The sequence below is a fragment of the Agrobacterium tumefaciens genome (assembly GCF_013318015.2).
Lineage (GTDB): Bacteria > Pseudomonadota > Alphaproteobacteria > Rhizobiales > Rhizobiaceae > Agrobacterium > Agrobacterium tumefaciens.
Window position 1 is genome coordinate 516,809 of the sequence record NZ_CP115842.1, and the last position, 57,671, is coordinate 574,479.

Sequence of the window (57,671 nt, forward strand, 5' to 3'; positions counted from 1 at the left end):
CCACGCCGAAGTCAGTGGCGACAGCGTTACGCTGTCTTCCGCACCCGGGCAGGCCGCGCGCCTTCATCTGGCGCTGGATGGAAATGCCATCAGGGTCACGGCGCTGGATGAAACCATCAATCGGCTGTGGCTGCGGATCATCGCAAATGACGACGAACATGTCTGGGGCGGTGGCGAACAGATGTCCTATTTCGACATGCGCGGTCGCCGCTTTCCGCTCTGGACCTCCGAACCCGGTGTCGGCCGCGACAAGACCGCTGAAATCACCTTCAAGGCTGACGTCAGCGGCAAGGCGGGTGGCGATTATTACAACACCAATTACCCGCAGCCGACCTATCTGTCGTCGCGCAAATATGCGCTGCATGTGGAAACCAGCGCCTATTCAGTCTTCGATTTCCGCAACGAAGATTTCCACGAAGTCGAGATATGGGCGATCCCCGAGAGGATCGAGTTTTTCACCGGCGATCGTTTCACCGATATCGTTTCTGCCCTCTCGCTGCGGTTCGGACGCCAGCCGGAACTGCCGGAGTGGGTCTATGGCGGCGCGATCATCGGGTTAAAGGATGGCGCCAACTCCTTTGCCCGGCTGGAAAAAATCCGCGCTGCCGGAACCAAGGTCTCCGGCCTGTGGTGCGAGGACTGGGTGGGGCTTCGCCAGACATCCTTCGGCGCCCGGCTCTTCTGGGACTGGCAGGCCAATGAGGCGCGTTATCCGCATCTGCGTCAGAAGATCGCCGAGCTTGCCGATCAGGGCATTCGTTTTCTGGGATACGTGAACCCCTATCTCTGCGTCGACGGCCCGCTTTTTCCGGAGGCGGAGGCCGCCGGTTATTTCGCCACCGGCGCGGACGGCAAGACGGCGCTCGTGGATTTCGGCGAGTTCGATTGTGGCGTGGTCGATTTCACCAATCCGGCCGCAGCCGAGTGGTTTTCCGAAGAGATCATCGGCAAGAACATGCTTGATTTCGGCCTTTCCGGCTGGATGGCCGATTTCGGCGAATATCTGCCGATCGACATCACGCTATCGAACGGCATCGACGCCAAGCTGATGCACAATGCCTGGCCGACGCTCTGGGCAGAGGTCAACGCCAAGGCTGTTGAAAGCCGTGGCAAAACCGGCGAAGCGCTGTTCTTCATGCGGGCGGGCTTTACCGGTGTGCAAGCCCACTGCCCGCTGCTGTGGGGCGGCGACCAGTCCGTCGATTTCTCCCGCCATGACGGTCTCGTCACTGTCATATGCGGTGCGCTGTCCTCCGGTCTTCTCGGCAATGCCTATCACCATTCCGATATTGGCGGTTATACCAGCCTGTTCGGCAATGTCAGAACCCCGGAACTCATCATGCGCTGGACGGAGATGGCAGCCTTTACTCCTGTCATGCGAACCCATGAGGGCAATCGCCCGCGCGACAATCTCCAGATCGATCAGGACGAGACCGTTCTTGGCCATTTTGCCCGCATGACGGCAATCTATGTCGCACTCGCCCCCTATCTGAAATCGCTCTCCACTGAAGCGGCCGAAAACGGCCTGCCGGTACAGCGCCCGCTTTTCCTGCATCACGAGAACGACCGGCAGACCTATGCCATTCAGGACAGCTATCTCTACGGGGCCGACATGCTGGTCGCACCAGTTTGGAAGGCGGGGGAGACGCAGCGCACGCTTTACCTTCCGGGCGATGGGGAATGGATGCATCTTTGGAGTGGCGCGCGGTATTTTGGCGGGCACGAGATCACCGTGGAGGCTCCGATAGGCCAGCCGGCTGTGTTCTACCGCGCTGAAACGCCCTTTACTGCGTTATTTGAACAGCTTCGCAATATCGCTTGAAGCATCACCTTCCGGCCATTTCCAAAAAACGCCGCAGATATTGCGGCGTTCAACCGATGCTTTAACAGGCCTCGCTAGACGGCCATCAGCCCGTCAGGCGTGGTGATGTAATGGCTTTCTTGAACAGCACCGTCATCGCGTCGCTGATGCCCTGGGACGGGCTGACTTCGAAGTACAGACCCGGGGAAGCGCAGCTCTGCATGCGTGAGCCGATTTCCGCCTGAAAGGGCTTGATCCAGCTATTATACCAGTCATTCGTCGGCAGCGGCAGGTAGGTGGTATAAAGCACCGCGATACGAAAACCCTTTTCCTTCAGTTTCGTACAGTCTTTGATGTCGATCGGCTCCTGACAGCGGCCTCCCGTCAGTTTTTTCGTACAGGAGGACGGCTTGTAACTGTCGCCCACCCCGTCTGAAACAAAGAAAATAACCTTATCCGGGTTCGCCGAGCTTGCGCCCGTGCCCGAACTGCCGACCTTATCTCCAATCTGGATCAGTGCCCGGTCGAAATCTGTTTGCTGGTCGTTGTTGTATCCCTGATAGGGGATCGACATCAGGTTGATTTCACCAGCTTTTTTCTTTGCTGCGTCCAGATCCGAGGTTAGCGAAACGACCTCAAGCAGCTTGGTATCTTCCGCCCGTTCCCCGAAGGTATAGACGGCCATGCGATATTGATTGCTGCTTTTGCGCGTGGACTTTGCCGTGTCCATCAGGCTGGCGGTTGCCTTGGCAACCACGTCGATACGCGTCGTAACCCCGAGTTTCTTGGCCTTGAAGTAATAGCTGTTCGGGTCTGCCACGCCGTCCTTCACGATATGACAGGCAAAAGCGCATTTATCGCCAGTATTCGCAACCAGGGTGGCAACATCCGTGGGTGTCGCGCCCACTCCCATGGAGGGCGTATTATCAAGCAGAAGATAGAAATCGCTGAAGGTTTCCGTTTCGTATTTGGCCGTGGCCGTGCCGCCAACCGAAACGAAATCCTTCCCCAGAAGCCCTGAGAGCGTCGTGCTGACCGACGCCTTGAAGCTGACGGACGACTCGACCACATTGCCGTGCTTGATCACCGAAACATCGACAGAGGTTATGGTGTAGTCCGCGTCGCCGCGCTGATTGCCATCGAAGAATGCCCGGGCTTCTTCATTGCCGACGGGAATGACACCGTCCCCCGACATCTTCTTTGCCGCCTGAACACTTGCGGACATATCGGCGACTGCCGCCAGAGCCGCGGAATCCGCCGCCTGCTGCAGATCGGCTTTGACCGACATGCCGCGCGTAATATCGAGCGCCACACCGGCAGCCCCGCACAGAGGCACCATGAGCAGCGCGGTCAGAATGCCAAAATTTCCAGATTTCTCTTGCCAGAAGTTTTTCAAGTTCGCCCCCAACCAATCTGGGAGCTGAAGCTAATACAGCGGAATTGAAAAGCGGTTTCAATAAATAACTAATTTTTGATAAACTTAATATAACCAACAACTAATATGTGCGCGGCAAATTCGCCAATATTCTCGTTAACTTTCAACGTTGACATTACTTCAAAACCCTCCTAGCAAAACAGTCTCTTCCGAGGGGAGCACCTGACGGTGCTGAGATGGCGATGAGCCGGACCCTTGAACCTGATCCGGGTCATGCCGGCGTAGGAACGGAAACTGTAGCGCGTTTGCGGTACTGCCCTTTCTCTTCTCCGCTTTGCCCGGATCTCCGTGATCGCCACAGCTGGAGACCGAACGATGATGATGAAACATCCTTCCCTTCGTATACGGTACGGCTGCGTCTGAGCCCCGGCCGATGCGTGCCTCCCATGCGCTGAAGGGCGTCGTTCTTATTCTGTTTGTCTGGCAGCTGGGCATCTGGCTGTTCGCACCGCCCCGCTACATCCTGCCCTCGCCCGCCGATGTTGCCGCAGCACTCCTGCGCCAGCCAGCCTTCCTGTTCGGACAGGCCATGGTGACATCAGGTGAAATGGCTGTCGGGCTTGCGGCTGGCATTACCGCCGGCATTCTCGTTGCCTTTACGATTGCCGCCGTCCCGCGTTTTGGCCGCCTCGTCTGGCCCATGGTTCTCGTGTTGCAGGCATTTCCGGTCTTCGTGCTGGCCCCCATTCTCGTACTCTGGTTCGGTTTCGGCATGGCCTCGAAAGTTGTCATGACGGCGATCATCATCTTTTTCCCCGTCGCTTCAGCCTTCACCGACGGCCTCAATCGCACGGATCGGACAATCCTCGATGCCGCCTCGCTGACAGAGGCGAGCCACTGGCAAATCCTCACCCGGCTGCGTGTGCCGCTGGCGCTTCCCTCACTCATTTCCGGGCTGAGGGTCGCAGCTCCGCTCGCCCCGCTCGGCGCGGTCATTGGCGAATGGGTGGGCGCCTCCGCCGGGCTCGGTTTTGTCATGATCCAGTCCAATGCCCGCATGCAGACCGACACAATGTTCGCCGCCATGACCATTCTCGCCCTCATGACGGTGCTGCTGCGGCTTGTCGTCGACCGGGCAACGGCCAACCTCGCCCCCTGGGCCAAAGAAACAGACCACGTCATTCCTTTCAAACATTTGCGGAGACTTTCGGCACCATGAAACGAACTCTTCTTTCCCTCGTCTTCGCGGCAGCAAGCGTGTTTGCGCCCGTGCAATCGCAGGCGGCCGACAAGCTTACCGTGTTGCTGGAATGGTTCGTGAACCCGGACCATGCACCGATGGTGATTGCCAAGGAACGCGGCCTGTTCGCAGATGCGGGGCTGGACGTTGAGCTGGTTCCGCCTGCGGACCCATCCGCCGTGCCGCGTCTTGTCTCGGCAAAACAGGCCGATATCGGTGTACACTACCAGCCGAACCTCTATCTCGACCACGATGCCGGGCTGCCGCTCGTCCGTTTCGGCACGCTGGTCGAAACCCCGCTGAACACCGTCACCGTTCTGGCCGATGGTCCAATCAAGAGCCTGAAGGACCTGAAGGGCAAGAAGGTCGGCTTCTCCGTTTCCGGCTTCGAGGATGCAATGCTGAAGCGCATGCTGGAGAAGGAGGGACTGACGAAAGACGATGTGGAACTGGTCAACGTCAATTTCTCACTCTCGCCGTCCCTGATCGCGGGCAAGGTCGATGCCACGCTTGGCGGTTTCCGCAATTTCGAACTGACGCAGATGAAGCTTGAAGGCCACGAAGGCCGCTCGTTCTTCCCCGAGGAACATGGCGTGCCCGCCTATGACGAGCTCATCTTCGTCACCCATCGTGATCTCGTGAAAGATAGCCGCCTGCCGCGTTTTCTCTCGGCCGTTGAGCAGGCCGCGATTTTCATCACCAACCACCCACAAGAATCCTGGCAGCTTTTCATCAAGGCCTATCCGAACCTTGACGACGCGCTGAACAAACAGGCGTTTTTCGATACGCTGCCGCGTTTCGCCAAACGTCCAGCCGCACTCGATCGCACCCGCTACACACGCTTCGGCACTTTCATGAAGGACATGCAACTGATCAAGCAGGCGCCGGCGGCGGAAGACATTGCCGTGGAGTTGCAATAACCATGGCAAACAGTTTTCCGACTGCGGCGAAGGCCGCAGAGATCCTCGAAAGGGTAAGGCAGACGCGCCCGCGCGTGCATTGCCTGATGAACACCGTGGTACAGAAATTCACCGCGGATGGCATTACCGTCGTCGGCGGCATCCCCTCGATGACAACCTCACTCGAAGAAATCGGTGCTTTCGTCACGAAAGCCGATGCGGTAACGATCAATCTCGGCACGCTCGACGCCGACCGGCGCAAAGTCATTCGATTTGCCGTCGAGATCGCCCGCGCGGCTGGCAAGCCGTGGATTCTGGACCCCGTGCATTGCGACTATTCGCCATCGCGACTGGCGTTCGCGCGTGACCTGATCTCGCTTGGACCCACCATCGTGCGCGGCAACAGCGCTGAGATGAGCCTGATCGGTGCTGTTCCGAACGCCATCAGGATAGAGACCGGACCTGTCGATAACCTGCGCGACGCCACAAGGAGCGTCAGAATCGTCAACGGTCACCCGTGGATGGCGAAGGTGACAGGCACGGGTTGCCTATCGGGTGGCGTCATCGCCGCCTTCATGGCGGTGGAAAAAGACGCACTGACGGCCGCCGCCGCCGCCCTCGCCATCACGGGTGTCGCAGCCGAACTGGCAGCGAAAAACGCCAAAGGCCCCGGCACATTCGAGCCGGCATTTCTGGATGTGCTTTCAGAAATTTCCGGCGAAGACATAATAAACCATGCGAGGATTGAGCATGAACAAGGTTGATTACCGTCTCAACGCGCTGGTCGATGCGAGCCTCGGCGATGTTGCGCCCTTGGGCGAGCTTGCTCTGGCGGCCGCACTCAACGGCGCGACCATTCTGCAATATCGCGACAAACACGCCTCCACGCGGGAGATGATCGAAAACGCCAGCGCCATTCGCGAAGCCATTGCCGGCACGGGCGTGCCGCTGGTCATCAACGACCGGGTGGATGTGGCGCTCGCCTCTGGCGCGGACGGGGTGCATCTCGGCGCCGATGATATGGATGCCAAAACCGCCAGACGCATCCTTGGAGATAAGGCGATCATCGGCCTCACCGTCAAGAACCGCGCCGATGGCGAGCGGGCGGCCTCCATGCCCGCCGATTACGCCTGCATTGGTGGCGTGTTCGAAACCGTTTCCAAGGTCAATCCAGACAAGCCTGTCGGCCTTGACGGCTTTACGACGCTCCGCACTCTGCTCCGCGAATTGCGGCCGGGCATGCCGGTGGGCGCCATCGCCGGTATCGATCTTGCCCGCGTGCCGAACGTCATCGCTGCCGGTGCGGATGGTGTCGCCGTTATTTCTGCAATCTTCCGCGCAGGCGATATTGCCAGCGCAACCAGGGACTTCCGCGCGGCAGTCGATGCAGCGCTGAAAGCGAGACAGTCATGACAGCAATCGCATTGACCATCGCCGGCTCAGACAGCGGCGGCGGCGCGGGCATTCAGGCCGACATCAAGACTTTCTCGGCACTCGGCGCCTATGCCGCCAGCATCATCACCGCCATCACCGCCCAGAACACCAAAGGTGTGACGGCAGTGGAGGATATTTCCGTCGCCACCATCGTCGCGCAGATGGATGCGGTTTTTTCCGATCTTGCCGTCAATGCGGTGAAGATCGGCATGGTATCGCGGATCGAAACCATCGCGGCCATAGCTGCAAGGCTCCGGCAGCAGCCCCAGCCGGTGGTGCTCGACCCCGTGATGGTTGCGACCTCCGGCGACCGTCTATTGCATGCGGATGCGATCGAGACATTGCGGCGCGACCTGCTGCCGCTCGCCACCATCGTCACGCCGAACCTGCCTGAAGCAGCGCTTCTCACCGGGTTGCCGATTGCAGACACCGAGGCGGAGATCACCCGTCAGGCCGAGATGATCCTGAAGGTGGGCGCGAAAGCCGTGCTCATCAAGGGCGGCCATGGCGACGGGCCGCAGAGTACGGATTATCTGTTTGCAGACGGCACCGTGCAGGCGCTTTCCGCTACGCGAGTGGACACGAAAAACGACCATGGGACCGGCTGCACGCTGGCGGCGGCGATTACGGCTCATTTGGCCAAGAGTTGTGAATTGCGTGAGGCGGTTGGTCTTGCGAAGGACTATCTGAATGGGGCGCTTGACGCTGGTCGGGGGCTTGCCGTCGGGAACGGTCGGGGACCGGTGCATCATTTTTATCGGTGGTGGGGGTGACATCGACACGCAGAGTGAGGCTTACCCCCCTCTGTCCTGCCGGACAGAGGGGTAACCGCATTTTCCGCTGCGTAATTGTCCTCTCGAAAAAACTATTCACCGCGCCTTCGGCGTCGCCAGCACATTCCTGATCGCAAAACTCGAATGAATCCGCGAAACACCCGGCAGCTTCGACAGAATCTCCTTATGGATGCGCTCGAAATCGCCCGCACTTTCCGCCTCACATCGCAGGAAATAATCCGACCCGCCCGTCATCAGGTAACATTCGCGGATTTCTGGATAACGCCGCACCGCGTTCTCAAACCTGTTGAGAAAATCCTCCGTCTGGCGGTCGAGCGTGATCTGCACGATGACCGAGATCACCTCGCCGCCGGCAAGGCCGCTGGTCAGCGCCGTATAGCCCCGGATGATACCCTCCCGTTCCAGAATATCGACCCGGCGAAGGCAGGCAGAGGCCGAAAGGCCGACTTCCGCAGCAAGTTTCGCATTGCTGATGCGGGCATTGAGCCGGAGCAGGCGGATGATGTGACGGTCAGTCGCGTCGAGTGACGACATAGAAAATTCCAATATGACAATGAAAGTTGCGTAGATTGCAATTTTATCGCATCTTATTCGAACAATAGCCAAGAAATTCGATAATCGTTGCAATACTCTCATATGATAAAAATGAGGGTGAACGACCATGGACATGCAGATCAGCCGCCAGCAGGCAGCGGGTGGTGCAAGCGGCCATCTGACCATCGATCTTGGCGCATTGCGCGATAATTATCTCGCGCTTGCGGCAATGGCGCCCACATCGCAGACGGCAGCGGTCGTCAAGGCTGACGCATACGGCCTCGGCGCGGATATCGTCTCGCAGGTGCTGTTTGACGCGGGCTGTCGGAATTTCTTCGTCGCCCATATCGATGAAGCGCTGGCGCTCCGGCTGCGTCTTTCAGCGGAAGCGCGGATTTTCGTCCTCAACGGGCTTCAACCCGGTAACGAAACCTCCTGCGCAGCCATGGCCGTCACACCGGTTCTAAATTCGCTCGAGCAGATCGCCCAATGGGCGGCCCACGCCAAAAATCTTGGCAAGACGTTACCCGCCGCAGTGCAGATCGATACCGGCATGTGCCGTCTCGGCCTCTCTCCCGAGGAGCTTGAAGTCCTCGCCTCCCGGCCGCAACTGCTTGATGGTATCGACATCGCCCTCGTGATGAGCCACCTCGCCTGCGCCGACGAGCCGGATCACCTCTCCAATGCCGCCCAACTCTCTGTGATGCGAAAAGCCGCTGTCGCTTTTCCTGATGTATCCGTCTGCTTTTCCAATTCCGGCGGCATCTTTCTGGGCAACGACTATCACAACTCCCTGCTACGCCCCGGCATTGCGCTTTATGGCGGCGCGCCCTCCGTTACCCGTCCCAACCCTATGAAACCGGTTGTCCGGCTTGATGTCGCCGTTATTCAGACCCGCGACGTTCCCGCCGGATCGCTGGTCGGTTATGGCGGCTCTTTCGAAGCGGCCGGGCCGACGCGGCTTGCGACGATCGCTGCTGGTTATGCCGATGGCCTGCCGCGATCGCTCAGCAATCGCGGTGCGGCATGGTACAATGGCGTTCGCCTGCCCATCGCTGGTCGCGTTTCAATGGACAGCATCATTCTCGACATATCCGCCCTGCCCTTGGGAACATTGATGCAAGGCAGCTTCGTGCAGATGATCGGGCCTGACCAGACGCTGGAAGACATTGCCGAGGACGCGGGCACGATCGCCTATGAAATCCTGACCGGCCTCGGACGCCGTTACCGCCGCAATTATATTCAGCCGGGCGAAAACCCGGCCGTCGCTTCAACATCTGTCAGCCATAAGTGAGACGATCATGAACGTCACTATCCTCGGAGCCGGCGTCGTCGGCGTGACCTCCGCCTGGTATCTGGCCAAAGCCGGACACAAGGTGACGGTGATCGACCGCCAGCCGGCCGCAGCACTTGAAACCAGCTTTGCCAACGCCGGCGAGGTTTCCCCCGGCTATTCCTCGCCATGGGCCGCGCCCGGCATTCCGATGAAGGCCATGAAATGGCTGTTCATGAAACATGCCCCGCTCATCATCCGCCCGACCGCCGATCCGGCGGCGTGGCGCTGGATGAGCCAGATGCTGCGCAATTGCACATCGGCGCGTTATGCCATCAACAAGAGCCGCATGGTGCGCATTGCCGAATATAGCCGCGATTGCCTAATGGCGCTGCGCGACGAAACCGGGATAGAATACGACCAGCGCATGCAGGGCACACTGGAGGTTTTCCGCACCCAGAAGCAGTTCGACGCCATCGGCAAGGATGTGGACGTGCTGACGGCAGGTGGCGTGCCTTTCGAAATTCTCGACCGCGACGGCTGCGCCGCCATCGAGCCCGGCCTTTCTCCTTCCAGGGAAAAGATCGTCGGCGGCCTGCGCCTGCCCGGTGATGAAACCGGCGACTGCTTCATGTTCACCACCGAACTTGCGCGCATGGCTGAAGAGGCGGGTGTCACCTTCATCTACGATACCGGCATCATGCGCCCCATCGTCGAGGCAGGCCGTATCAAGGCCGTGGAGACCACCAAGGGGCTGGTGGAAGCCGATATTTTCGTCGCCGCATTGGGCAGCTATTCCCCGCAATTCGTCCGCCAGCTCGGCCTTACCCTGCCGGTTTACCCGGTCAAGGGCTACTCCATCACGGTTCCGATCGTGAAGGAGGAACGCGCGCCCGTTTCGACCGTGATGGACGAAACGTTCAAGGTGGCGATCACCCGGCTCGGCTCGCGCATCCGCGCCGGTGGCATGGCGGAAATCGCCGGTTTCAGCAAGGATCTGCCCGCAGCAAGACAGGAAACTCTGGCCCATTCGGTGGAAGACCTGTTCGGCGGCGCAGGTGACCAGAGCCAGGCGAAATTCTGGTGCGGCCTGCGCCCGATGACGCCGGATGGTACGCCTGTCATCGGCGCCACCCGCTACAGCAATCTTTATCTCAACACCGGCCACGGTACGCTTGGCTGGACCATGTCCTGCGGCTCGGCCCGTGTGCTTGCCGATCTCATCAGCGGGAACAAGCCCGAGATAGACACGCACGATCTGGCACTCAGCCGTTACGCAGCCTGAAGTGCGACAGGGCGCTTATCCCCGTCTGAAAGGCGGGGATGGTGGCCGCTCAAAGTGCCAGTGCATCCTTCAGCGCCAATCCTTCCTTCATGCGAAGGTCGAGATCGGCCTCGATGTGATCGAGGTGCTGCAGCATCAAGGCACGGGCCTTTGCCGCATCCTTCGCCTCCAGAGCATCGAGCAGGTCGGCATGATCGTTGTGGCCGCAGCTTGAAACGCCCGAGCGCCCGTAGAGCGCGATAACCAGCGACGAGCGGGCGACCAGTTCGTCCATGAATTTTTCGAGGATGGCATTGCCGGCAAGCGAGGCCAGCATCAGGTGGAAATCGCCTGATGCCTTGATTTCCGCGCGCCTGGCGTGCGGGCCGCGCTCATGCTGGTGGCGGCTTTCCTGAACCAGATGCTCTCTCAGCTGCTTCACCGCCGCAGGCGTGATCTTTTCGATTGCGGCGTCCAGAACGCCGGGCTCGATCAGCCGGCGCGAAGCAAAAACCTGCCGCGCTTCGTCCGGTGTGGGATTGGAGACAAAAGCGCCGCGGTTGCGCTCGGCCTTGACCAGTCCTTCGTAAGCCAGCATCTGAAGAGCCGCCCGCACCACCGTGCGGCTGACATCGAACAGCGTTCCCACTTCCGATTCCGACAGCTTCGTTCCCGGGGCAAGCCGTCGGTCGACAATGGCGTCGCGCAGCGTATCTCGAATAGCCTGGGCACGGTCTTCGTGGGATGAATCGGAATTGACGGTTATATGGGCAAGGCTCATGGAATTGTCCTGTTTGAACTTGAGTTCTAGCGCCAAGCGCGGCTTGCGCAAACAGGAATTGCGAGCTATCGCCAGCCGCCACAATTCATTCAGCGCCCGTTCAGCAGGCGCGCTATATTTCTTTAACCATCGAATTTGCAACTGGCAGCGCCCTGCCATCCGGATGGAAGAAGATCATGTCGTCCTTTGCAGCTAAAACCGTTCTGGCTATCGCCGTCGCCGCCGCCACCATCGTGCCCTTCAACAGCGCCTCCGCCGATGACTGGGGCCGCCGCGACCGTCGCGATGCCGCTATTCTGGGTGGCGTGCTTGGCCTTGCCGCCGGTGTCGCCGTTGGCTCAGCCCTTTCCCGCCCGGCACCGGTAGACGACGAGCGCGTCTATATCGACCCGCCGCGTCGCTATGAACCGAGCTATGTGTACGAAGAGCCGGACTACCGCTATTATCAACCGCAGCCGCAGCCCGTTTATCGACCCGCTCCGGCCTATCGTCCGGCACCGGTTTACCGTGCCCAACCGGTCTACGACAATAATTCCGGCTACTACCAGCAACGCCGTACCTACCGCACCATCGAGCCATGGACGAATGCCTGGTACGATTATTGCTCGCAACGTTATCGCAGCTTCAACGGCCGCTCCGGCACCTATGTCGGCAATGACGGCCAGCGTCATTTCTGCGTAGCGGGCTGATCGGGGACAACGTCTGCGAAGTTATCGCTGTTAATAATCAGGCCGCGGACGGAAACGTCCGCGGCTTTTCATTAAGTGTCACCCCAGATCCTGCGGCACCTCAAGCAGCGCCGTTTTTCACATAATCCGCCCGGTTGATGCCGTGACGTTGCAGCTTGTCGTAAAAGGTCTTGCGGGCAATTCCGAGTGTCGCAATGGTTTCGGCCACGTCGCCATTAGATTGCACAAGCGTTTCGCGAATGATCTGCGCTTCCATTTCATCCATTCGCTCTGGCAGGGTGCCGGAAGCCGGAACGCTCGATTGCGAAACAGTCGTGGTGGCCGCATCCATCTCCAGCCCCAATACCACCCTTTCAGCGAAATGCCCGAGTTCGCGCACATTGCCCGGCCAGTCGTAGTCGTTAAGGCGGCGGGAAACGCCGGCGCTGATCTGCGGCACCGGCATGTTGAACCGGTTGGCGGCCTTGGTGACGAAGTGCGAAAACAGCAGCGGAATATCCGCCTTGCGTTCGCGCAGCGGCGGTATCGACAGCGTCACCACATTCAGCCGGTAATATAGGTCCTCGCGAAACGTGCCACGCTCGGCCGGGTCGCCGAGATCCACCTTCGCCGCCGCCACCACGCGAATATCGACCGGTCGCTCCTCATTTGAACCGAGTGGCGAGACCTCGCGCATTTCCAGAACGCGCAACATCTTCACCTGTACGGCAAGCGGCATGCTTTCGATCTCGTCGAGAAACAGCGTGCCGCCGCTTGAATGTTCGATGCGACCAACGCGTTTTTTCTGCGCACCGGTGAAAGCACCCGGCTCATGGCCGAAAAGCTCGCTTTCGATCACCGTTTCCGGCAGCGCACCGCAATTCAGCGCCACAAAATTGCCCCTGGATCGCTTCTTGCTCCAGCGATGCAGCGCCGTTGCCACCACTTCCTTGCCGCTGCCCGTCTCACCTGCCACCAGCACGTCTACATCCGTATCAGCAATGTGCCGGAGCGTGGTGCGCAGGCGTTCCATTGCGGGCGTCTGGCCAATCAGCGGCAAATCGTCCTCGGCTTGAGCACTCGCCCGGCGAAGCGCGCGGTTTTCCAGCACGAGGCGGCGCTTTTCCAGCGCGCGGCGGGCGCTTTCAACCATGCGTTCGGCGGGGAATGGTTTGGCGATGAAATCATAGGCGCCGTTGTGCAGGGCATCGACCGCCATCGGCACATCACCGTGGCCAGTGATGAGGATAACAGGCAGGTCGGCATCGATCCTGCGAACATGGTCGAAGAACTCAAGCCCGGTCATGCCGGGCATGCGCACATCGGTGATGACGACGCCGTCGAAATCCTCGTTGAGCGCTGCAAGTGCCTGTTCGGCGCGGGAAAAGGAGGTGACGGGCAATCCGTCGAGTTCCAACGTCTGCACCATCGCCTTGCGCAGCTGGGAGTCGTCATCCACCAGAAATATGGTTCCACCTGCCATCATGTCATGCTCGCTTCAGATATACGGAAAAAGACGTGCCTGCCTCGCTGCTCGTTACCTCAATACGCCCGCCATAATCGGAGGCGATATCGTTGGAGATGACGAGACCAAGGCCTAGGCCGCTTTCCTTGGATGTATTAAAGGGCGAAAAAAGTTGGGCGCGGATCGCTTCGGGAATGCCGGTCCCATTGTCGCTGACCGAAAGCAAGACCATGTCCCCTTCCTCGCGCACCCGCACCTCGACACGCGCCGCATCAATCGCTTCAGTGGCTTCCAGTGCGTTTTGCAGAAGGTTGATGAGAATTTGCTCGAGCCGGATGCGGCTGCCAAGCACCTTCAGGTCCTGATCCGGCAACACGATATCAAGTGCATCCATCTGTCCGGAAAAACGACTGCGCAACAGCATCACCGCGCCTTCGATGACCAGTTTGAGACTGACCGGTTCGGCAGCGGTGCGGCCCTTGCGCGCCAATATCTTCAGGTCGCCGGTAATCGTGCCGATGCGATCGGTCAATGCCGCGATGTTTTCGAGATTTTCGTTGGCCTCCGCCATGCGGTCGCGTTTCAGCAGGGTGCGGGCATTGTCGGCAAAGGCGCGGATCGTCGCTACCGGCTGGTTGATTTCGTGGGCAACGCCCGCCGCCACCTGCCCTAGAATGGAGAGACGGTTGGCCTGCACTAGCTCGTGCTGCACGTTGCGCAATTCACCTGTCGTCTTTTCGTGCAGGGCAATTTCCGCCTGAAGATGGTCGCGGGTCCTCGTCAGGTCACGGGTGCGCTCCTGCACCTTCATTTCCAGCTCGGTGCGGGCGCGCTGCTCCTCTTCCTTTTCCCTCAGCGCCTTGTGCCGGCGCCACAGCCACAGAGCCGAAAGCGCCATCAGCGGCATCAGCGTTGCCAGCGCCACCACCCTGCCCTCGCGAATGGCGGCGTTCAGCGCCGGTGCCACCGGCTGCAGATAATGCAGTGTCCATGAGGTCGTCGGCACCGGCGTTTCCAACCGCAGATAATCGCCGCGCTCACTTGCCGGGTCATCGACACGGACGAGCGGAACGCCGTCGCTCGAGAGTCGCGCCATCCGGAACGGCAGCGTCGTAAGCGCCTCGTTACCGAATTGCAGGCTTTCGGAAATGGCTTTGCGTCGCGCCTCGTCAATCGGCGCTACGGTCTTGAAGCGCCAATCCGGCACGCTCGTCATCAGCACGACGCCGTTCCTGTCAACCACATAGACCGGTTTGCCGCCGATGTTCCAATCCGCCTCCAGACGGTTGAACTCCACCTTGGCGATGACGACGCCGAGCGGCCGACCGTCTGCGGCATCGATGCGGCGCGAGATATAAAGGCCCGGCCGGCGGCTGACATTGCCAAGCGCATAATGTTCGGACATGCCGGTATTCATCGCCGCCTGAAAATACTCGCGGAAGGCATAATTGGAGCCGACGAAGCTGTCGGCCTGTCGCCAGTTACTCGAGGCAATTGTCAAGCCGGTCGGTCCGGTCACGTAGATGACAGAGGACTGCGTGCCTTCGATCAGCCCCTCCAGCTTGCGGTTCAGCCGGTCAATGGCAGACGCGCCACCGCCATCCAGCGCAGTCGCAAGGTCGGGATCGCCGGACAGAACCAGCGGAATGGCTCGCGGCCGCTCGAGCGCGACATTCAGAAGCGCGATCTTGAGTTCGGCATCGGTGGAGGCCTCGGACGCGGCGGTGCGTATTGCCTGGTTTCGCGCAAAGTCATCGGCAACCAACAGAACTCCCAGGCTGACGAGCAGCCACAAGCCCACCAACGCCAGCCATTGAGCGCGCCGTCGTGCCTGGGAATGAGAGGCCTGATCTTCTTGGGTCATACGACAATTGTGCGGATTTACACACAGACCGCAAGAGGTTTTGTCCGGATATCCGCACATACGCCGGCGAGCTGATACGGCGTCAATAAAAAGTACTTTTTAAATCAGCCAGTTACACCAAATAAGCAAGTCTGGCATGCGTATTGCTCATGACTCCTCAATCGGCGCGAAGCCGTCAACGACACGGCGATCCCGGGAGGCCAATTAAGGCAGGGTGAGGCCGAGGAGGAAAAAACATGATCGATACAACAACCGTGGCGGCAGGCCACGCCAAGCAGCCATTCTACAAGCACCTGTATTTCCAGGTTCTGGTCGCCATTATCGCCGGTATCGCGCTTGGCCATTTCTATCCGGCCTTTGGCGAACAGCTGAAGCCGCTCGGCGACGGCTTTATCCGTCTCGTCAAGATGATCATCGCTCCCGTCATCTTCCTCACTGTCGCAACCGGCATCGCCGGCATGAACGATATGAAGAAGGTTGGACGCGTGGCCGGCAAGGCCATGATCTACTTCCTCGTGTTCTCCACCCTCGCGCTCATTGTCGGCCTCATCGTCGCCAACACTGTGCAGCCGGGTGCCGGCATGAACATCGATCCGGCCACGTTGGATGCCAAGGCCGTCGCGACCTACGCCGACAAGGCCCATGAGCAGACCATCACCGGCTTCCTGATGAACATAATCCCGACCACCATCGTCGGCGCATTCGCCAGCGGTGATATCCTGCAGGTGCTGTTCTTCTCCGTGCTGTTCGGCATCGCGCTCGGTATCGTCGGCGAAAAGGGCAAGCCCGTCACCGATTTCATGCATGCCATGATGTATCCGATCTTCAAGCTGGTCGCGATCCTGATGAAGGCCGCCCCCATCGGTGCCTTCGGCGCCATGGCATTCACCATCGGCAAATATGGCATCTCGTCCGTCACCAACCTCGCGATGCTGATCGGCACCTTCTACGTCACATCAGCACTGTTCGTGTTCGTGGTCCTCGGCGCTGTCTGCCGCTATAACGGCTTCTCGATCGTCGCGCTTATCCGCTACATCAAGGAAGAACTGCTGCTGGTTCTCGGCACCTCGTCTTCGGAAGCCGCCCTGCCGGGCCTGATGAGCAAGATGGAAAAGGCGGGCTGCAAGCGCTCTGTCGTCGGTCTCGTCATCCCCACCGGCTACTCCTTCAACCTCGACGGCACCAACATTTACATGACGCTGGCTGCCCTGTTCATCGCACAGGCGACCGGCATCCACCTCTCCTTCGGCGAACAGATCCTTCTGCTGCTCGTGGCCATGCTCTCCTCCAAGGGTGCTGCCGGCATCACAGGCGCTGGCTTCATCACGTTGGCCGCAACGCTCTCCGTCGTGCCGTCGGTTCCGGTTGCCGGCATGGCGCTCATCCTCGGCATCGACCGCTTCATGTCGGAATGCCGCGCACTCACCAACTTCGTCGGCAATGCGGTCGCGACCATCGTTGTTGCCCGCTGGGAAGGTGAACTGGATCAGGAGCAGCTCGCCCGCGTTCTCAGCGGCAAGGAAGAATTCACCGGCATCGCCGATGTGGATTCGCTTCCGGGTGCGGTTCAGCCCGCCGAATAACACGACCTCCCAAGGTCCAGCCTGTCCCGGTTTGTCCGGGCAGGCTCTCGCATGAAGGCCGGCGCATCAGATCGATGCTCCGGCCTTTCATCGTTTGAAGCCCTCCCAACCGTCGAAAACGGTTTTTATCGCCGTGCGGATGTTATAGGCCAGATCGAGCGAGAACGAATGCGAAAAACGGAGTAGGCCCTTATGAAGAACCTGTTTCTGGCCTGGCAATTCTGGGCGCTGCTATCGGCGGCCTTTGCGGCATTGACCGCGATTTTTGCGAAAATCGGCATCGAAAACGTCAATTCCGATTTCGCCACCTTCATACGCACCATCGTCATTCTCGCTGCCGCTGGCCTGATGGTTTATGTTACCGGCAACTGGCAGCAGCCCTCCACCATTTCGGCGCGGACCTGGACCTTTCTCGTGCTTTCGGGGCTGGCGACCGGCGCATCTTGGATATGTTACTTCCGGGCGCTGAAAATCGGCGATGCCGCCCGCGTCGCCCCCATCGACAAGCTCAGTGTCGTGTTCGTCGCCGTCTTCGCGGTTCTGTTTCTGGGGGAACGGCTGTCGCTGCCAAACTGGCTGGGTGTGGTGCTAATCGCCTGCGGCGCGGTGCTTGTGGCATACCGGGGATAAGGCAAGCTGACAGCGGTGCCCGGCCGGACGAACCGGCCAGGAAATTCGCAAAGTCATCAGGCGCGTGCGGCCGCAACCTTGTCCAGTCCCCGCTTAACGCCGGCGAACAGCTCATCAAGCTGCTCGGCCGTGATGATCAGCGGTGGACAGAAGCAGATCGATTCGCCGATCGGACGAGTGATCACGCCCTCATCCTCAATGCCGGCGGCAATGGCGAGCGTCGCATCGCCCGGCTTCGTACCTTCCCACGGCTTTATCTCCAGCGCGCCAAGAAGACCGACGCCGCGCGAGGAATGCACCAGCGGATGGCCGGAAAGCGCTTTCAGATGATCGAGGAACTTGCCTTCCAGCCTCGCGACATTACCGACCAGATCGCGCTCCTGAATGATCTTCAGGTTTTCGAGACCGACGGCCGTCGCGACCGGGTGGCCGGAGGCGGTATAACCATGGCCGAAGGAGCCGATCCGGTCGGATTCGTCGGCGATCGGCTGGTAGAAACCGTCATTCATGATGATCGCCGACAGCGGCATGTAGGATGAAGATATCTGCTTGGAAACAACAAGCACATCCGGCTTGATGCCGTAGGTCTCGCAGGCGAACATCTTGCCGGTGCGGCCGAACCCGCAGATGACCTCGTCCACGACAAGCAGAATGTCGTATTTCTTCAGGATCGCCTGCACACCTTCCCAATAACCTTCAGGCGGAAGAAGAACCCCGCCGGCACCCATCACCGGCTCGCCCCAGAAGGCGGCGACGGTTTCCGGGCCTTCGCTGAGGATCAGATCTTCGAGTTCCTTCAGAATACGCGCGGTAAAATCCGCCTCGCTTTCACCTTGCTTGCCGAAGTGCACATAGGAGGGGCAGGCCGTATGCAGCATGCGGTCCAGCGGCAGGTCGAAGCTTTCATGGTTGCGCGGCAGGCCGGTGATCGAGGCAGAGGCAATCGTCACGCCATGATAACCCTTGATGCGGCCAATGATCTTCTTCTTGTCCTTTTTGCCCAGCGCATTGGAGCGATACCACACCATCTTGGCAACGAGATCGTTCGCCTCCGATCCCGAAGACGTGAAATGAACCTTCGACATCGGCACTGGCGCAAGCTCGATCAGCAACTCGGCAAGATCGACCGACGGGCCGTGCGTCTTGTAGGAAAAGGTGTGGTAATAGGGCAGCTTCTGCATCTGCTTCGTCGCAGCGTCCACCAGTCGCTGTTCACCGAAGCCAAGCGCCACAGACCAAAGCCCTGCCATCGCCTCGATATAACGCTTGCCGCTGCTGTCGGTCACATAGATGCCTTCACCACTTTCGATGACCAGACCACCGGTCTTTTCGAATTTACGCAGATTGACGTTTGGATGCATCTGGTAGGCTATATCGCGTGCCTCGACGGAATTCGGCAGAATGGTCATGGGATAAAGGCTCCGTTTCGGTTGGATGGGCTGAAGCGTCAGACGTGCTGGCCGCCATTGATGAGAATTTCTGCGCCGTTGATGTAGCTCGACTGCTCCGAGCAGAGGAAGTAGATGGTCTGCGCCACCTCCGCCGTTGTGCCTAGCCGCCCGAGCGGGACCTGCGCTTCCACGAGTTCAGCGGTTCCGGGTGAAAGGATGGCGGTGTTGATTTCGCCGGGCGCTATGGCATTGGCGCGCACGCCGCGCGGCCCGAATTCATGCGCCAGCTCCCGTGTCAGCGCCGCAAGTCCCGCCTTCGATGCGGCATAGGCGACGCCCGCGAAAGGGTGCACCCGCGAGCCCACAATGGAGGTAACGTTGACGATGCAGCCTTTTGCCGCCTCCAGTTCCGGCAAAAGCGCACGGGCAAGAAGCGCCGTCGAGACGAGATTGACGTTTAGCACCCGCGTCCAGATCTCCGCCGTTGTGTCGGCAACGCCAAGGCGGCTACCGCCTTCGCCCTTCGGCGAGATTCCGGCATTGTTGACGAGTGCGGCCAGCTTTCCTTCCGGCAGGCGCGAGCGCACCTCGTCGGCCAGATCGTCGATGCGGGACAGGTCCTCCAGATCGGCCTGGATATGGCTTTCGCGCGCAGATGGCCAGCGGCATTCCTCCGAAAAGGGTTGTCGCGATACGGTCAGGATTCTCCAGCCTTTTTCCTGAAACAGCTTGACGGTGGCATGCCCTATTCCGCGGCTCGCACCAGTCAAAAGCATAAAAGGAACAGCCATGAAAGAACTCCTTTGCCATGCGAACCGTTGAGCCGGTCGCGCATTCAGCCCGCATGTTAGAGTGCTGCGACCCGCTGACAAGGGCTATTTTGTCGCGGTGCACGAATGGGAGCCGCGTCACGGGCTAATCCCATTTGATATAGGCCTTTCACCCGAAGGGAATATTTGAAGCCGGCCATTTGCTCATAAAATGCAACCTCCCGAATCTGTGATCCGTATTGGGAGGGGGACGAATGCGTATCGACATCATCGACACCGACGCCGGCTTCGAGGCGATCCGGCAAAACTGGGAAACGGTGTTCATGGCCGATCCCCATTCCCGACACTTCCTGTCCTGGGGCTGGCTGCGGGATTATATGCCGCGCCGCAAGCGCTGGTTCATCCTGGCGCTCAGGGAACGTCCCGAAGGCTCGCCCTATGTGGCATTTTTTCCGCTACGCATCGTCACCGAACCGGACAAGAAAACCGGCCGCTTCCACGACAGCATCGTCATGGCTGGCAATGCCGCGGCGGATTACACCGGCTTCATTACCCTGCCGGAATATGAAAATAACGCGGTTGCCGGTTTCTGTTCCTATATTCGGCAGCAGAACTGGACCGAACTCAAGCTCGACTATCTTTCCGGCCCACCGGAGCGGCGCGACGCGATGATCCGCGCGCTTCAGGGACCGCTCGTCATGTTCCGCGACAACATGCCGACCAACCCCTATAACATCAACAATTGCATCTGCCCGGTCGTGGCCCTGCCGGACACGTTCGACTCCTATCTCGATAGCCATATGAGCAGCCAGTCCCGGCAAAAGCTCCGGCGCTTCATGAGGAAGGTGGAAGGCGGTGACGAATACCGCATCACCTTCGCAACGAGAGAAACAATCAAGCGGGACATGGGCATCCTGTTCGATTTCTGGCGCATCCGCTGGGCGCCCCACAAGGGCAAGGAGCGCACCGAACTGTTGATCGGCGCAACACGGCAAATGCTGATGGATGTCTATATACGCGGCGATCTGGAAGTGCCGGTCCTGTGGTTCGGCGACCAGCCGCTCGGCGCGCTTGCCAACATCATCGACCGGCAGAAAAAGTCGGTATTGTTCTACATTACCGGTCGTGACGAGAACTGGAAGACCCCCTCACCCGGCCTCGTGCTGCACGGACACTGCATCCGCAGGGCGATCGAACAGGGTTTCAAGACTTATGATTTCCTGCGAGGCAACGAGCCGTACAAATATTTCTTCGGCCCGGAGGAGCACAAGCTCAGTTGCACGCTGTTCCGCACCCGCTCGGGCGACAATCTCGGTGGCAAGCTCCACCCGCGCAGCATACGCTTCGTCTACGAAGAGGGTCTCAAACTTTACAAGACGGGCAAGAAGGCGGCCGCCAACATCGCCTTTTCCCAGGTGCTGGCAGCCGCGCCCGATCACCTTGGCGCACAATTCGGGCTGGCCAATCTGACCTTCGACCGCGGTGAATTCCGCGAAGCGGAAATCGCTTTCCTCGGTCTCCTCGGCAGCGGTCAGGACCCGGTTCTGCTGTGGATGCGCATAGGCGAAGCGCGGTTGGCGCAACGGCAATATCACGAGGCGTCCGAAGCATTCCGTCAGGTGACCAATCGCGCCCCCTTCCACCGCGAGGCGCTCTACAAATGCGCCGTGGCGCTGATTGCGGCCGAAAGAACGATGGAAGGCGCCGAAATCCTCGACAGATTGCAGCATTACCATTCTGACGACGCTACGCATCTGGAATATGCCGAAAAGGCGCGCGCAGCCCTTGCCCGGCTGGAACTGGGAAAGGCCAGGATTCCGCTGCCTGCCGATGTCATCACGCTGAGCGCCAGGCCAAAATCGACGGGCAAGCGCTGGCGTCCGCCAAAGGTTTTGCATTGAACGTAATGACCTGTAAGTTGCGGCAGAAAAAATCGGCCGGACGACTTGCAAGGGTTTTTTATGTTTCTGACCAACAAGGATATGCTTGACCTCATCGAGCTGCGCCATGAGCTGCACCGCCATCCGGAAATTTCCGGCGAGGAGAAGGAAACAGCGCGGCGTATTCGCGATTTCCTCGAACAGGCAAAACCGGATCGGATGTTCACCGATCTGGGTGGTCATGGCGTGGCAGCGGTCTATGACAGCGGCAAAAGCGGTCCGGTAGTCCTCATCCGCTCGGAACTCGACGCTCTGCCCATTCAGGAAAAAACCGACGCCGAATACCGCTCCGGCACAGATGGTAAGGGCCATCTTTGCGGCCATGACGGTCATTCCACCATTCTGACGGCGCTTGCACTTGGACTTTCCAGAAAGCGCCCGGAAACCGGCAGCGTCGTACTGCTCTACCAACCGGCAGAAGAGACAGGTGCGGGCGCGGCCGCCGTCATCGCCGATCCGCGCTTTGGCGAGATGAAGCCGGATTATTCCTTTTCTCTTCACAATCTTCCAGGCCTGCCATTCGGCCATGTCAGCGTGGTGGAAGGGCCGGTCAACTGCGCATCACGCGGCATCAAAATCCGCTTCTCCGGCAAGACCGCGCACGCCTCCTCACCGGAGCATGGCGTCTCGCCGATGCGGGCGATATCTGAGTTGATGCCGGCTTTGACCGATCTCGGTTCCGGCTTCCCACCGCAACCCGATTTTTCGATGGTGACAATCACCCATGCCGTGATGGGTGAAGCGGCCTTCGGCATTTCTCCGGCAGATGCGGAAATCTGGGCGACGCTCCGGACGCTGACAGACGACCGAATGGAAAAACTCTGCGCGGATGCGGAAGCGCTGGCAAAAAAGGTGGCCGAAGAACAGAAACTGACACTCGATATCGCCTATGACGATATTTTCCTGCATTGCGAAAATGCGCCGGAAGCCGTCGACCATATCCTGCGGGCGCTGACTGCGGAGAAAATTTCCCACGGGTCGGAAGGTTTGCCGATGCGGGCCTCCGAGGATTTCGGAAGGTTCCGCGCCGTCTCGTCATCGGCCATGTTCTTTTTGGGCGCAGGCAAGGACTATCCCAACCTGCACAATCCCGACTACGACTTTCCGGATGGGCTGATCGATATCGGCGCACGCATCTTCATGCGCATCATCCGCAACCTCACAGACGCGGGGTAAGCAACGGCAGCCCATTGCCGCCCCACGCCATCAGCCGCCCTGGGGCCCTCTGCTCGGCCGGGCGGCACGGACCGCTGCCAGTCCCCTGATGCCCTCCTTATCGCCAATGGACGTCAGACTTTCGAAAATCTGCGCAGCATCGGCGTAGCGGTTCATGGCAAGATAGGAATAACCGCGCAATACCATGAGATCGGTGCGCTCATCGGCAAGCCGCGCACGCTGATCAAGCAGGAGAAGCGTTTCCGCATAACGTTTGGACTGGAAGGCGGAAACCGCCCTGTCGGCCAGGATTGAAACCTGCAACTCAGTCGCGCGCGGGCGGTCCATGCGCGATTTCGTCGCCGAGACAGCGGCATGGTCCGTCAGCCCCATGCGCAGATAGGCAAGGCTCTGGCCATAGGCCGCATCGCTTTTAACAGTCGACTGGCCGCCGGCAATGGCGGATTCGAAAGCCTTCAGTGCTTCCGCCGGCCGGTTAGTCTCCATCAGGCACCAGCCGAGATCAAGCGCCTGCTGTGCGGGCAGGCGCTGGGGATCGGGATAGACCGCGCAGGAGCGTGGACGTGACGAGGCACTTACGGTCCTCTGCGTCTGCGCTGGCAGACGCGCCTGCTTGCGCGAAGGTTCCGGAGCCGGCTGCTGGACAGACGGCTGGCTATAAGCCACCACTGTCTCAGGCTGCGGCGCATAGGGCGCGGGTGCCGTTGTCTGGGAAGCTGTGGCGACAGGCGGTGCGGTGACGGGCGCTATCTGCTGCGCGGACTGGTCCACCATACGTGCCGTTCCAACATCAGCGATGCGTTGCGAGCGGCTTGCCCATTGCTGCTGTATGCTGCGCAGACCGGCGAGATTGCGCAGATCGTGATAGCTGACTGCCATGCCATAGGCCGATGGTTCGTCATCGGCCTTCCAGCCAAGCGCAGTGCTGAACCATTGCAAGGCGAGCGGCGTCTGCCTGAAAGCAAGCGAATACCAGCCGAACTGCTGCGCGGTCGCCGCATCCTTGCGAGTTATTGTTTCAGCGGCGATGCGCTGCAACACATCCGGCGGCAGGACCACAGGCGGCTCAAGCGCCAGAAGATTGGCTGTCGCGGCAAGATAGGTCGCAAGCCCGTCGTCCGAAGCGGTGCGCCACTTATACATGACGTCCTCAGCTTCACGTGGCTCGTTGCGGTCGATCAGCGCCAGCGCCAACCCTTGCGATGCAGACCCGCTGTCTTCCTCTTCCCGCGCCTTGCGAAACCACTTTTCCGCCTCCGCCATGTTCTTCTGGCGGATATTATACCAGCCGAGCAACAAGGCATCGCTTGCAAGCTTGTCGGTCTCAGCAAGCCTTTCAAGCCGCATCAGATAGGCGGAAGGAACGGAAATTCCCTCCTTCTCACCTGCCTTCGCCACGAACTGGCGGGCGAGATCGTTCTTGACCGGTTCGAATTCCAGCTGACCGTCTGCGTTGGGCTTTTCCTTGGCAAGCAAATCGCCGATCATCTCCGCCGGCAAAAGCGCGGACGCCTTCTGCACCGTGGCGAGCCTGTCGCTTGGCGTCGTGCAATTGTTGAGAATGTAGAGATAGGCGTCGCGCGCCCGTCCCATGCGGTCGGTATTGGCAAACGCATCGGCAACCCGCCACAGGACATCCACCTCGCTACAGGTCAGCAGGCCGGGATTGCTGGCGGCCGCGTCCACCACTGTCGAATATTGCTTGAGATCGGAAGCGTTGACGAGCCGCTGGCGGGCCTCGGCGAGGGAAAGCATGCCGGTCAGATTGTCGGGAGGCTGCCAGCCGGGTTCCGCCTGCTGGCGGTCGGCGATCGCCTTTCTGACCTCGGCGTAACGGCCGTCGCTATAAAGCTGCCACATGGCATCGAGCCGGGGATCGCCGTTAACGGGAATGGCGAGCGGATCGGCAGGCGGTGTCCAGTTCGGATAGAGCGTGCGCAGCCTCGCGATTTCAGCCTGAAGCCGCTGGGTATCGCCCTTGGCCGCGAAATAGCGCAGCGCGCTGAGATCGACCTCGGGCATGTCTGATGACGCCGGCTGGGTCTGGCGGGGTGCGGGCGCCTGCGCCATTTGGGGCTGCGATATCTGTCCACCCGTCTGTGTCTGCGTAACCGGCGGTTGCGGATCAGTCGTCGGCACCGTTACCGCTGGCGTCACGGGTTGGGTTAGCTGCGCCATCTCGCGATTTTTAAGGAACGCGTTGATCTGGGCCGGATTGGCTGCCGCTGGAGAAACGCGCTGCGCCGCACGGTTGTCGCCAACCGCCGAAGTATGAATGTCCGATACACGTCCGAGAATGGTGTCGCGCCAGTGGAAGGCGGCGAGAGCAATCAAAAGCAGGATGAGAGCCGAGGTAGACAGCGGTTTGTTCATCGGCACTCCCCGTTATTCCTTGCCAGAAACGACAATGCCAGAAGATGCAATGTAGAAGGATAATAAAGCGTTGGCTGAAAGCCTTTCAGTTCGGCAGGCACAGCCGGGCCGCCGCCGACGCAGGCTGCGAGCGCCGGAATGATGCGATAACCGGGATCCGACAGAACGTCCTTGACCGCGCCGCTCTTGAGATCGAAGGTTCCCGCAGCACCGCTTTCCAGCGTCATGCCGTTTTTCAGGCGGTCAAGCAGCTCCGGCGAGCCCATTTTCGCCCTTGCAAGATAAAGCGGAATCCGCACTGCATTGTAACCGAACTCGGGTGGAAACGCCGATGCCGGTTGCGGTTTCGTCTTCATCGAGACCCAGTCGGCGGGCAGTTTCCTGTCGCTGAAAGCAAATGTGGCGATCTGCGCCACGCCGTCGTCGGCAAGCGCCTTCCAGAGTGGCGATGGTGCGACGAGATTGAGGACCGGAAATGCTTCGAAAATCAGATAGGAAGGATTGACCACCGGGCCGTCGCCCCGGTCAACCTCGCCAAAGCCGCTGGCGGCGGGCAAAAGCAGCGTTCGCCCGCCGCGCTGAACGACAGTCTTCTTGAGGACGGCTGATGCGATGGCAGCCGATGCCTCGGCATAGTCCTGCCGGTTCCACTGGCCAGCAGCCAGCGCCAGCGCGTAGGCAATCAGAATATCGCCATCCGTGGCATTGTTGATGTCAGTCACATGCGGTCTGGTGCGCGGGTCCCATTTCCACGCGGAGAGACCGTCGTCGCGCACCAGGAGTTCCGTGCGGGTAAAACTCCATATCAGCTCGAAGTCGGCAATGTTCTCTGAAAGAACGGCAAGCCACATGCCGTAACCCTGGCCTTCGCTGTGGCTGATATTGCCGTTACCGGTATCGATGATGCGCCCGCCGGGATCGAGAAACGCACTTTTATAGGCCGACCAGGCCTCAGGCGAGACAGATGCGGCGCGGGCAATCGAGATGCTTGAGATCAACGCCATCAGCGACACGCAGAAAATGCCGGCAAGTCTTAAAATCCCACGCCTCATCGGTGTCGCCCCATCATACGCAGCATCGCGAAGGTGGCAAAGCCCAGGAGCGACACGAACCCGATGAATGCCAGCGAATAGGAAAGAACATTGGAAGACAGCCAATTAGCAGCGATCAGCCTCCAGTTCGAGAGGGAAAACGCCCGCGTGACATAGAAATACGGCTGCCCCACCTCGACCGTTTCGATCTTTTCTGCACCGGAATCGTAAGCTGCGACCCGCCCGGTGACGTCGCGCCAATGGTTTTCACGCACCATCGAAGACATGCCGTCACGAAGCTCCGCCGACGTCGGGGCGGTAGCCAGCGTCCAGACCCCTTCGCCGGAAGGGCTTAGACCCTGCACCAGCATGAAGGAGACATTGCCGGGCGGCGCATAGGGCTGCTCGGCCGCCGGCAGGAAACGCAGCGTATCGGAACTCAGATCGAAATTCCGCTTCATCCACTCCTCAAAGGAGGAAACCTGGCCTTGCCAGATGCCGCCGTCCACCCGCTCTCGCCAGTCATTAAAGAGGGTTTCGCTATTCTGCGCAGGCGGCTGAACGCCCGTTCCCATTTTCCAGGATATCTGGCTGGAAGGGACAAGATTGAACTGGCTGATCAGCGATTGCGGGAACTGCGAAATCGTCCCGACGAACAGGGCGTCACGGTCGCCGATCACCAGCGGAGAGGCCACGGTCTCGACTTTGATCGGATATCCCGCAGCGCTTGCCAGCCGGCTGACCAATGTCGCCGCCGCCGACATGGTGTCGTTATCGAAACGATCAAGCGACAGCGCGACGGGATTTGCGGCAAACCTGTAGGGCTGCCCGGCACCGGACATCGCGGCGAGATCCGGTTTGCGACCGATCTGCGCGTAATCGGGAATATGGATTTCCGATGTGTCGAACAGGGCAAAACGCGGGGTCGTGCTGGCCGGCGCTCCCGGCGCGCAGACCTGATCCTGCGCCGTCATCAACACGGCCTCGATGGTGATCTTGTTCGGGCCAGGCTTGAAGTGGCGCATCGTCACATTGATGGGCAGATGCCGGAAAATGCCGCCACCATTGTTGGAGATCGGCACGGTCGAGGCGATCTCGTCATTGACGTAGATGTCTATATGGCTACCGGGCAGCACCTGCGAGGAATATGCGGCATCGAGCAGCATGGCCGCCTCGCCATAGGCCGACGCATAAAAGTCGGCGGGCATGCCGACGTAGAATTCGTTGCGGAAACGCCGTCCACCAAATTCGCTGCTCTCAAGCCCAAGCTCGGAAAGCGCGATGCGACGGTCCGACATGACGAGCGGCACATCCGGCGCATGCCAGCTGCGAGTGGAAAAGGTCGTTCTCTGGGCACCGGGCGTGCGCGAGATCGAGGAAAACAGCGTCTCAATCGCCGCCTGTACCGCCTGCGGGGTGGGACCGCTGACGAAGAGCGGCGAGAGGCCACCCGGCGCAGTGGTATCGAAGCCGGCAAAAGCACCCGCCGACGCCTCGGGCGGCACCGCGCCGGTGAAGCCGGCAATCTCGCGCGCGGTACCGACAAGAACCACCAGCGTTCCCGCCTTGCGTTCGGCGGAGGGTGCTGCCACGAAACGGATCGTCTGGTTCGGCATCTGGGTTCGGAGCGCCAGAGCCTGCGAAAGGCGCAGCAGCGAATCTGCAAATGCCGGATTGCCGAGCGCAGGTGCAACGATCTCGATCGACGTTGCCGCCTTGGCGTCCGGACCGGTTGCCTGGATATCGTCGATATTGGTGAAGTTGCCCGCGACATCGGCGTTAAAGCCGATATAGGTATTTGCCGGATTAACATCGGTCCACAGATCATAAGTGGACTGGATCGTGCAATCGGTTCTGTGGCGCTGCTGCACGCCAAGCGTCACGACATTCGCGCCCACCTGCAGGACACCGGGTGGAATTTTCAAGGAAACATTGCCCTCACCGTCGGGCGCCTCAATGCGCGCCGTATCCAGCGGAACATTGTTGAGGCTGACTTGGAAATTCGAGTCTTCCGGCGCGACCACGATGGCGTTCTGATAACCAATATTCAGCGAAACGGCGGCATTCACCTGCTCGGGCGTCAGATAAATGCTCCACTGCCGCCGATCCATTTCGCCGGAAAGGCTGAGCTTTTCGTACGGCAAGATATACCGGCGACGGCTATCCGCCGCGGGTGACGATGCCTGAACGGGTACGGGTCTCGCCTGACCCTGCGGCGGCATGGATACGGGTGGCGTCAGCGGCCGCAGCGGCGGTTGCGGCGCAGGTGCGGGCTGCATTACCACAGGAGGCTGGCCCACTGCAGGCTGGGTCGATTGCTGGGCTGGCTGCGGCTGGCGCGGTACAGCTGGGGGAAGTGTCGGCGACGGCACAGGTGCCGGGGCTGTCTGTGCGGGCTTCTCCGGCGACATGTCGAAGGGTGAGGACTGCGCCATCGCACCGGTTGCGACGACACCCAACATCAGTGCTGTCAGTGAACTCCTGATCGTTTTACCGCCGTTCATTTTACAACTCCGGCAGGTTTGACGGTTTTGGAGGCGGGCCGGAGCGCCTTGGCCAGATAGAACAGGCCGCGCTGCGTCTGGAACACCGATATCGCCAGAAAGATCGCCGTGCCTCTGATGAGGCCGGGGTTCTTGCGGCGCACGCGCTGGAACTCGCTCCATTGCTCGGAATTGGCGAAGATCAGGTCGGCGATCAGGCGATGATCGATGGCGCGCTGCGGCGAGAATGTGCAGCCTATGGAAATGAAACCGTCGTTCCGGACCGTGCGGACCACATTGATGGTCATGGTTTCCGGCACGCCCTCGCTGTGAGGCTTCACCCTAATGATCGCTGTCGTATTCTTTTCGATAGCGGTGGTGCTGTCGAAAAGATTGATCAGCAGGCCATGCACCGACACGTTGTCGATGGAGGCCGGCACCCATGCGTCGCTACCCTCAAGCTTGACCTCGCAGCGCCGCTTGACAGTGATGCGCCGCGACGCCGATTTTTCGCCGCGCTCGGAGACGACGCCAAGCGCACAGCCCGCGAAGATAAGGTTGAGCAGGTTCCAGCCGCCGACGACGAGTGTGACGTCCGCCTTGTATGGCTCGGCGTAGATGCGCCAAATGGCAAAGGCCATCGCAACCAGCAAAAGTGCGAAAATGACGAAGAACGGGCGGCTGATTTCCGAAAGCCGCGCCTCGGCGATGGATTCGTCCTTCGCCGTCACCTTGAAGGTCGGCTTGCCGGGATTGAAGATCACCGACACGACGGCTGGCAGAAGGTGGACCGTCTGCACATATTCGTAGAGTTCAGAAATCCACGGCCAGCGGAAGCTGCCATAGAGATAGTTCTGCATCATCAGGTTCACGAGCATATACGCGGCCGTATAAGCCAAAAACTCGCCGCCGGAAGCCACGAAAATCTGAAGATCGAAGAACAGGTAGAACAACGGCGCAAACAGGAAGATCGTGCGCGGGAACGGGAAAAGCCAGAACAGCGTCGACGACATGTAGCAAAGACGCTGCGTGAAGGAGAGACCACGGCGGAACAGAGGCTGGCGAAAGATCAGGATCTGCATCATGCCCTGCGCCCAGCGGCTGCGCTGGCCGATGAAGCTTGCGAAGGTGGCCGGTTGCAGCCCGGCGATCAGGGGCTTGTCGACATAGACGCTGTTCCAGCCGCGCGAATGCAGCGCGAGCGCCGTTTCGCAGTCCTCGGTGATGCTGACGCCGCTGAACCCTTCCGTATCCAGCAGTGCCTCGCGCCGCAGCACGGCGGCGGAACCACAAAAGAACGCGCCGTTCCACTTGTCGAGACCGCGCTGGATGATGCCGTAAAACATCTCGTTTTCGCTCGGCATCGTCTCGAAGGTGCGCAGATTGCGCTCGATCGGATCGGGATTGACGAAGAAGTGCGGCGTCTGCACCAGAAAGAGCCGGGGGTCTTCTTCGAAATAGCCCACCGTTTCCAGAAGGAAATCGCGCGCCGGCGCATGGTCGGCGTCAAACACCGTCACCAGTTCGCCGGTCGAGTGGGCGAGGCCGTTATTGAGATTTCCGGCCTTGGCGTGGACGTTGCGCTCGCGCGTCAGATAACGCACGTCGAGGTCCTCGCAAAGCTTCTTCAACTCCTCATGGCGGCGCTGTGCCGCCTGCGCCTCGACGATATTGCTGGCATTGCGCTTCTGCACCGAGCCGCCGTCGTCCAACAGCCAGACGGTGAACTTGTCGGCCGGGTAATCCATGTTCTTGGCCGCCGCCAGCGTATTGGCGAGAAGCTCCGCGTCCTCGTTGTAACTCGGCACGAAAACATCGACCGTCGGCCGGTAATCGGGCGAGCCAGGCCGGGTCTTTCGGGAAGGCAGCGGCATCGACACGATGACGAGGCTGAGACCCAGCATCACGACGCTGTACATTTCCGCGAGATAAAGCAGAAAGCCGGGAATGAAGTTTTCGAGCTGGTTGACGGGCGGCAGCGTGCTTGTGGTGCGCCAATAGACATAACGAAGCACGATGGCCGTGCCGAAACCAAGCGCCACGAGCCGCCAGGCTCCCTGCCCGTTGAAACTCTTTATTGTTGCGAGAAGGACAAGCGAGATCGCCGTGGCGACCAGGTGCGTCTGCAGGCTGACCGGCATCGTGACGATGGCCAGAACGCAAAGCGACACAAGAAACCAGACAACGATTGTGATGGCCTTGTTCATCCCGAAACTTTCCGCTCTCTTCCCCGCCCGGAATTTTTACCGGGATCTTTTGCGATGCCCTCTTCTGCCGTTGCTCCAGCCATCACCTGCATCCCGGAGGCGCTGTCGAACCGGACAGACATGTGGGCGACGGAATGGCCACCTGCGGAACCTGCGTCGGCTGCTGGCTCTCCACCTGCACGCTGGCCGCGCGCCTGCCGACTACAGCAGCAGGCCTCGCGGGCTGGGCAGGCGCGCCAACGGATGCGGGTGAGGGAATACTGACTGCCGCCACCGGCGGTAGCGGCTGCGCCGTTGGCTGAACAGGCGTGACGGGTACGGCAGCACGGCGCACAGATTGCAATGGTATGCTCGCAGTCACTTCACTGCCGGGCCGCATCGGCACCTCATTGGTCTTCATGGGATAGACCGGATGGCCCGGTCGCCCAAGGTTCTGATCCACCGCCTGCGGCGTGCCATAGGGGTTCCAGCTTTGCGAGGCATAGGTGCCGGTGATCGTGTAATTATACATGACCGTCAGAAGCTGCTCGACGCTTGCCCCCGACTGGCAGAGGCGCAGTCGCACCTTGATACGCCCCAGGTTGCGGAAATCCTGCCGCATGCTTTCGGGTGAGCGGATGTCCTGCCAGCCATAAAGGCAGGTATCGCTGCCCCGGCCCTTGCCGGCCGCATAAGAAAAGGCGCCGTAACCGTTCTGCAGATAGTTCGCCGACATGACGATATTCTCACCCGGAAACTCCGAGCGGATTTCCCGCGCGACGGAGGATGCCTTAAAGCCGGAGAAAGTCAAAGCATCGCGATCGGTGTCGCCGGCTTGCTGCGGACCGAAGAACTCGGCCTTGATGTAGTTCTGTCCGGGCGTAGCGGCTTCGGCGCGCAATACGACCTGCTGTGCCACGGCATTGGAGTAGGTGCGATTGACCACGGTGACGATTTCCGGACCGCCGGGCGGTGGGAAAACCAGTGCTTCGGACGCAGACAACATCTTTGCGCCCCCGAACGACCTGACGCCCGAGGGAGTATTGCAGCCCGAAAGAACTGCAATAGAGAATAGCAATGAAGTAAAGGCAGAAAATTTCACTGCCCCGTGCCCCTTTATTTCCCCAAGCCCTAACAGGTTAAAAGGAGACCGAATCACTAATGACCAGACCATTGTTACGAAATACTGGAGGCAGGCGAATAAGCAATATCAAATTTATATTGTAATTTCTGATGCTTTGTGGGCTCCGAATCGTTTCAGATCCCTTCTTTGCCGGACGAGACGACGGAACCAAATCGCGCTGGTGCGGGTTCGCTCGGCGTGAGATCGATATTTTTACGGTTGCAGCGCAATATGTCCCATGGTCTACTTGCGTCTATGATGACGTATTTTTATTGATCACTTTTTTCATTCAACTGTAAAAACAGAGAGTTGACGCATGACTGTGCAATTTCCGAGTATCGTTCAGGCGCTTGCCGAAGAGATCGGAACCTTACGGAAATGGCTTGAAGAGGACGCGCTGCCGCTGTGGTGGGAGGTGGGCTCCGCCCGTCCGGACGGCGGTTTTTACGAGCGCCTCGGCCAGGATGCGAAACCGGTTTTTTCTGATGACCGCCGCGCCCGCGTGCAGCCTCGTCAGGCTTATTGTTTCGCTGCCGCCGGCCAGAACGGCTGGCAGGGTCCGTGGAAGGATGCGTTGCTGCATGGGCTGAGCTGGTTCGAAGAGGTCTATCGCCTCGATAACGGCCTTTACGGCAACCTCGCCGACCAAACCGGCAAGCTGATCGATCCGTCCTTCGATCTCTACAATCAGGCTTTCGCGCTTTTCGCCGCAGCACAGACGGCCGCAGCCCTTCCCGACCGCAAGGACGAGATGCGTGCCCGGGCGCTCGAGATCCTCGCCGTCCTCAATCGCGACTACAAACACCCCGTCGCCGGCTTTGAGGAAGCGAACCCGCCGCGCACGCCGCTCTGCTCCAATCCGCATATGCATCTTTTCGAGGCGATGCTTGCCTGGGAAGTGCAGGACCCCGAAGGTCCATGGACCGCGCTGGCCGACGAGATCGCCGGCCTTGCACTCACCCGCTTCATCGATGGCACCAATGGCGGGCTACGCGAATTCTTCGGCCATGACTGGATGCCGTTTGAAGGTGAGAAGGGCCGCATCATGGAGCCCGGTCACCAGTTCGAATGGGCCTGGCTTCTGGTGCGCTGGGGCAGCCTGCGCAACAATGGCGAGGCAATCGCCAAGGCCAAGCGCATGTTCGAGATCGGCGAAGCGCATGGCATCTGCCCACGCCGCAAGGTCGCGATCATGAGCTTGTACGATGATTTTTCGGTACATGACGGGCTGGCACGGCTCTGGCCGCAGACGGAATGGCTGAAGGCAGCCTTGCGCCTTGCCAGCGTGACCATTGGTGAAGAAAGACAGCGTTATCTTGCCTCGGGCCTGAGGGCCATCGGCGCGCTGCAGCCTTTCCTCGACACACCGGTCAAAGGACTTTGGTTCGACAAATGGCCGGCCGACAAGCCGATGCTGGACGAACCGGCACCGGCCAGCACTTTCTACCACATCGTCTGCGCCATCTATGAGGCTGAGGCCGTACTCGCCTCCAGCCATTAGAGTCCGGGCGGGCGAGCGGGCCGGGCGTCCGCTCTACCCGCTCCAGCCTCAGTTAAGCCGCGCCGGGCGCACAACGCGCCAGTCGGGCTTGCCGAGATTGTGCGGCCATGGATGCACGTCCTTGTCGTTGAAATAGACGACCTCTTCCAGCTTTGGAAAATCCGCCTGTTTCAGCGTCACGTCGTTCATCCATGGACGGACGTAGGAATCGCCACCTTCATAACCCAGTTCAGCAACCCAGACCGGTTTATTGAAGGTTTCGACAAGCCCATAGCCCTTGCGCAGGAGATCGGTGAACTTCTGCGGCCCGCCATATTCGATCTTGTCATAGTCCTCGAGACCGAAGACCGAGAGACCGACCAGGTCCGCGTAATTGTCACCAGGATAGTAAGCGCGCAGACCGTCAAGACCTTTGGGCGACCACATCACCTTGACGCCGGGGACCGCCTTGCGGGTCATGTCCACCATGCGTTTGTAGGCCGTGATATAGTCCTGCGGGTTCCAGCCCGACCACGAGAAGCGGCCGGATGTGTCTTCCATTTCCTGTCCCCAACGCAGGATCAGCGGGCTCTTCATTGCGGACATGCGTGCGGCGATCGCCTGCATGTTCTTGTCGTAGTCGCCTCCCATCACCTTGCGGCGTAACTCGTCGGAGGTGAGCCGCCAGTTGACGTCCCATGACCAGGGTTCGACCGTGATCAGCACGTTACGCTTGCGCTCCAGAGCGTAAGCGTCTGCGAGCGCGAGGCTGTCGAGATCCACGTCCTCCCAGGGCAAGAACAGATGTTCCGTCGCCACCCCGGTCTGGCCGGTGAAATCGCCGTGCGGATCGTAGGCGCCGAAGCGTATACCATCCGCGTGCAATGTCGGACGTTTGTCGGCAAGCGTCTTCATGCCCGTGGAGCCCATGGGCGCGACCCCCTGGGCATCCAGTTTGAATATGGGGTACATGCTGGCTGAAGCAGCAACAGCAGCCCCGCTTGCAAAGAGCAGTCTTCTTCTTGTTATTTGCATGACACTTTCCTCCTACCTCGTCGCAGTCATCGCCTTGCCGTAGGCGGCGATTTGCGGGGTGACGTCGTCCTTGCGGACAAGTTTCAGGAATTCATCTCCGGGTCGTGGCGGATTATGCCGGAAGACGTACCAGGGGCCGCCCTGCTTGCGCTGGTAAAGCACCTGACCGATGCGACCGTGGTCGAAACACGTGTCTGCCTTGCCGTTTCCGGCATCGGTTTTCCAGGTAGCGCGCATGCACAGCGTACCTTTGGCATCGACGGTCCAGCGGCCTTCACCGACGGCCTTCTTGCCTTTCTCTTCAGTCAGGGCGATGAACTTGCGGCCATCGGCGATGAAGCGTCCGCCACCAGTCTCCCATTTCCAGGTCTTGTCGTAATACATATCTACGACTTCGCTGGTCCGGAGCGGTTTCGGCGTCTTCGTGCCGCCCGCGGCGTGGACGGCACTTGGCGCGATCACCGCAAGGCAGAGTACGAAAGCGGAGAACCCGCATTTGCTTATTGTTGTTCTCATCACAGCCTCCTCCTTCTATTGTCCGACCCTATTGTCGGCCAGCATGATTTCTCCGGTTGTCATGACCGGTGGCGGCACCATGGGCTCCGCCTGCATGTTTCGAATTCCGGGCATTCCCGGCAGTACGATGCGCAGTTTCAGACGCACCGATCTCGCTCCCTCCACGCCAGCACCGGCCACGGTGAACCGCGTTTCGGTGAAGCTGACATAGGGTTGCCCGTGCGACAGGGCCTCCAGCCCACCAATCGCATGGGAGCTGAGTTCCGCGGCACTACCTGCCACAAGCAGTAACGAACAGGCGGCAACCGTCGCCCCACCGCGCAATGCCGGCAGCCGTGGCAAGCCGTTTTCCATGGTGTGTCGGACGAGAAGAAAAACCGAAAGGCCCGCGTAGATCGCCACATTGATCGCGGCGAAGACGAAGAAACCTTCCGCAGCGTTTTCACGCGGCGCCAGCACCATTGCGAGAAGGCTTAGTGCCGCCAGAACCATGTAAGGCGCGATTACACGCAGCGGCAGCGGCGGTTTTGCCTGCGTGCCCTTGGGTGTAATGCGAAAGTCGACGAAATCACCACGGATCGTATCGCGTATCGCCGCAAGCACACCCATCAACGACCAGGGCCAGCGCAGGAACAGAAACACGATGGCTTCCCACCCGAAGAGTTTCGCATCATGCGGGCGAAAGGCCCCCGTGGCCCGCCAGAAAAAGGCGAACACGATCATGATGAGCGAAATCGGCAGGAAATGCGCCAGAAACACTGGATAGGAGGCATTGACGAGTACCTGGCCGCTCAACAGTGCAAAAGCGGGAAGCACGAACATCAGTGCCATGAAGCCGGAAAACAGGGGATACCAGAGCTGTGAAAACAGGAACTGGAATTTCAACCGCAAGGGAAGCTTCGGCACGTAATGCCGCGAATATTGCAAGAGGATGGTCATCAGACTGCGTGACCACTGGAATTCCTGCACCACGAGATCGGTAAAAGTCACCGGCCCGTCGCCATGCGCGATTGCGTTGACGGCATGGACGCCGCGCCAGCCGCCCGCATTCATCAAAAGCGTGGTGGAATGGTCCTCGGCAAGCTCGGGTCCCAGACCGCCCACCTCACGCAGGGCTTTGGTGCGCACGGCGTAATGCGAGCCGATACAAAGCGGCGCCCAGCTGTTGTTGTAACCCAGCTGCAGGGCGCCGTGCAGGCTTGCCTCGGCATAAAGCCTGCCACGCGCAGCCCAGCTCTCCTTTGCATTGGCATCGCAGATGCTTGGTGCGGAGACATATCCAACCGCCGGATCGGCGAAAGGACGGATGATTTCACTCAGATAGTCCGGTTCCGGAACGTGATCGGCGTCGAATTGCGCGACGAAATCATAACGCTCATACCCGTAATGATCGTAGAAATAAGCGAGATTGCCTTCCTTGCAACGGGTGCGGCGAGGCCATGTCTTGCGGTGATAATCGACGACACCCCTCCGGGTCGAAACGAAAACACCGTGCGCGCCGCACCATTTCAACGTTTGCGCATCCGGGTCCTCATCCGCAAGCCACACGTCAAATTCCAGGCCCTTCTGCTCCAGCATGGCCTGCAGCGTCTTTTGTACTACGGTAAATGGCTCCGACGGCGCCTTGGTTACAACCATCGCCACCCTGCCCTGCGGCAGAGGAGAGCGCCGGTCGACGACCCTTGCGTTCAGGAAGATGAAGATGAAATAGGACGGCAGAAGCGTGATCCACGCGAGTGTTACCGTAACGATCGTAAAATACGGCCAGTCGATGACCCGATCCCGGTCCAGCCACCAGATCCAGAAATAGGCAAGCGTCACCAGCCAACCGCCAATGCCGAGACGATAGGCCATGCGGTTCCAGCCGGTGAAGACGGGCAGCATTGGCAATTGGCCCGCGACGGGACGCGATGATGGTACGGAAGGGGTAGAGCGAGCTTTCATGACAGCACCTCCAACCCGAAGCCGGGACCAGCCGTGCGGATGATGGTGTCTATATCGGAGCGCTTCGGCGCAAAGCCGAGGGTCGCCCTCGCTCTTTCTATATCAGCGAACAGGGCGGGCGGATCACCGGCGCGCCTTGCGCCGAAATGTACCGGCACTTCCTGTCCCGTGACGCGATGGATCGCGCGGATGATATCCCCGACCGATGTGCCGTGGCCGGAGCCGAGATTGACACGCAGGGTCTCGCCGCCATCGGAAAGATAGTTGACGGCGGCCACATGGGCGTCAGCCAGATCGCTGACATGGATGTAGTCGCGGATACAGGTGCCGTCGCTGGTGTCGTAGTCCTGGCCGAAGACGTCAAGTTGCGGCAGCCGCGAGGCGGCGGCCATCAGTGCCCGGGGGATCAGATGGGTTTCCGGCTCGTGGCGTTCGTAAAGTTCGCCATCCGGGTCGGCACCCGCCGCATTGAAGTAGCGCAGAGCGACGAAACGCATGCCATAGGCGGCAGCGTAATCATCGAGCGCCATTTCGAAAATCAGCTTCGTACGACCGTAGGGATTGACCGGGATCTGCGCCGTTTCCTCGCGGATCGGTAATTGCGGCGGCACGCCATAGGTGGCGCAGCTGGAGGAAAATACCAGCCCGCCGATATTCTGGTCGAGACAAGCATCCAGAAGCGCCAGACTGCCGCCGACATTGTTGCGGTAATATTTGCGCGGATCCTCAACGGATTCGCCGACATAGGCATTTGCGGCGCAATGGATGACGAAGGCTGGCGAGAACTCCTTGAGCGTGGCCTTCAAGAGACTACGATCCAGAATGTCGCCTTCAATGAAGGGACCCCAGCGAACTGAATCCGCGTGACCCGTCGAGAGATTATCGTAAGCAATGGGCTTGAAGCCGGAATGCGCCAGCGCCTTGCAGATGTGGCTGCCTATGAATCCGGCCCCGCCCGTGACGAGGATTGTACGGGACATCTCATACGGCCTCCGCAACCTTCTTGCCGGCCAGCAGCGCATCGAAATAGACGATGGTTTTCTCCAGACCGGTTTCGAGCGGTACGCGCGGTTGCCATCTGAGCATTTCCTTGGCACGCGAAATATCGGGACGACGCTGCTGCGGATCATCGATCGCAGCGGGCAGATGCACGATGCGCGAGCGGGAATTCGTCATGCGGATGACGATATCGGCCAGCTGCCGCACCGGAATTTCAGTCGGGTTGCCGAGATTGATCGGTCCGGTGCAATCCTTCGGCTTAGCTGAAAAACGCAGGAACCCGTCGATCAGATCATCGACGTAGCAGAAGGAGCGCGTCTGGCTGCCGTCGCCATAAATGGTGATGTCCGAACCCTTCAGCGCCTGGACGATGAAGTTGGAGACCACCCGCCCGTCATCGGGGCGCATGCGCGGCCCATAGGTGTTGAAGATGCGCCCAACCTTGATATCGACGCCATAAAAGCGGTGATAATCGAAAAAAAGCGTTTCGGCGCTGCGCTTGCCCTCATCGTAGCAGGCTCGCGGCCCGATTGTATTTACGTTGCCGAAATAGCTTTCCGGCTGCGGATTGACGAGCGGGTCGCCATAGACTTCCGATGTCGAGGATTGCACCACGGTTGCACCGCATCTGCGAGCGACTTCGAGAACGTTGACCGCGCCAAGCACATTGGTAAGCAGGGTGCCGACTGGATCACGCTGGTAGTCCGGCGGCGAGGCCGGCGACGCGAAGTTGAAGATCAGCGAGACGTCGATGTCATAGGGCTTGCGGACATCATGCTCGACCATCAAAAACCGCTTGTTGGCTTGCAAATGCTCAACATTCACGGTCCGTCCAGTCGAAAGATCGTCGAGACAGATCACCTCATGACCGCAAGCCAACAGACGTTCGCAAAGATGGGAGCCAAGGAAACCAGCCCCGCCGTTGACCAGAACGCGCTGGCCTGGCCGCCACTCGGAATAGATTGTAGCGCCGTTGTCATGGTCGTTGGGAACGAAATTACGCATTACACACTCCTCCCAATGAGGAACCAGCCCGGCTGATTCGACTTGAACTAGATCAAACTCCAGATTGCAGGATATTTCGAATGTCACCTCCGGTTTTTATTTCTTCTGGAGGTTTTAATATTTGGATTCGGTATATTTCAACTTTTATGATAGGCGCGTCATAAAACAGGTCAACTTTATTTTATCGAAATATTACAATTGATTACCCCGAATTACTCGTATTAATCACTCGATTTAATACTTTTTAACTACGCCTCCATTATGCCTTTCTTATTGAGCATTAGCGCAAGCTTCGCTCAACCAGTCGGGACTATTCTGGTTTTGTAAGGCTCGGTCCACCGGGGCAAAACCACCCGGCGAGATGCGACAGCTAGTCGATTTCAGGGGACATACATCATGAATGAAATGCCTTATTCCCATAACAGCAAAGCGGCCCGCCGCTGTCGTTTTGCACTTGTTGCCGCCGCACTTGCGACGTTCACTTTCGCTACGGCCTCGTGCTCCGTCGTTGAAGATGCCGTTCTGATCAAGACCGCATCTGCTAATACGGCGACGATCAAGAGCCGGGTTGCTCCAGCCAAGGCGTCCTACGGCTATGACAAGACAGGCAACGCAGCCGTCACGCTTGTTGCCGATACTTACGAGACACCGACGATATCGCCGCGGCATTCCTATTCCGGTTCTTCTCCCTATATCTGCTCACCGAGCGGATTTGGTCAGAAGTCCCGCTGCTTCCTGAGGCCCTAAGCCTCAGGCATAACCTCTGCTTGAAACTGGCGTCCTTGCGGCATCGGGCCGCCAGATGTTCAGTTTCTCCAGCCGGAGATAGCCGCGTCGTCGTCCTTGTGAAAAAAGCGCGACGCTGCCTCCGTTCGGTTGCGCACATTCATCTTCTTGTAGATGTTGCGAACGTGCACCTTCACGGTATTCTCGGACAGGTGAAGCCGGTCGGCGATGATCTTGTTTTGCGTTCCCTTGCAAAGCAGGTCGAGGATCTGCACCTCGCGCGTCGTCAGCGCCGCCATTTCACTCTTGCTGACGGCAAGAGCGTCGGCGCGGTTGGCGATCACGGCGTTGCTTTGAACGCTTTTGCCGTTCACGGCCTGGGAATAGGGGGTGAGCTTGCCGAGAAGGGCAGCGGGAAAATGCTCCCCGCCCTTCATGAGGAGATCAACCGCCGCCATGAAAACGTCGAGCCGCAGATTAAGCGGCAGCACGCCATCGATGATACGCATCCCCACCAGTTGCTTCAGCGGCTCCTCAAACTTGTCGATGGTTTCGACGACAAGTGCAATTGGGGCATCCGGATGCTTTTCGCGGACTGCCGAAAGAACGCTATGAAGCCGCTCGCCCGACATACGGTACGGCAGGACCAGCCGGACATCGGCGCCATAGTCATCGTCGATCGTTGCCGACGACATAACGCTCATCACAGCGAATGTAGGGAACTTTTTGCCCAGCGCCTCCACGAGGCACTCGGAAAACAGGTCCGGATCCGCGATGATCAATAAAGTCCCATTTATAGGCGCAACGGCTCCACTTTGTTTTGCCGCATAATCTGAAGTTCCCATGAACATCGACGTCTCCCCTAAAGCGCTACGCATTACGTTCTTTTTGGTTGTGTGCTCTGTCATTCGCCGGGATACCCCTAGAAACAAATGGGGCAACTCCCGCTTCACGCCATGTCAACTATCATTAATTACCCGTTAATTAAGGAGGCTAATACGAAAAGCTGTGCAAAGAAATGGCCCAAATGGGTTATTTCTTGCAATTGACGTACAAAATTGGTTACGCCCGTAATGAATCGTTGAGCCCGGAACCAGTGTAAAAACAAACACATCGGAAAAGCTTTCGCTCCGGTTTTGCAATCCGGGAAAATATAACTTTTGGTTGATATCCCTTTACATACCTGCCCGGCAAAGGAGCTTCCGGAATGTGCCATTTCGGGATAGGGACCCTTCTCACCGCCATTGACTACATTTTTAGAAAAAGCAGCTTTTCCCGGCCTGAGCGCGATTATTTGCGTCTGAACCGGCGGCAAATCTCCATGCGACCGCCTTCCGACATATATATTGGTGGTAAGGGTGCCGATATGTTTAGCCCGAATTGATAGCTAGGAAGCGCGATTTTTCTGCTGCACAGTCTGACCGTCGCTGCAAACAGTGACCGATGGAAAGACAACCCTGGCCTTTGACGTGTGTTTGCAAACGCCGGTTCCTTTTCAAGACATAACGAAAGCAAAAAGACGAAGCCACCGCGCTCCCAACGGAGCGAGGAACGGATTTGTGCGCCTTAATACCGAGTAGCGCACAAGGGCTGAACGAGAAGAGCCCGGTTACGGGCCGATGCCAAGCCGCAGATGAGACGTACCGAGTGCATCTGCAGAACATCAATCTTTGTGCAACGCGGAGCAAGCGCGAAAAAATCCCGTTTTAGATGAGAGGGATTTCGAAAGCTGCTCCGAGCTTTTTCGGAGGAAATCGACATGGGTTACAATCCACAGCCTGCGGGCGACGACATCACCAAGATTGGCGCGCTTTCGGAGGGTTTCGCCAACACCTCGACCAATGACGCAAAGGTGGACGACAGCAACGTCGGCACCGCAAACGGTGAAAACCGCAACAACGACAACAGCGACAACAGCACCAATGTGGATGTTGACGCCAAAATCGACGTTGCAGTGGGCAACGGCGACAATCGCGACAACGACTATGACTGGAGCTATGACAGCAAGTCTTACAGCGACAACGATACGACCGTAAAGACGAGCACCGAAACCAGCACCGAAATCAAGACCGATTACGACTGGAGCTATGAAAGCAAGTCGTACAGCGACAACGACACCAACGTGAAGACGGTCACGGATACGGACACCAAGACCTTCTCCTATTCCGACGACGACACGACAACAACAACAACGACGACTTCCGACAGCTTCAACTCCGCTGACAGTTTCTACAAGTCGGATGACGACTTCGGCAACATCGCCGGCGTCAAGGATGTCGGCAATCTCGGCATCGCTGGCGGAGACCTCACCTTTAACCTCGGTGACGACTTCTCCTTCACACTTGATGTCGACAATATCCTCAACAGCTCGCTCAACGGCGAAGGCAACGACACGGGCTTCAGCCTTGTGCAGGCCAACCACCTGGCGGATCAGGATCAGGCCTGGGATGTCAGGATGGACAATGGTGGTGCCCAGAACCACCTGAGCGCGAATGCCGGCGACGCCTTTGGCGCAGAAGGCATGGACGGCAAGGGATGGGACCTCAAGGCTGGCGACGACGCTGCGGGTACCAGCACTGCAGATGCATCGGCTATCCTTGCAAACTCCGGCTTCCATCTGGAACTGGTGCAGGGCGCCAACATGCTCTCCAATGCCGTTGATGTCTCGGTCACAGGCGGTAACTCGCATGTTTCTGATACCGGCGAGGACAGCGGCTCCTGACGAGTACCTCTCTATGAAAAAAGCTGCACCGGCATTCGCCGGTGCAGTTTGCGGTTGAAGGACCGGGTTTGCGCGAAGACGAAGCACCGCCTCTTGGACGTGTGCCGCCCGCCGCCCAGGCTCTGCCGCGATGATCAGGGAGGGACCTGCAATGCAAATCGACAGAATTTCAGACATGATTGCGCATTTCATCGGCCTGTTCGACACGGTGATCGAGGAAGCGCGTCTAAGAAGCAACTATGCCGAAGGCACGGCACACGCGAACAAAGACCGGTTGTCGGATGATGACGCGGCAAGACTGCTAGACAAGACCTACGACTTGCAGCTTCAGGATTACGATCCCGGCGTTAAATATCGCGCCGGCTATTACGACTTCGACTATCTGCAACCGCATTTCGCTCGCATGGTCGAACACGACATGCAGCAGCTTGCAAATGCGATACCGGTCGATATGTCAGCCGCGCATTTCCGTTTTCCGGGCAGTGTCTCCTTTGAGCAAGAACGCGAACTGGTGGTGCACACCGGCCCTGGCTCGGTTATCGCGCATGTCACGCAGGTCAACATTCTTCAGGACGACGACTATCTGAACATGACGGACGGCCCAAATGTGGCGCGCGACACCAGTTTCGTGACCCAGCGCACCGTCGAGTTCCATAACGAAGCAGCCGTCTTCACGCCCTTTTCCGTTTTCCAGCGCACCGACAGCTACGACGCGTTGCAGGCGCTCGCCAAATCAGCACATGATTATATCGACCATGCGCGCGAAAATGACGTGACGTCCCTTGGAACCGGCGCGGAACAGGATTTCGTTCTCGCCGGCAATGACATCAACGGCCTCTACATCAATGGCTCCATGGCAAGCGAAAAGCCAATGCTCGACGACTTCATGCCGGATCGTGGCATTGCCAAGCCCGCTGAAGAGCCTGAAAAGAGCGATGTTTCGCTGCATGAGGATAGCCCCGCCGGAAACAGCCTCGATGTGGCTGCCGGCGCAAATGTCGTCGCCAACATAGCAACGCTGGTCAATACTGCCGTCATGGCCTCCGTCACCACCGTCATGGGCGATTATCACCAGATCGATGCAATCACCCAGGCCTATGTCTATAGCGACCGCGATGAGGTCGATTCCGTTTTCACGCAGTCCGAAGACCATGACGCAACCGCCGCCTACAATATTGCGACCTTCTCACGCAGTGTCTATCCGGGTGCAGAAAGCGCCGATAGCAGCCACGATAGTGGTGAACCGCCAATATTTCCCACTGCCTGGCGTGTCAGCGTCCTCGAGGGAGACGTGTCTTTCGTCCACTGGATCGAGCAGTACCAGTTCATCAGCGACAACGACACACTGACGGTTACCTCTTCGGGTGCCAGCGTCAGCTTGCTGAGCGGTGGCAACGCTGCCCTCAACATCGCCAATTTCCTCGGCATCGGCATGCAGTACGATCTGGTCATCGTCGGCGGCAATGTGCTGGACATGAACCTCATCAGCCAGATCGCCGTGCTTTACGACAATGACTGGATCCGCGCCAACCCCGACGCGCCTGAGGGCGCCACCGTTCAGTCCGGCAACAACCTGTTGTGGAACGACGCCAGCATCCACAATGTCGGTGGCAACGACCGTTTCGAAACCATGCCGGACTATATGGCGCAGACGGTGAAAGCGATTAACGAGCGTGATCCGAACATGCCGGACGCGCTTGCCCACGATGCCAATTTTGCGGGCTATCAGGGGATCAACGTCCTTTACATCACTGGCAATCTTTATGACGTCAGCATCATCAAACAGGTGAGCGTGCTGGGCGATTCCGACTATGTGACGCAGGCAGCCGCAAAGATTCTGGAAAACAACGAGAACGTCACGATCCATATCGATACCGGCAGCAACGCCGTCATCAATCTCGCGCAGATTATCGATTACGACAGCTTCGGTTCCACCACCTACGTCTCAGGCGGGCTTTATTCGGATGCTATCCTTATACAGGGCGGCATCATCGAAAATGATGCGTCGCAACCGGGTCACCAAGGCCAGCAGCTGGCAAACGAAGTGATCGCGTTTCTGCACGACGATCCCGCCACCATTCAGAATGAATCCGATGGCGTCATCAACGCCGGTCACGACATGTCGTGGTCGAGCGCGCATTCATCCGACGTCATGCAGGCGGTCACTGCATAGGTTTTGACAGGCGGGGAGAAACACCCGCCGCCAAAGCCGCAGAAACCGCGAGATCACCGAGGGGATTAATAAAAAAATGGATCATATTTCAAGAAAAACCATTACCGCCGGGCACTCGCTGGACTTGCCGCTGGATCAGGATGCGGAAGACAGCAAGCTGACTGATGCCTGCATTTCGGCCATAAACGAGGCCGTCGAAAACCTGCGTCACCTGTCCGGCGCGGAACCGACCGTGAAAGCAGCCTCGCCCTCCCCTGAGATCACACCGCCCCGGCCCCTTCCACAACATTCCCCATACGCCGAACAACCGCAAATGCGTGACGTTCCGCAGGAAAGGCCAGTGCCGCCGCAGCAAGACCGGCGCCCCGCCTCACCGCCGGAGCCGGAAGCAAAGGTGGACAATACCGAGCTGAAAAGCGCACCCGACCTGCCCTTCGTCAAGACCATCGACAATAATGACGGGCCTATCCGTGAAAACGAGCGCCGTCCGGTGACGGGCGGCGGCGGCAACGGCAAGGAGCCGACGGAGAATGGCGGCGGTGGCGGAGGCGGCGGCGGAAGCCAGAGCGGCTTCCACAAGCGCAGTGAACCCGTCAATTTCGCCGCCAGCCTCGCCAAGGGCATCGCCGCGATACGGCGCAACATGGCGATCGTGATGCTGTTCACCATCGCCATCAACGTTCTGCTGCTTGCCATCCCGCTCTATCTGTTTCAAATCTCGGACCGGGTCCTGACAAGCCGCTCCATGGATACACTCGTCATGCTGACGGTCGCCGTTCTCGGCGCGGTTCTGTTGCAAGCCTTCATGGACGCCATCCGGCGCTTCATCCTGATGCGCACCGCTGTCGAGCTTGAAGTGCAGCTTGGAGCGCCGATCCTGTCGGCAGCGGCCCGTGCCTCCCTGCATGGCAGCGGCAAGGACTACCAGATTCTGCAGGACCTGCAGCAGCTGCGTTCCTTCATTACCTCCGGCACCCTGATCGCCTTTCTCGATGCGCCGTTGATGCCCCTCTTCATCGTGGTGGTTTATCTTGTACATCCGCATCTCGGCATCATCATCATGGTCTGCTGCGCGGTGCTGTTCATCATAGCCTGGCTGAACCAGCGCTTCACCGCCAGACAGTTCGCGGAAGCCTCCGGTTATCTGAGCCGCGCCAATTTCCATCTCGATTCCATGTCGCGCAACTCGCAGATCATCAATGCCATGGCGATGATCCCAGAGGCCGTGAAGATGTGGGGTCGTGAAACAGCCGGATCACTGAAGTCGCATGTGGCGGCGCAGGATCGCAACATCATGTTCTCAGGTGTTTCCAAAGCAGCCCGCATGATCACGCAGGTCGCACTGCTGGGTTGGGGCGCGCATCTGTCTCTCGCAGGCGAACTGACCGGCGGCATGGTGATCGCAGCATCCATCATTTCCGGCCGCGCGCTGGCGCCCATCGAAGGCGCGATCGAGGGTTGGCATCAGTTCAACAAATCTGCAGCCTCCTATAGCCGTATCAAGCAGCTTCTCATCACCTCACCGCTCAATTTCCCGCGTCTGCGCCTGCCCAATCCGGAAGGGCGTCTGGATGTGGAACGTATCCTTTTCGTGCCGCCGCCGCAGAAGAAGGTGATCTTGAACGGCATTTCCTTTTCGCTGAAGAAAGGTGAATCCCTCGCCATCATCGGCAATTCCGGTTCCGGCAAGACGACGCTTGGCAAGATGCTGGTCGGCTCCATCCTTCCCACTTCCGGCAATGTCCGCCTTGACCTCATGGACCTGCGCAACTGGGACCAGCGGCAATTCGGTGAAAGCATCGGTTATCTGCCCCAGGACGTGCAGCTGTTTCCCGGCACCATCAAGGCCAATATCTGTCGCATGCGTGACGATGTTGAAGACCGGCAGATCTACGAGGCGGCTGTGCTCGCTGACGTACACGAGCTGATCGCCGGTTTCCCGCAGGGTTACGAAACCGTGGTTGCCGCCGATGGCGCACCGCTTTCGGGCGGCCAGAAGCAGCGCATCGCGCTTGCCCGCGCCTTCTTCGGTGATCCCAAATTCGTGGTTCTGGACGAACCAAACTCCAACCTTGATACGCAGGGCGAACAGGCGTTGGCAAAAGCCATTCTGCACGCCAAGAAACAGGGCATCACCACCGTCACCATCACCCAGCGACCCGCACTTCTTCAGTGCGTCGACAAGATAATGGTGCTGAAGGACGGATCGGTCGCCATGTTCGGCGAACGGATGGACGTACTGAAGGCTATTTCCGGCAATGGCCGGCAAAGTAGCCAGTCTCCGCAGATCGAGGGTTGAGGATCGTCATGTTCAAGAAAAAAACCGCCGTCGCCGTCGCAGAGGTAAAACCCCAGGGCCAGCTTGAGTGGTACAGCGAAGTGCCACGTTCCATTCGCCTCCACAGTTCAATCGGTCTTGCCGTGCTGCTCGCCTCCTTCGGCGGCTTCGGGTACTGGGCCGGCACCGCACCGCTCTCCGCCGCCATCATTGCCCAGGGCAGCTTTGTCGCCACAGGCAACAACAAGGTCGTGCAGCATCTGGAGGGCGGCATCATCAAGGAAATGATGGTCAGCGAAGGCGACACCGTCAAGGAAGGCGACGTGCTTCTGACGCTCGACAAGACGACGGCGCTCGCCAACGAGCGCATGTTCCAGCTGAGACGCCTTCGCCTCGAAACCATCGTCACGCGCCTGCGCGCCGAGGCGCAGGGCCAAAAAAGCTTCAAGGTGCCTGACATCGTCATGAAGGAAGCCAGCGATCCTGATATCAAATCCATCATCCAGAGCCAGAACATCGTGTTCCACAGCAAAATCGTGAAGCTCGACGAGCAACTGAATCTCATCGAAAAGAACATCAAGTCGCTGGAGTTTCGTTATGCAGGCTATGAGGGGCAGAAGCAGTCCTTCGACCGTCAACTGGCACTTCTGACCCAGGAGCGTGATTCCAAGGAAAGGCTTGCCAAGGACGGTGTCATCCGCAAGACCGACGTGCTGGCGCTGGAGCGCGCCATTGCCGATGCCATGGGCGATATCGCCCGACTGACCGGCGAGATGAACCAGAGCGAGGCTGAAATCGCCAAGTTCAAGCAGGAAGCGGTCATTGCCATCAACGCCAACAAGCAGGCTGCTCTCGACGCGCTCGAAACCGCAGAAGCCGATCTGGACAGCGTGCGCGAGCAAGTGCGCGGTGCCGCCGAAGTGCTGGAACGCACCGTCATCCGCTCCCCCGTCAACGGTACCGTGGTGCGCGCCTATTACCACACGGCAGGCGGCGTCATCACCACCGGCAAGCCAATCATGGAAATCCTGCCCGCCCACGTTCCCCTGATCCTTGAGGCGCAGGTTCTGAGAACCTCCATCGACCAGTTGCATGAAGGCCAGACGGCAGCGATCCGCCTTTCGGCACTGAACCGCCGCACCACGCCTGTTCTGAACGGTAAGGTCTTTTACGTCTCCGCCGATAGCATCGAGGAAAATGCAGGCCTGCAGGTTAAGGACGTCTATATCGTGCGCGTGCAGGTTTCAGACGAGGAGATCGCGAAGGTCCATAATTTCCATCCCGTTCCCGGCATGCCGGCGGATGTCCTGATCCAGACTTCGGAGCGAACCTTCTTCGAATATCTGACCAAGCCTATCTCCGAGAGCATGTCCCGAGCATTCAAGGAAAGATGAAGAAATACCGCTTTTCCAGGAAGGTTGGACGGCGGTTTTGCGTCTGGAAAATGCGGAACGCAGAAGGACCTACACTGTCAATCCCGTCCAGATCGGCATAGAATGCCAGTATATGTCTGGTGGGGCGGGAGAACAGCATGGCGGCAATGTCGGATATATTGCTGATGGTCGGCAGGCTGAATTACGTGTGGACCAACACCGAAAGCCTGATGATCTATCTGATCGTACATCTCCTGAAAGTGGAGAAGGAAGCGGCCATCGTCGTGTTTCTGACGCTCAACACCACGCGCGCGCGCATGGATCTCATCGAGCGTCTGGCAAAACTTCCCTCAACGCCAGCGCCGGATCGCAAGACCATTCTCTCCATCATGGCGCGGCTCAAGAAAGAATCGAAAACGCGCAACAAATACAATCATTGCATCTACTCCTTCGACGAAAAGGGCGAAATTGCCACCACTCAGCTCATGCGACTGGTGGAGGACGAAACCCAGGTCCGTTACGGCAAGGTAGAACGCATGGACGAGAAAGAAATCGAACACCTCGAAAAATCCATCGCCGACATCGTCTCTGTCAGCAAGGACATGTGGAGTTTCATCCACGCCAGCCCGCACGTCTCATCGGATTACCTCTAGGATCGGGCAGAGCGAATGCTCAGGCTCGCGTCTGTAACCGCACGCCAATCGCGGGATGAGTTTCGCTGTTCTGCGTGGCTTTCGCCGGAAGGCACAGTTTTCCGGCGGCGAAATACAGCAGGAACGAACCGATCTGGAATGGGAAGATGATATCGATCTCCACGAAGGAGCGGACGACGAACAGCGCGCAGATGGCAAAGAGAATGACGCCCTGCGGATCGCGCTGGCGCATCAGGACCGAGCGCAGATGGCCGAGCAGCGTTCCGTAAAGCACCATGCCGAGCAGAACCATGCCGACGATGCCATTCTCCACCACCGTCTCGATATAGGTGTTGTGAAAATGGAAGCCGCTGCGTCCGGTAATGAAGAAGTCGTTCCACAGGCGCTCGGCATCGGCAAAACCCACCACCCAGAACCCCTGGTAACCAACGCCGAGGATCGGTGTCTGCTTTGCCGCTTCGATGCCCTGCTGCCAGAGATAGGTGCGTCCTGTCAGTGTCGAATCCTTGCCGAAAAGGCCGAGAATGGCATCAAGCAAGCCGAACTGCAGGGACGCGACCACCAGCAATATGCCAATACCGCCGAGTGCGAAAAAGGTCATCTTGCGGTTGGCGGGTGAAAGCATGCCAATCGGGATGAAACCGATGATGAGGGCGACCACCGCCGCCGTGGTAATGGTGGATGTGGCCGATTGCGAAGCAATTAGGCTATAGGCCGATAGGAGCCCGGTGATGCCCGCGATCGGCAGCCAGATACCCCTTTGCTTGAGGATCAGCACGGATGAGACAGCGAAAATGACGCCGAGCGAGGCGTAAAAGCCAAGCTGGTTCTTCGATGAGAAAGCCCCGACAAAACTGTAGGTTCCATCAAGCGCATCGAAAAGGTGGACACCGAACAGCAGCGAATAGAGCAGAATGACGGTGATGCCGATCAACGCCCCACGCGTCAGCGTGCGGATGGACACCACCCGCATGGCGATAAGTGCACAGACGATATGCGTCATATACTGGATGGAAGCGCGCATTGTGACCGATGCTGCCTCCGACCAGAAGCTCGACAGCACGGTCAGGATGCCGAAGGCGAATATCCACAGATAGCGCGGATAGTTACCCAGCACGCGCCGGTAATTGACCACTACAAGGGGCAGCCACATGCCATAATAGGCCAGAATCGAGATTTGCCCGAAACGCGACGAATAGGCGAAAACGAAGAATGACAGCGCAATCGCCGCCATTCCGTAGACCTCATTGCGTTCGGGATCGATCAGTGCCGATTTGGCGATCCGCATGAAAACCTCACTGCATCAGGATTTCGGACGAGACCTTGATGACGTCGCCTGGCTGAAGCATGGCGTTTTCATCCACCTTCACTTCCTTCGGCTTGCCGTTTTCCTCACGCACCACGACGTAGCTGATTGTCGCGGATTTTCCCGACGGATCGAAACGGATCGCCTCAGCCGATTGTGCGAGCGCCTCCGACATCAATTCCCGGCTTGTACCCAGTTGCAGATTGAGCTTGTCGAGTTCCGCTTCCGTGTCCTGCAATTCCTTGGAGCGCTGTGCCACCCAGTCATTGCGCAGGTTGATTTCATCCTGGGTCGCCTTGTTGATATCCTGCTTGGCACGCAATGACTGCGTGTCGATATCAAGCAGTGCGGCTTCCACCTCCGCTGCACGTTCTTCCGCGGAAATACGCCGTTGCGATAGTGCAAGGCCCTGCTCGTTCAGCCGGTTGACGCGGTCTCGGTCCTCATTGGCAAGCTCGAGCTGACGGTTTTGCGTTTCCGATTTCTTTTTCAGCGATTCGACTTCGCTTTCCAGAAGCGCATGCAGATCCGTCAGTGCCTTGAGCTGCAAAGTGTAACGCTCGGTGCGCGATTTCATCAGCGCACTTTCGCTGGCGAGAAGCGCGTCGATCTCGGCAATCTTTTCCATCTCCGGCGTCTTGGCGATGACCGTGTCACCCTTGACCTCGGCGATCAACCGCGCCTGACGGGCAAGCAGCCTTGCGCGCTGGTTGTCGTAAACGGCTGCGTCGCCGCGGGCATTTATGAAGTCGCGGGCAAAACGCTGCCCGGCATCGGAGCGCCGCAACCCGCCGGCAAGGCTTACGGCCTTCAACACCGTGAGATTGGCAGCATAGGGATATTCGCCTGGCGTCTGTACATCTCCGCTGAGGAAGATCGGCCGGAACTGGGCAATTTCGACAGAAGCCGACGGCAGGTTGCGAAGGGCGAACTTGCTCTGAAGCTGGGCTCCAATCGCCTCACCGACCTCTGCGGACGTCTTCCCCGCCACATCCAGCTGGCCGATGAAGGGCAGCGACAGCGCGCCGGATGGGCCGACGGAATAATCGCCGTTGATGACATCCCAGTTGCGGATGCTGCCATCGGCCGGCTGCCATTCGGCAACGCGGATGCGCAGCTTGTCGGCGGTGCCAAGCTTGTATTGAGCGCCTTCCGCAGCCATTGCGGAAAGCGGCGCTCCAAATGCGACGGATGCGACAAGCAGAAGGGCGGAGAAAGTGCGTCCGGCGGTTCTTTTTGCAAGCGGACGGCTAGCGACGGCAATAGGACCGTTCATCGGGAAACTCCCTGTTTGCGGATCGCCGCGCGGGCGATCAGGCGATAGAGCAGCCGGACGGTGCCGGCTGCACAGCGCCGCAAAAAAGCGGCCATTATGATTTGCACCAATGACGCACCCAAAGACCGGACTTGGGATCCCGGTCAGGGTGCGTGGCAAAACAAAGATCGATAAAGCCAAACTCAATATCGGTTTTCAGTAGCTTCCGCGTGAAAGGCACACGGCGGGAATGGTCTTGACGATGATGAAGACGTCCTGTCGCATCGACCAGTTCTGCACATATTGCGTGTCGAAAGCCACGCGGGTCTTGTAGCTTACGTCATTGCGGCCGCTGATCTGCCAAAGGCCGGTCAGGCCCGGACGGGTGCTGAGGTAATAGGCGGCATCGCTTTCGTAGTAGCTCAGCTCCTCGTCGACGACGGGGCGCGGGCCAACGACGCTCATTTCGCCGCGGATGATGTTGAGAAGCTGCGGCAGCTCATCAAGGCTGAGCTTTCGCAGCACGGCACCAACTGCGGTTACGCGCGGATCATTCTTGAGTTTGCGGGTCGCACGCCATTCCTCGGCAGCCTCCGGATTGGCGGCAAGATATTGCCGCAACATTTCATCACCGTTCATCGCCATCGTCCTGAATTTCAGGCAATGGAAATAGCGGCCATTATGTCCCACACGCCGGTGCCCATAAAAGATCGGGCCGGGATCGGACAATTTCACCAGTGCGGCGATCAACAGAAAAATCGGGCTGAAGATGAGCAGCGCAAGCAGGGCCGATGTCATATCGAAGCTGCGTTTTGCGATGCCCCCGATAGGGAAACTGACATCGAAGTCTTCGGAACTGCTGAGTGTCTGTTCAGCCGATTGGGTCGCGGACTTCATAGAGAGAACTCCATTTATGTTTTGCGATTGGTCGGTGCCCGGAGGCGTGTCTTTCCGTCTAAAAGAGATAACAAGTCTGTGTTCTGAATTTGATGCTAATGGATTTTTTGTAAGGCACATTGCCCCTGACCGTCTATGCGATTTCTTGCGAGAGCGGCCGATCAACGTCAGGGCAATATTAACGGTTGCATAAAAAAGCAACAAATGTGCCGGCGGCCATGTGTTGAGAGCATGGGTGCCGCTCCCGCATGTATTGCGTTTTCGACAACAGATAGTCTTTTCTTATATGTTTCTTGTGACTTAATCAGGTGAGACAGGAACGCCAAGAACAGCCATGCGTCAGGAAGAATATTAAATTTTTTTGCAGCGCAGCAAGATTGTGGCAATGCATATAAAATTTGACATATTAACCGGGATTTTTTTGCCGGCACGCCAACTTCGCCAAGAAAAAGCGATGGAAAAATTGCAAAAGCGGCGCAAAAGCGGCAAAATAATGGCAGGAACCCGTATCAAAGTTCGGTCGGCTCGTAGAAAATCTCTCCGGCTGGACCATATTATCTCCGGCTGCAACGGTCCGACCACCATTCCGGCGTGACTTTACGCGAAAGCCATAGAATCAGAAGGTGGGTGGTGTGCAGGCGCTGATGACCTCGCACGGCACTGGACCAACGCAACGGAAGCGGTGCGGCCTGCGGCTTTCGAAATAATAGGCATCCCCCGGACCGAGAACCCGCCGCTCCTCGTCGACCGTCACCTCCAGACGCCCGGAGAGGATGATACCACCCTCTTCTCCATCGTGGACCAGTGGCACCTTGCCGGTATCGGCACCCGGCTGGTAACATTCCTTCAAGATTTGCAGGCTGCGGCCGAAAACATTTTCGCCCACCTGCCGGAAGGATATCGGTCCTTTGCCGATTTCGACAAGTTCATCCGCGCGGTAAAATGCCTTGCGGCTGGTCTCCGGCTCGTAGGCGAAAAATTCGGCAAGGCCGATCGGTATACCGTCGAGAATGCGCTTCAGCGCGCCGACGGACGGGTTGGAGGTGTTGGATTCGATCAAGGAAATCGTCGAATTGGTAACGCCAGCACGTCTTGCCAGTTCACGCTGGGAAATATTGTGACGCAGCCGCAAATGGCGCAAACGCCCGCCTATATCCACCGACATGCGTGATCCCCCGTTGCCGTTGTTCGAAATATCGAAAACTACCTTTCCCGCCTATAACATTTTCAATGGCTTGGCCACAGCGAGAAAAGGGCTTGTTCAGCCCGGAAAATAGCTTTCAATCACCGGCACCGAACAGGAGAACCGTTATGGACAACCCCAACCGATCCAACTCCACCTCACTCGACAGCTACTGGATGCCATTTACCGCCAACCGGCAGTTCAAGGCCAATCCCCGCCTGCTGACGAGCGCGGAGGGCATGTATTACACCAGCAATGACGGTCGTCAGGTTCTCGACGGTACAGCTGGCCTGTGGTGCGTCAATGTCGGCCATGGCCGCCACCAGATTGCATCCGCCGTCAAACACCAGCTTTCGACCATGGATTATGCGCCCTCGTTTCAGATGGGCCATCCCGTCGCCTTCGAATTCGCCGAGCGGCTGGCGGAAATCGCGCCTGGCCCGGAAGGCGCGAAGCTCGACCGCGTGTTCTACACCGGCTCGGGTTCTGAATCAGTCGATACGGCGCTGAAGATTGCGATCGCCTATCAGCGCGCCATCGGTCAGGGCACCCGCAGCCGTCTGATCGGCCGTGAGCGCGGTTATCACGGCGTCGGTTTCGGCGGCATCTCCGTTGGCGGCCTTGTCAACAACCGCCGTGTTTTTCCGCAAATCCCGGCCGACCACCTGCGTCATACCCACGATTTGGCGAAAAACAGCTTCGTAAAGGGCCAGCCCGAGCATGGTGCCGAACTGGCAGACGATCTGGAACGGCTGGTTGCTCTGCATGGGGCCGAAACAATCGCGGCCTGTATCGTTGAACCGGTTGCCGGCTCCACCGGCGTGCTGGTGCCGCCGAAGGGTTATCTGGAGCGCCTGCGGGCCATCTGCGACAAGCACGGCATTCTGTTGATCTTCGATGAGGTTATCACCGGTTTCGGCCGTATGGGCTCGTCCTTTGCCAGCAACTACTTCGGCGTGACGCCTGACATCGTTACCACCGCCAAGGGGCTGACCAACGGCGCAATCCCGATGGGTGCGGTTTTTACCAGCCGCAAGGTGCACGATGCGTTGATGCATGGGCCTGACAACCAGATAGAGCTGTTCCACGGCTATACCTATTCCGGACATCCGGTTGCCTGCGCCGCCGGCATCGCCACGCTCAACATCTACCGCGACGAAGGGCTCTTTACCCGCGCGGCAGAAATGCAGGATGTCTGGCACGACGCCATCCATTCGCTGAAGGGCCTGCCCAATGTCATCGACATCCGCACCATCGGCTTCATCGCCGGCATCGAGCTGCAATCGCGTGATGGAGCTATCGGCGCACGCGCCTATGACGTTTTCGTGGATTGCTTCGAGCGCGGTCTGCTCATTCGCGTCACGGGCGATATCATTGCCCTTTCGCCGCCGCTTATCGCCGAAAAATCCCATTTCGACGATATCGTCTCGATCTTGGGCGACGCGCTGAAAAGAGCGGATTAAAAGTATAAATCTCTAATAAATAAAAGGCTGCAATTTCTATTGCAGCCTTTTTTTTGCATTTATCAAGACCGCAACAAAAATAGATCATTTCTTAAGCATATTCTATTAATTTCCCATAGTATAACCAACCGAGCGGGAATGGCCTCATGGCGTCGATTCAGAAAAAAATCATATTGGCAAGCATTGCGATCTTTTCCATCACCGGAAGCGCGGCGGGGGTCGGTATCTGGGCGACGAATACGCTCAATCGCAATAGTACGGATGTATCGCGGTCCGCCGAGATACTTCACAATCATATGCGAGCCGACATGATGCACGATGCGCTGCGCTCAGACGTGCTGGCAGCCATTCTTTCCACGAATGATACGATGGGCCTGTCGTTCGACGCGGTAAAGGCCGAGCTTGACGAACATGAAGCCACTTTCCTTGAAGCATTGAAGCTAAACAAGGCGCTTACCGAAGGTACGAACGCCAAAGCCGTTATCGAGAGCGTTGAAAAACCGCTTCAGTCCTATCTTGAAAGCGCCAAAACGGTGGTTGGCCTCGTCAACGCCGATCCGGGCGCGGCGACAAAAATGATTCCGGACTTCATGCGCCAGTTCACCACTCTCGAAACCGCGATGGAAACGGCGAGCGAACAGATCGAAGCGCTTTCCGAAGCAACTGTCGCGGAAAGCCAGGAGACGAAGGCGGTAATCGAGCTCGTATTAGAAGGGCTGCTGGTTCTGGCGACGCTCTTCTGCGTAGGCCTCTTTATCATCACCCGCAAAACGGTAACGGGTCCAATCCTGCGCCTGTCGAAGACGATGGAAATCCTTGCCAACGGCGACACGTCACAACCTCCTTCCGGCATGGACCGGAAGGATGAGATCGGCTCCATGTCCGGCGCGGTCGAAATATTCCGGCAGGCGGCGATTGCCAATCGGGCGCTCGAAGAACAGGCCGCAGCAGCCAGACTGCAGGCAGAAGCCGATCAGGCGGCCGCGCGACAGCAAGCGGAGGACGATGCGTCTGAGCGGCTGCGCATCGCCACTTCCGGTCTTGCGACAGGACTGAAACGGCTGGCATCGGGCGATCTGGCCTTTCAGCTCGATCAGCCCTTTGCCCCTCAATTCGAGGCCTTGCGACACGATTTCAACAGCTCAGTGCGTCAACTCGGCGAAACGCTGTTCGCCATTTCCGATGGCATCAGCACGATTGACGGCAGCAGCCGGGAAATCGCCGCAGGTGCCGGCGATCTTTCCCGCCGCACGGAAAATCAGGCAGCGTCTCTGGAACAGACCGCAGCAGCGCTCGATGAAATCACGGTCAATGTTTCAAACGCCAACAAGCGTGCCGCCGAAGCGCGGCTCGCCGCCACCGATGCCAACCACAGCGCACTGAAATCTGTGGAGGTTGTCAGCCATGCGGAAGAGGCGATGCGCCGCATCGAAACCTCGTCCCGGCAGATCACCGGCATCGTCGGCGCCATAGACGAGATCGCCTTCCAGACAAATCTTCTGGCGTTGAATGCAGGCGTGGAAGCCGCACGCGCCGGTGAAGCCGGCAAGGGATTTGCGGTAGTGGCGCAGGAAGTGCGCGATCTCGCCCAGCGCGCAGCAAAGGCCGCAAGCGAAATCCGCGATCATATCCGGCAATCCTCGACGGAAGTGGAAAGCGGCGTGAAACTGGTTCTCGACACCGGCACGGCGCTGAAGGAGATTGGCGAGCGTATCGCCGGCATCGATCGCCATATGAACGCCATCGCCACATCGGCGACCGAACAATCGACCGGTCTTGCCGAAATCAACGCGGCGGTAAACTCCATGGATCATGCCACCCAGCAAAATGCGGCCATGGTGGAGCAGTCCACCGCGGCTTCTGCAATGCTCGCCGCCGAAACGGCAAAGCTGCGCTCGCTTGTATCGCGGTTCCGTCTGGAAATGGAAAGTGCCGGTAGCCGCGACGTTACCCGTCGCGTGGCCTGAGGTCGCTGCCGCAGATCGCGCCGGCAGCAGCATTATCGAAGCGCTGTGATTGCGCCTTCATTCATTCGCCATTTCCAGCCGCCCTCTCAGGCGGCTGGAAATTTTGTATATCAATAGGTCTGCATTGGTTGCGACAGGCCGTCGCCGACCACGCCGCCGCCATACTGCGCCACGGGCACGCCCGCCTGCCCGATAGGAACACCCTGCTGTGCCGGCCCGAGCGCCGTCACCACAATCGGCGTACCATCAGGCACACGGTTATAGAGGTCGACAATATCCTGGTTCAGCAGACGCACGCAGCCGGAGGAAACCGACTTGCCGATCGTCCACCATTCCGGCGAGCCGTGCAGACGGTAGATCGTGTCCTTGCCGTCCTTGAAGATATAAAGTGCACGCGCACCGAGCGGGTTCTTGAGGCCCGGCTCCATGCCGCCATTGCGGCCGCTATAGGGTTCCAGCTCAGGCTGGCGGGCAATCATCTCGTCGGGCGGCGTCCAGCGCGGCCATTGACGCTTGTACTGGATAACGCCGCGTCCGGCCCATTCGAAGCCCGCGCGGCCGAGACCGACGCCGTAACGCATGGCCTGATTGTTCTCGTAGGTGAGATAAAGGAAATGG

General features: G+C 58.9%; 46 protein-coding genes and 1 riboswitch (2 of these 47 running past the window's edge). Of the genes, 23 read left to right on the forward strand and 23 right to left on the reverse strand.

All coding sequences use genetic code 11. The features are described 5' to 3' along the window. Positions 1-1,822 carry the 3' portion of an alpha-glucosidase gene (locus tag G6L97_RS15885; protein WP_174003379.1) on the forward strand. It extends 173 nt beyond the left edge of the window, so only the last 1,822 of its 1,995 coding nucleotides appear in the window; the start codon falls outside the window, past its left edge; the stop codon is at positions 1,820-1,822. 85 nt (positions 1,823-1,907) lie between these two features. Here the strand turns inward: G6L97_RS15885 and G6L97_RS15890 are convergent, their stop codons facing one another. Beyond that, positions 1,908-3,197, reverse strand: a complete 1,290-nt coding sequence (locus tag G6L97_RS15890) for a TadE/TadG family type IV pilus assembly protein (RefSeq protein WP_035199432.1) — start codon at positions 3,195-3,197, stop codon at positions 1,908-1,910. A gap of 181 nt (positions 3,198-3,378) precedes the next feature. Next, positions 3,379-3,481, forward strand: a riboswitch (TPP riboswitch). A gap of 128 nt (positions 3,482-3,609) precedes the next feature. Between G6L97_RS15890 and G6L97_RS15895 the strand changes: the two genes are divergently transcribed. Genes G6L97_RS15895 through thiD form a run of 5 tightly spaced genes read left to right on the forward strand, consistent with a single transcriptional unit; the run spans position 3,610 to position 7,522 of the window. After that, on the forward strand, positions 3,610-4,395 hold the full coding sequence (locus G6L97_RS15895) for an ABC transporter permease (RefSeq protein WP_174003381.1): 786 nt from the start codon (positions 3,610-3,612) through the stop codon (positions 4,393-4,395). Beyond that, positions 4,392-5,336, forward strand: a complete 945-nt coding sequence (locus G6L97_RS15900) for an ABC transporter substrate-binding protein (protein WP_174003383.1) — start codon at positions 4,392-4,394, stop codon at positions 5,334-5,336. The genes G6L97_RS15895 and G6L97_RS15900 overlap by 4 nt, the downstream gene beginning before the upstream one ends. 2 nt (positions 5,337-5,338) lie before the next feature. Beyond that, positions 5,339-6,079, forward strand: coding sequence for a hydroxyethylthiazole kinase (locus tag G6L97_RS15905; RefSeq protein WP_019564651.1), 741 nt, complete (start codon positions 5,339-5,341; stop codon positions 6,077-6,079). Then, entirely contained in the window at positions 6,066-6,728 is a 663-nt protein-coding gene (thiE, locus tag G6L97_RS15910; protein ID WP_065703059.1) for a thiamine phosphate synthase, read from the forward strand. Before G6L97_RS15905 ends, thiE begins: the two co-directional genes overlap by 14 nt. Next, positions 6,725-7,522, forward strand: coding sequence for a bifunctional hydroxymethylpyrimidine kinase/phosphomethylpyrimidine kinase (thiD, locus tag G6L97_RS15915; RefSeq protein WP_174003385.1), 798 nt, complete (start codon positions 6,725-6,727; stop codon positions 7,520-7,522). Before thiE ends, thiD begins: the two co-directional genes overlap by 4 nt. Positions 7,523-7,618: 96 nt before the next feature. Here the strand turns inward: thiD and G6L97_RS15920 are convergent, their stop codons facing one another. Then, on the reverse strand, positions 7,619-8,077 hold the full coding sequence (locus G6L97_RS15920; protein ID WP_003500727.1) for an Lrp/AsnC family transcriptional regulator: 459 nt from the start codon (positions 8,075-8,077) through the stop codon (positions 7,619-7,621). Between the two features lie 127 nt (positions 8,078-8,204). Here G6L97_RS15920 and alr point away from each other — a divergent pair, with 127 nt between their 5' ends. Further along, positions 8,205-9,371: an alanine racemase gene (gene alr, locus G6L97_RS15925; RefSeq protein WP_174003388.1), complete on the forward strand. Its 1,167-nt coding sequence runs from the start codon at positions 8,205-8,207 to the stop codon at positions 9,369-9,371. Between the two features lie 7 nt (positions 9,372-9,378). After that, the gene (locus tag G6L97_RS15930; protein ID WP_003510835.1) at positions 9,379-10,635 is read left to right on the forward strand and encodes a D-amino acid dehydrogenase; all 1,257 of its coding nucleotides are present in this window, start codon (positions 9,379-9,381) and stop codon (positions 10,633-10,635) included. 49 nt (positions 10,636-10,684) lie between these two features. Here the strand turns inward: G6L97_RS15930 and G6L97_RS15935 are convergent, their stop codons facing one another. Then, the gene (locus G6L97_RS15935; protein WP_025595694.1) at positions 10,685-11,395 is read right to left on the reverse strand and encodes a GntR family transcriptional regulator; all 711 of its coding nucleotides are present in this window, start codon (positions 11,393-11,395) and stop codon (positions 10,685-10,687) included. A 176-nt stretch (positions 11,396-11,571) separates the two neighbouring features. Here G6L97_RS15935 and G6L97_RS15940 point away from each other — a divergent pair, with 176 nt between their 5' ends. After that, entirely contained in the window at positions 11,572-12,084 is a 513-nt protein-coding gene (locus tag G6L97_RS15940; protein WP_174003390.1) for a BA14K family protein, read from the forward strand. 100 nt (positions 12,085-12,184) lie between these two features. Here the strand turns inward: G6L97_RS15940 and G6L97_RS15945 are convergent, their stop codons facing one another. Both G6L97_RS15945 and G6L97_RS15950 read right to left on the reverse strand, forming a co-directional pair. Next, entirely contained in the window at positions 12,185-13,549 is a 1,365-nt protein-coding gene (locus G6L97_RS15945) for a sigma-54-dependent transcriptional regulator (protein ID WP_112524186.1), read from the reverse strand. A gap of 1 nt (position 13,550) precedes the next feature. Continuing rightward, on the reverse strand, positions 13,551-15,392 hold the full coding sequence (locus G6L97_RS15950) for a sensor histidine kinase (RefSeq protein WP_112524183.1): 1,842 nt from the start codon (positions 15,390-15,392) through the stop codon (positions 13,551-13,553). Between the two features lie 236 nt (positions 15,393-15,628). On the opposite strand from G6L97_RS15950, the gene G6L97_RS15955 reads away from it, so the two are divergent. Further along, positions 15,629-16,975 carry a dicarboxylate/amino acid:cation symporter gene (locus G6L97_RS15955; RefSeq protein WP_013761559.1) on the forward strand — a complete coding sequence of 449 codons (1,347 nt, stop codon included), beginning with the start codon at positions 15,629-15,631 and terminating at the stop codon, positions 16,973-16,975. A 192-nt stretch (positions 16,976-17,167) separates the two neighbouring features. Beyond that, positions 17,168-17,605, forward strand: coding sequence for an EamA family transporter (locus tag G6L97_RS15960; protein ID WP_019564660.1), 438 nt, complete (start codon positions 17,168-17,170; stop codon positions 17,603-17,605). Between the two features lie 56 nt (positions 17,606-17,661). Here G6L97_RS15960 and G6L97_RS15965 read toward each other — a convergent pair whose 3' ends face one another. Further along, positions 17,662-19,014: an aspartate aminotransferase family protein gene (locus G6L97_RS15965; RefSeq protein WP_035199442.1), complete on the reverse strand. Its 1,353-nt coding sequence runs from the start codon at positions 19,012-19,014 to the stop codon at positions 17,662-17,664. Positions 19,015-19,052: 38 nt separating this feature from the next. Continuing rightward, positions 19,053-19,787: an SDR family NAD(P)-dependent oxidoreductase gene (locus tag G6L97_RS15970; protein ID WP_003510849.1), complete on the reverse strand. Its 735-nt coding sequence runs from the start codon at positions 19,785-19,787 to the stop codon at positions 19,053-19,055. Positions 19,788-20,020: 233 nt separating this feature from the next. Here G6L97_RS15970 and G6L97_RS15975 point away from each other — a divergent pair, with 233 nt between their 5' ends. After that, entirely contained in the window at positions 20,021-21,667 is a 1,647-nt protein-coding gene (locus G6L97_RS15975) for a GNAT family N-acetyltransferase (protein WP_111801492.1), read from the forward strand. 60 nt (positions 21,668-21,727) lie between these two features. Next, a complete protein-coding gene (locus G6L97_RS15980) occupies positions 21,728-22,882 on the forward strand; it encodes an amidohydrolase (protein ID WP_111800222.1) in 1,155 nt (384 codons plus the stop codon). A 30-nt stretch (positions 22,883-22,912) separates the two neighbouring features. On the opposite strand, the gene G6L97_RS15985 is transcribed toward G6L97_RS15980, so the two are convergent. The 5 genes from G6L97_RS15985 to bcsN all read right to left on the reverse strand — a co-directional run bounded on the left by G6L97_RS15985 (position 22,913) and on the right by bcsN (position 31,961). Then, positions 22,913-25,255 (reverse strand): cellulose synthase, encoded by a 2,343-nt coding sequence (locus G6L97_RS15985; protein WP_174003392.1) that lies wholly within the window; start codon positions 25,253-25,255, stop codon positions 22,913-22,915. After that, positions 25,252-26,307, reverse strand: a complete 1,056-nt coding sequence (locus tag G6L97_RS15990) for a glycosyl hydrolase family 8 (protein WP_174003394.1) — start codon at positions 26,305-26,307, stop codon at positions 25,252-25,254. Before G6L97_RS15990 ends, G6L97_RS15985 begins: the two co-directional genes overlap by 4 nt. Beyond that, a complete protein-coding gene (locus G6L97_RS15995) occupies positions 26,304-28,790 on the reverse strand; it encodes a cellulose biosynthesis cyclic di-GMP-binding regulatory protein BcsB (protein WP_174003397.1) in 2,487 nt (828 codons plus the stop codon). Before G6L97_RS15995 ends, G6L97_RS15990 begins: the two co-directional genes overlap by 4 nt. After that, positions 28,787-30,976: a UDP-forming cellulose synthase catalytic subunit gene (gene bcsA / locus G6L97_RS16000; protein ID WP_174003402.1), complete on the reverse strand. Its 2,190-nt coding sequence runs from the start codon at positions 30,974-30,976 to the stop codon at positions 28,787-28,789. The genes G6L97_RS15995 and bcsA overlap by 4 nt, the downstream gene beginning before the upstream one ends. 82 nt (positions 30,977-31,058) lie before the next feature. Further along, positions 31,059-31,961, reverse strand: coding sequence for a cellulose biosynthesis protein BcsN (bcsN, locus tag G6L97_RS16005; RefSeq protein WP_174003405.1), 903 nt, complete (start codon positions 31,959-31,961; stop codon positions 31,059-31,061). 433 nt (positions 31,962-32,394) lie between these two features. On the opposite strand from bcsN, the gene G6L97_RS16010 reads away from it, so the two are divergent. Continuing rightward, the gene (locus tag G6L97_RS16010; RefSeq protein ID WP_174003408.1) at positions 32,395-33,579 is read left to right on the forward strand and encodes an AGE family epimerase/isomerase; all 1,185 of its coding nucleotides are present in this window, start codon (positions 32,395-32,397) and stop codon (positions 33,577-33,579) included. 48 nt (positions 33,580-33,627) lie between these two features. Here the strand turns inward: G6L97_RS16010 and G6L97_RS16015 are convergent, their stop codons facing one another. From G6L97_RS16015 to G6L97_RS16035, 5 genes are read right to left on the reverse strand one after another with little or no spacing between them, the layout of a single operon-like run. Next, entirely contained in the window at positions 33,628-34,593 is a 966-nt protein-coding gene (locus G6L97_RS16015) for a glycoside hydrolase family 26 protein (protein ID WP_003510877.1), read from the reverse strand. 12 nt (positions 34,594-34,605) lie between these two features. After that, positions 34,606-35,109, reverse strand: coding sequence for a DUF995 domain-containing protein (locus G6L97_RS16020; protein ID WP_003510879.1), 504 nt, complete (start codon positions 35,107-35,109; stop codon positions 34,606-34,608). A 15-nt stretch (positions 35,110-35,124) separates the two neighbouring features. After that, the gene (locus G6L97_RS16025; RefSeq protein WP_025595678.1) at positions 35,125-37,053 is read right to left on the reverse strand and encodes a glycosyltransferase family 2 protein; all 1,929 of its coding nucleotides are present in this window, start codon (positions 37,051-37,053) and stop codon (positions 35,125-35,127) included. Continuing rightward, entirely contained in the window at positions 37,050-38,033 is a 984-nt protein-coding gene (gene galE / locus G6L97_RS16030; protein ID WP_013761570.1) for a UDP-glucose 4-epimerase GalE, read from the reverse strand. The genes G6L97_RS16025 and galE overlap by 4 nt, the downstream gene beginning before the upstream one ends. Position 38,034: 1 nt before the next feature. Next, on the reverse strand, positions 38,035-39,057 hold the full coding sequence (locus tag G6L97_RS16035) for a UDP-glucuronic acid decarboxylase family protein (protein ID WP_013761571.1): 1,023 nt from the start codon (positions 39,055-39,057) through the stop codon (positions 38,035-38,037). A gap of 396 nt (positions 39,058-39,453) precedes the next feature. Here G6L97_RS16035 and G6L97_RS16040 point away from each other — a divergent pair, with 396 nt between their 5' ends. Further along, positions 39,454-39,804, forward strand: a complete 351-nt coding sequence (locus tag G6L97_RS16040; protein WP_060642287.1) for a hypothetical protein — start codon at positions 39,454-39,456, stop codon at positions 39,802-39,804. A 59-nt stretch (positions 39,805-39,863) separates the two neighbouring features. Here G6L97_RS16040 and G6L97_RS16045 read toward each other — a convergent pair whose 3' ends face one another. Further along, positions 39,864-40,634 carry a helix-turn-helix domain-containing protein gene (locus G6L97_RS16045; RefSeq protein ID WP_060642288.1) on the reverse strand — a complete coding sequence of 257 codons (771 nt, stop codon included), beginning with the start codon at positions 40,632-40,634 and terminating at the stop codon, positions 39,864-39,866. Positions 40,635-41,542: 908 nt separating this feature from the next. On the opposite strand from G6L97_RS16045, the gene G6L97_RS16050 reads away from it, so the two are divergent. The 5 genes from G6L97_RS16050 to G6L97_RS16070 all read left to right on the forward strand — a co-directional run bounded on the left by G6L97_RS16050 (position 41,543) and on the right by G6L97_RS16070 (position 48,982). Continuing rightward, the gene (locus tag G6L97_RS16050; protein ID WP_035199459.1) at positions 41,543-42,505 is read left to right on the forward strand and encodes a hypothetical protein; all 963 of its coding nucleotides are present in this window, start codon (positions 41,543-41,545) and stop codon (positions 42,503-42,505) included. Positions 42,506-42,656: 151 nt separating this feature from the next. Continuing rightward, on the forward strand, positions 42,657-44,678 hold the full coding sequence (locus G6L97_RS16055) for a hypothetical protein (RefSeq protein WP_174003413.1): 2,022 nt from the start codon (positions 42,657-42,659) through the stop codon (positions 44,676-44,678). A 76-nt stretch (positions 44,679-44,754) separates the two neighbouring features. Next, complete coding sequence (locus tag G6L97_RS16060) at positions 44,755-46,977, forward strand: type I secretion system permease/ATPase (RefSeq protein WP_013761577.1); 2,223 nt, start codon at positions 44,755-44,757, stop codon at positions 46,975-46,977. A gap of 8 nt (positions 46,978-46,985) precedes the next feature. After that, positions 46,986-48,350: an HlyD family type I secretion periplasmic adaptor subunit gene (locus G6L97_RS16065; RefSeq protein WP_174003416.1), complete on the forward strand. Its 1,365-nt coding sequence runs from the start codon at positions 46,986-46,988 to the stop codon at positions 48,348-48,350. Positions 48,351-48,487: 137 nt separating this feature from the next. Beyond that, positions 48,488-48,982: a hypothetical protein gene (locus G6L97_RS16070; protein ID WP_003510901.1), complete on the forward strand. Its 495-nt coding sequence runs from the start codon at positions 48,488-48,490 to the stop codon at positions 48,980-48,982. A gap of 19 nt (positions 48,983-49,001) precedes the next feature. Here the strand turns inward: G6L97_RS16070 and G6L97_RS16075 are convergent, their stop codons facing one another. From G6L97_RS16075 to G6L97_RS16085, 3 genes are all read right to left on the reverse strand, one after another. Continuing rightward, entirely contained in the window at positions 49,002-50,270 is a 1,269-nt protein-coding gene (locus G6L97_RS16075) for an O-antigen ligase family protein (RefSeq protein ID WP_003510903.1), read from the reverse strand. A gap of 7 nt (positions 50,271-50,277) precedes the next feature. Continuing rightward, positions 50,278-51,564: a polysaccharide biosynthesis/export family protein gene (locus G6L97_RS16080; RefSeq protein WP_013761580.1), complete on the reverse strand. Its 1,287-nt coding sequence runs from the start codon at positions 51,562-51,564 to the stop codon at positions 50,278-50,280. 195 nt (positions 51,565-51,759) lie between these two features. After that, entirely contained in the window at positions 51,760-52,440 is a 681-nt protein-coding gene (locus tag G6L97_RS16085) for a sugar transferase (protein WP_003510909.1), read from the reverse strand. A gap of 385 nt (positions 52,441-52,825) precedes the next feature. Here G6L97_RS16085 and G6L97_RS16090 point away from each other — a divergent pair, with 385 nt between their 5' ends. After that, the gene (locus tag G6L97_RS16090) at positions 52,826-53,035 is read left to right on the forward strand and encodes a hypothetical protein (RefSeq protein WP_141680512.1); all 210 of its coding nucleotides are present in this window, start codon (positions 52,826-52,828) and stop codon (positions 53,033-53,035) included. A 21-nt stretch (positions 53,036-53,056) separates the two neighbouring features. Here the strand turns inward: G6L97_RS16090 and G6L97_RS16095 are convergent, their stop codons facing one another. Beyond that, a complete protein-coding gene (locus tag G6L97_RS16095; protein WP_003510910.1) occupies positions 53,057-53,605 on the reverse strand; it encodes a cupin domain-containing protein in 549 nt (182 codons plus the stop codon). Positions 53,606-53,751: 146 nt separating this feature from the next. On the opposite strand from G6L97_RS16095, the gene G6L97_RS16100 reads away from it, so the two are divergent. Together G6L97_RS16100 and G6L97_RS16105 are read left to right on the forward strand one after the other, a co-directional pair. Further along, the gene (locus tag G6L97_RS16100; RefSeq protein WP_003510911.1) at positions 53,752-55,086 is read left to right on the forward strand and encodes an aspartate aminotransferase family protein; all 1,335 of its coding nucleotides are present in this window, start codon (positions 53,752-53,754) and stop codon (positions 55,084-55,086) included. Positions 55,087-55,232: 146 nt separating this feature from the next. Further along, positions 55,233-57,053, forward strand: coding sequence for a methyl-accepting chemotaxis protein (locus tag G6L97_RS16105; RefSeq protein ID WP_174003420.1), 1,821 nt, complete (start codon positions 55,233-55,235; stop codon positions 57,051-57,053). Between the two features lie 110 nt (positions 57,054-57,163). Here the strand turns inward: G6L97_RS16105 and G6L97_RS16110 are convergent, their stop codons facing one another. Then, on the reverse strand, positions 57,164-57,671 hold the 3' portion of the coding sequence (locus tag G6L97_RS16110; protein WP_025595664.1) for a L,D-transpeptidase. Its footprint extends 278 nt past the window's final position; only the last 508 of its 786 coding nucleotides appear in the window; its start codon lies beyond the right edge, outside the window; it ends in the stop codon at positions 57,164-57,166.

Coding starts and splice junctions, on each gene's coding strand:
- G6L97_RS15895 (WP_174003381.1), top strand. CDS start 3,610: ATGCGTGCCTCCCATGCGCTGAAGGGCGTCGTTCTTATTCTGTTTGTC.
- G6L97_RS15900 (WP_174003383.1), top strand. CDS start 4,392: ATGAAACGAACTCTTCTTTCCCTCGTCTTCGCGGCAGCAAGCGTGTTT.
- G6L97_RS15905 (WP_019564651.1), top strand. CDS start 5,339: ATGGCAAACAGTTTTCCGACTGCGGCGAAGGCCGCAGAGATCCTCGAA.
- thiE (WP_065703059.1), top strand. CDS start 6,066: ATGAACAAGGTTGATTACCGTCTCAACGCGCTGGTCGATGCGAGCCTC.
- thiD (WP_174003385.1), top strand. CDS start 6,725: ATGACAGCAATCGCATTGACCATCGCCGGCTCAGACAGCGGCGGCGGC.
- G6L97_RS15920 (WP_003500727.1), bottom strand. CDS start 8,077: ATGTCGTCACTCGACGCGACTGACCGTCACATCATCCGCCTGCTCCGG.
- alr (WP_174003388.1), top strand. CDS start 8,205: ATGGACATGCAGATCAGCCGCCAGCAGGCAGCGGGTGGTGCAAGCGGC.
- G6L97_RS15930 (WP_003510835.1), top strand. CDS start 9,379: ATGAACGTCACTATCCTCGGAGCCGGCGTCGTCGGCGTGACCTCCGCC.
- G6L97_RS15935 (WP_025595694.1), bottom strand. CDS start 11,395: ATGAGCCTTGCCCATATAACCGTCAATTCCGATTCATCCCACGAAGAC.
- G6L97_RS15940 (WP_174003390.1), top strand. CDS start 11,572: ATGTCGTCCTTTGCAGCTAAAACCGTTCTGGCTATCGCCGTCGCCGCC.
- G6L97_RS15945 (WP_112524186.1), bottom strand. CDS start 13,549: ATGATGGCAGGTGGAACCATATTTCTGGTGGATGACGACTCCCAGCTG.
- G6L97_RS15950 (WP_112524183.1), bottom strand. CDS start 15,392: ATGACCCAAGAAGATCAGGCCTCTCATTCCCAGGCACGACGGCGCGCT.
- G6L97_RS15955 (WP_013761559.1), top strand. CDS start 15,629: ATGATCGATACAACAACCGTGGCGGCAGGCCACGCCAAGCAGCCATTC.
- G6L97_RS15960 (WP_019564660.1), top strand. CDS start 17,168: ATGAAGAACCTGTTTCTGGCCTGGCAATTCTGGGCGCTGCTATCGGCG.
- G6L97_RS15965 (WP_035199442.1), bottom strand. CDS start 19,014: ATGACCATTCTGCCGAATTCCGTCGAGGCACGCGATATAGCCTACCAG.
- G6L97_RS15970 (WP_003510849.1), bottom strand. CDS start 19,787: ATGGCTGTTCCTTTTATGCTTTTGACTGGTGCGAGCCGCGGAATAGGG.
- G6L97_RS15975 (WP_111801492.1), top strand. CDS start 20,021: ATGCGTATCGACATCATCGACACCGACGCCGGCTTCGAGGCGATCCGG.
- G6L97_RS15980 (WP_111800222.1), top strand. CDS start 21,728: ATGTTTCTGACCAACAAGGATATGCTTGACCTCATCGAGCTGCGCCAT.
- G6L97_RS15985 (WP_174003392.1), bottom strand. CDS start 25,255: ATGAACAAACCGCTGTCTACCTCGGCTCTCATCCTGCTTTTGATTGCT.
- G6L97_RS15990 (WP_174003394.1), bottom strand. CDS start 26,307: ATGAGGCGTGGGATTTTAAGACTTGCCGGCATTTTCTGCGTGTCGCTG.
- G6L97_RS15995 (WP_174003397.1), bottom strand. CDS start 28,790: ATGAACGGCGGTAAAACGATCAGGAGTTCACTGACAGCACTGATGTTG.
- bcsA (WP_174003402.1), bottom strand. CDS start 30,976: ATGAACAAGGCCATCACAATCGTTGTCTGGTTTCTTGTGTCGCTTTGC.
- bcsN (WP_174003405.1), bottom strand. CDS start 31,961: ATGTTGTCTGCGTCCGAAGCACTGGTTTTCCCACCGCCCGGCGGTCCG.
- G6L97_RS16010 (WP_174003408.1), top strand. CDS start 32,395: ATGACTGTGCAATTTCCGAGTATCGTTCAGGCGCTTGCCGAAGAGATC.
- G6L97_RS16015 (WP_003510877.1), bottom strand. CDS start 34,593: ATGCAAATAACAAGAAGAAGACTGCTCTTTGCAAGCGGGGCTGCTGTT.
- G6L97_RS16020 (WP_003510879.1), bottom strand. CDS start 35,109: ATGAGAACAACAATAAGCAAATGCGGGTTCTCCGCTTTCGTACTCTGC.
- G6L97_RS16025 (WP_025595678.1), bottom strand. CDS start 37,053: ATGAAAGCTCGCTCTACCCCTTCCGTACCATCATCGCGTCCCGTCGCG.
- galE (WP_013761570.1), bottom strand. CDS start 38,033: ATGTCCCGTACAATCCTCGTCACGGGCGGGGCCGGATTCATAGGCAGC.
- G6L97_RS16035 (WP_013761571.1), bottom strand. CDS start 39,057: ATGCGTAATTTCGTTCCCAACGACCATGACAACGGCGCTACAATCTAT.
- G6L97_RS16040 (WP_060642287.1), top strand. CDS start 39,454: ATGAATGAAATGCCTTATTCCCATAACAGCAAAGCGGCCCGCCGCTGT.
- G6L97_RS16045 (WP_060642288.1), bottom strand. CDS start 40,634: ATGTTCATGGGAACTTCAGATTATGCGGCAAAACAAAGTGGAGCCGTT.
- G6L97_RS16050 (WP_035199459.1), top strand. CDS start 41,543: ATGGGTTACAATCCACAGCCTGCGGGCGACGACATCACCAAGATTGGC.
- G6L97_RS16055 (WP_174003413.1), top strand. CDS start 42,657: ATGCAAATCGACAGAATTTCAGACATGATTGCGCATTTCATCGGCCTG.
- G6L97_RS16060 (WP_013761577.1), top strand. CDS start 44,755: ATGGATCATATTTCAAGAAAAACCATTACCGCCGGGCACTCGCTGGAC.
- G6L97_RS16065 (WP_174003416.1), top strand. CDS start 46,986: ATGTTCAAGAAAAAAACCGCCGTCGCCGTCGCAGAGGTAAAACCCCAG.
- G6L97_RS16070 (WP_003510901.1), top strand. CDS start 48,488: ATGGCGGCAATGTCGGATATATTGCTGATGGTCGGCAGGCTGAATTAC.
- G6L97_RS16075 (WP_003510903.1), bottom strand. CDS start 50,270: ATGCGGATCGCCAAATCGGCACTGATCGATCCCGAACGCAATGAGGTC.
- G6L97_RS16080 (WP_013761580.1), bottom strand. CDS start 51,564: ATGAACGGTCCTATTGCCGTCGCTAGCCGTCCGCTTGCAAAAAGAACC.
- G6L97_RS16085 (WP_003510909.1), bottom strand. CDS start 52,440: ATGAAGTCCGCGACCCAATCGGCTGAACAGACACTCAGCAGTTCCGAA.
- G6L97_RS16090 (WP_141680512.1), top strand. CDS start 52,826: ATGCATATAAAATTTGACATATTAACCGGGATTTTTTTGCCGGCACGC.
- G6L97_RS16095 (WP_003510910.1), bottom strand. CDS start 53,605: ATGTCGGTGGATATAGGCGGGCGTTTGCGCCATTTGCGGCTGCGTCAC.
- G6L97_RS16100 (WP_003510911.1), top strand. CDS start 53,752: ATGGACAACCCCAACCGATCCAACTCCACCTCACTCGACAGCTACTGG.
- G6L97_RS16105 (WP_174003420.1), top strand. CDS start 55,233: ATGGCGTCGATTCAGAAAAAAATCATATTGGCAAGCATTGCGATCTTT.